Raw genomic sequence first — 42,778 nt, forward strand, 5'->3', positions numbered from 1 at the left:
GCCCCTCAAACGCGCCCAACACCGCAACTGGCCACCACCCGCTCCGGCCACCGTCACGATCACCAGAGCGAGCACGACCTAAGTCACTGGCATTGCACCTAGGCCCTGTCCTACCTCTTACTTCACGGCCTCGCCGGACTTCGCCCAGTTGTCGTGCAGCCGGTCCAGGTAGGACTGCGCCTGTGGGCCGATCTTGACGCCCCGGGCGAAGGCGAGCATGTTGCCCGCCCCGGCGTTGTAGCCGAGGGCGAGCAGTTCGTCCTTGTTCAGCGGGGCGCCGATCCGGCCGGGGAGCTGATCGGCGAGGTCGTGGAGGTGCCAGGCGGCGGCCTGGACGGCCAGGTTGCGGTCGTCCGGCAGCTCCTCCCAGTGGCGGGAGGCGAACGGGCGGCCCGGCTTGGTGTCGTCGAAGGCGGCGCGGTGCATGTTGGCGATGCCGAAGGAGGCGTCCGGCTTGCCGCGCTGCCAGGCCCGTTCGAAGTCCGGGTCGTGCGGCTTGTACGACTCGTTGTAGAGGATCGCCATCAGCAGCTGGGGGTTGACCCCGGCCTCGGCGGCGTACTGGCGCACCGGTGCCGCGTAGTCGGCCGGGTCGTAGCGGCCGGAGGGCTTGGAGGCAGTCGCTGACGGGGCCGTACCCGGGGCGGCGCCGGACGACGGGGAGGCACCGGCGGAGGGTGACGCGGAGGACGCCGCCGATCCGGCCCCGGGCTCGTGGCCCCCGCTGCGGACGATGCCCCAGCCGGCCGCGGCCAGGACGCCGATCACGATCCAGCGCCCCCAGCGCGGTCCCTTCTGCTCCTCGCCCACCGCTGCCGGTCCCTCCCCGTTCGCCCGTCATCCAGTTCGATCACCGTACGGTCGACCGTGCCTCCCGGGGGGCACGTCCGGTCCTATTCGGCGGACTTGTGGTCCCCGTCGAGGTTGCGCAGGAAGTCCTTCGCCTTCTCGACGCCGGTGTCGATCTGCCCGCTGTACTTGCCGTCCGTGCGGTCGTCGATCGCGTCGCCGACCTTCTCCAGGCCCTGCCCGAGCACGCCGCTGTGCTCACGGGCGAGGTCGGTGGCCTTGTCCGCGAGGTTCTTAAGACCTTCAAACATGGTGACGCTCTACTCCTCTGATGCGTTCCTGTTGGTGTGCCGACGTGGCGGGGATCATGGTCATCTTAACGACGGCCCGCCGGTCGGTCCGCCGTCGCGGATCGGCGGCGGGTGACTTTGCTGAAATGGGTTTGTATGCTCCACACCAGCCTCTACGGGCCTGTAGACGGCGGGTACCGCCACAGGACGGATGGCGTCCCGGCACGAGCGGTGGCGCGGTCGCGCCGCCACCGCCGCAACGATCGAGGGAAGTGCGCATGGCCGGCCAGCGGGCGAGAACGCCGTACCAGGACGCGGGACCTCGCACCGAGGACCCCGCCGTGCCCGCCCAGCGCTCCCGCGCGGCCGGCGGCGACCCGGACCGGTCGCGGGAGGCCCGCGCCCAGCGTGCCGGGGCCTCGCGCCGCAGGCAGCAGGCCCGTCGGCGCGGCGGACTGGTGGCCCTGTTCGGGGCGGTCGGGCTGCCGTTGCTCGGCGGGATGGCGGACGAGCTGGGCGGTCCCGGGGTCGGCATCCTGTTCGCGGTCGGCGCGGTGCTCGGCACCGGCATCGCGGCCGCGCTGTGCAGCCGGACCGGGCGCTGGTGGGTGGTGACCGGCGCCCCGCTGGTGGTGCTGCTCAGCGCCTCGGGCGTGGAGTTCGCCGCCAACCCGGAGAAGTACCAGGGCAAGGGCCTGGGCACCGGCGCGGTGCGCTGGGTGGTCGGCGCGTTCCCGGTGATGGCGGAGGCGGTGGCCGTCGCGCTGCTGGTGATCGTGGTGCGCGTGGTGCTCGACCGGCGCAGGCCCGCGAGGGCGGCCGGTGGCCCGAACGGAAGGGGCCGCCGTGGTTGAGCGCCCCGACCGCCCCCGACGACCCGGCCCGTCCAAGCGGCCCCGTGGCCGGAGCCCGCGCCGCGGTTCGGTCCCGCTGACCGTGGCCGGCCGCACCCTGGCCTGCACCGTCTCGGTCGCCGTGCTCGGTGCCAGCGGCTTCACCTGGTACGAGTACCGCAGCCTGGACGACGGCATGATCAAGTCCGGCGCGCTGAGCGAGGCGAAGAAGAACGCCCCGGCGCACCTGGACAAGTCCGTCAACCTGCTGCTGATCGGCCTGGACAGCCGCAAGGACATGGACGGCAACGACCTGCCCAAGCAGTTCGTCGAGGACGAACTGCACGCCGGTTCCAGCGAGATCGGCGGCTACAACACCAACGCCCTGATCGTGCTGCACATCCCGGCCAACGGCGGCAAGGTCACCGCGCTCTCCGTCCCGCGCGACGACTACGTCCAGACCGTCGGCGCCGACGGCAAGATGCACAAGATCAAGGAGGCCTACGGCATCGCCAAGGAGGCCGCCGAGGCCAAGCTCACCGGCAAGGGCCTGTCCAAGGCCGACCTGGAGCGGCAGAGCCGGGAGGCGGGCCGGTCGGCCACCATCCAGACCGTGCAGAGCTTCCTGGACGTCCCGATCGACCACTTCGCCGAGGTCAACCTGATCGGGTTCTACGACATCGCCAAGGCGGTCGAGCCGATCCAGGTCTGTCTCAACCACCCGGTCGACGATCCGATCATCGCCCGGACCGCCACCCACGAGGGCGGCGGCACCGGCCTCAAACTCCCCGCCGGGATCAGCTCGCTGGACGCCGCGCAGGCGCTCTCCTTCGTCCGTCAGCGCCACCACCTCACCAACGGCGACCTCGACCGCACCCACCGGCAGCAGGCGTTCATCTCCTCCGTCGAGTACAAGCTCAAGCAGCAGGGCATCCTCAACGACTTCGGGCAGATGCAGAAGCTGTTCGGGGTGGTGAAGAAGGACGTCGTGATCGACAACGAGTGGAACATCCTCGACTTCGCCCAGCAGGCGCCCAACCTCACCGGCGGCAACGTCGAGTTCAACACCCTGCCGATCACCGGGTTCAAGACCGTCGGCGGGCAGGAGGTCAACACCGTCAACCCGGACCTGATCAAGAAGATCGTCCGGCAGCTGTTCAACCGGGACCAGACGCCGGCCGCCCCGGCCCAGGCGGCGTCCGGCGCCGCCCCGAGCGAGACGGCGGCCCCCACGCCCTCGGCCGGCGCCGCGCCCAAGTCCGTGGTCGACGTCAACGCGGCGGCGGGGGCGGGTGCCGCCTCCACCGAGTCCAAGGCCCTGGTCGAACTCGGCTACCAGGCGGGCCGGATCGGCGACGCCCCGGCCCGGACCCGTGCCACCACGGTGACCTACGGCAGCGGCGCCAAGGCCGACGCCCAGGCGCTCGCCGGCCGTTACGGCGTCACCGCCGTGCCGTCCTCGGCGGTCGCGGCGGGCCACGTGGTGGTCACCCTCGCCGTCACCCGGACCCCGAGCCCCACCCCGGCCGCGCCCTCGGCGGGCGCCTCGGCCCCGGCCGACGGCTCGGCCGACCCGGCCGCGGGGCTGCCGATGCAGGGGCCGGCGGTGAAGGCCGGCGGGATCCCCTGCGTGGACTGAGCCGGGGGCCGACCGGCTCGGTCGTTCCGGTCGGTTCTGTCGTTCCGGTCAAGTCGCCTCCGGGCGGGGTGCCTTCGTGCCGTGGACGGCGGTGTACTCGGCGGCGAGCCAGGGCGCCAGGTCGTCGATGAGGGCGGCCAGCACGGCGTGGTCGGTGGTGGGGGTGCGGGCGACGGCCGCGGCCAGGCGCATCTGGTCGGCGCGGTCGGGGTAGTGGGCGGCGAAGGCCTCCGCGGAGGCGGTGAGGTCGCTGGTCCAGCCGTTCCAGCGGGGCATGACCAGGGTGAAGCCGGTGCGGACCAGCCGTCGGGACACGGCCCGGCTGAGCGCTCGGAGTTCCCCCTCGGCAGCGGCGGCGCCCGGCCTCCCGCCGCCCGGCCTCGCGGCGGCCAGCCGCTCGCGCCAGCGGGGGAGCGCGAGCGCGAGGTCGCCGTTGGTCTCGCGGGCGAGCAGCGAGGTCGGGCGGTAGCGGGGGAGTCGCCCGGCCAGGTCCTCACCGAGCAGCGGGGTGCACAGACAGGCGAGGAACCAGCCCAGGTCGTGCCGCTCCAGCTCGCTGAGCAGCGTGGTGGTGTCGAACAGCAGCACGCCGACGCCGTCGACCTGTGGGAAGGCGGCGTCGAGCGCGGCTTCGAGGGCGTCGGCCGCGGCCCGGTCGTCCGGGGTGGGCGGGCGGTGCAGGGCGAGCAGCAGGTCGAGGTCGGAGACGCCGGGGATCGCGGTGCCGCGCGGGATGCTGCCGTACAGGTAGGCGCTGTGCAGCCGGGCGGGGCCGAAGGCGGCGGCGATCCGCGCCCGGGCGGCGTCGACCACCGGGGCGTACTCCGCCGGGACCCGCTCCAGCGAGCCCTCCCGCGCGATGCAACCGTCCTCGTCCAGTCCCGTTCCGATCATGGGGGCACTGTGCCCGTTCGCCGGGGTGACGGCCAGCGAATATTGCGCGCAGTTGACGTCGGGTCGGATTGTCAGTGCCGTGTGCCAGCATCCATCGCACACGAACACGAAGGGAATTCCCATGGGCACCTGGGACATCGGTCATTTCGACAACGACACCGCGGCGGATTTCGCGGGCGAGCTCGACGAGGCCGCCCCGGGCGAGCGGGTGGAGCTCGTCCGGGCGGCGCTGGAGCGCGCCGCCCGGGGGCCGGAGTACCTCGACGGTGACGAGGGCGTGGCGGCCGTCGCGGCCGCGGCGCTGGTCGCCGCGCAGTGCCCGGGCGGTCCGGCGGTGACGACGGCGTACGGCCCCGACGAGCCGATACCCGCGCTGCCCGCCGGGTTGCGCCCGCTCGCGGTGGCGGCGTTGGACCGGGTGGTGGCGGAGGAGTCGGAGTCGGCCGAGCTCTGGGAGGAGTCGGGCTCCGGCCCGGCCTGGCGGCAGGGGATCCGCGCCCTGCGCGAGGTGCTCGCGCAGGGCGTCCCGGCGGGTGCGGGTGCGGCGGAGGGTCAACTCCGCTTCGTGGCGGACCAGTAGACGAGCGCGGCGAGGCTGGTGGCGGCGCCGAGCAGGCAGACGGCGGTCCAACCGCCGTGGTCGTACGCCACGGTGGAGGCGATCGCGCCCGCTCCGCAGCCGGCGGAGTAGAGCAGCATGTAGCCCGCGGTCAGCCGGCTCCGGGCCTCGGGACGGATTTGGTAGAGGAGGTGTTGGTTGACCACGTGCACGGACTGGAGGCCGTAGTCGATCACGATCACGGCGAGCACCAGCCACCACACCGAGTGCGGCAGCAGCGCGGCCGGGAGCCAGGCGACGAGCATGGCCGCCAGGCCGATGCCGGCGGTGCGTTCGGCGTGGCCGCGGTCGGCCTGGCGGCCCGCGTACCCGGCGCCGAGGGCTCCGGCGGCCCCGGCCAGCCCGAACAGGCCGATCTCGGTGTGGCTGAGTTCGAAGGGCGGTGCGGCGAGCGGCAGGACCATCGGCGTGAGCAGGACGGTGACGGAGGTGAAGGTGAGCAGGGCGAGCACGGCCCGGACGCGCAGCACGCGCTCCTCGGCGAACAGCGTGAACACCGAGCCGACCAGCCGCAGGTAGCCGGACCGTCCGGTGATCCGGTCGGCGGCGCGGCGGCGCTCGGGCGGGAGGGCGGCCGCGACGGCGAAGGCCATCGCGCCGGTCGCGACGGCGGAGACCAGGTAGACGGCGCGCCAGCCGGCCAGGTCGCCGATCGTCCCGGCCACGGTGCGGGCGAGCAGGATGCCGACCACGATGCCGCTGGTGACGGTGCCGACCACCCGGCCCTGGTCGCCGGGTGCGGCGAGCGAGGCGGAGTGGGCGACGACCACCTGGGCCACCACCGCGAGGACGCCCACGGCGGCCATCGCGGCGAGCAGCAGCGGGGCGGAGGGGGCGAGCGCGACGGCGAGGAGGGCGAGCACGGAGAGGGCGAGTTGGGCGGTGGCCAGGGTGCGGCGGTCGACGTGGTCGCCGAGCGGGACGAGCAGCAGCAGGCCGATCGCGTAGCCGACCTGGGTCAGGGTGCCGACCAGGCCGATGGCGGCCGGGTCGATGCCGAAGTCCCGGGCGATCAGGTCCAGCAGCGGCTGGGAGTAGTAGACGTTGGCGACGGCGAGGCCGCAGGTGACGGAGAGCAGCCAGGCGACGGCCGGTGACAGGCCGGGGGTCGCTGGGGCGGCTCCGGCGGAGGAGGTGGCAGAGCTGGAGGTGGTGTCGGAGGTGGCCAGGTCCGGGTGGCTGGGGGAGGTCATGGGCGGGAACCCCTCGATGGGCAGCAGTGGTTTCAAAGCGCTACCGCTTCACCCTGGCATATCCTGGTTTCAATAAGCAACCGCAAGTCCGGCGGTACGCTGGGCGCCGACCGGCTGAGAGGTGGAAAGACGTGCCGAAACGCACCACGCACGAGGAATCGGCCTGCCCGGTCGCCCGCCCGCTCGACGTGGTCGGCGACGGCTGGACGCTGCTGATCGTCCGTGACGCCTTCGACGGGCTGCGCCGCTTCGGGCAGTTCCAGAAGAACCTGGGGCTGGCGAAGAACATCCTCTCGGCGCGGCTCGCCAACCTGGTCGCCAACGGCGTGTTCGAACTCGCCCCGGCCGCCGACGGCAGTCCGTACCAGGAGTACGTCCTCACCGAGAAGGGGCGCGCCCTGTTCCCGGTGATCACCGCGTTGCGGCAGTGGGGCGACCAGTGGTTCTTCGCCGAGGACGAGCCGCGGGCTCGGCTGGTCGACCGCGCCTCGGGCGCACCGGTCGCCCCGGTGGAGGTGCACGCGGCGGACGGGCGGCTGCTCGGACCGGAGGACGCGAAGGTGCTGCTGCCCTGAGACGTGCCGCCGCCACCGGCCGACGGTCGGACGGTGGCGGCGGGGGAGCCGGGCGCGGGCCCGGGTCAGGGTGTGGTGCCGGATGAACCGTTCTCGCGGGGTGTACCGGGCGTACCGGGCGCACTGGTCGGGCCGGTGACGCCGGTCGCCGCCGGGCAGGGCGGCAGGGTCGACGGGGCCGTGGTGGCGCAGGTCGCGAGGGGCGCCTTCGGCGCGGTGTTGACGGGCGACTTCGGCGTGGTGGTCACCCCGGTCGCGGTACCGCCGGTGGCCGTGGCCGTGGCCGCGGTCGTGGCGGTCGTCGCCGTCGGGGGCTTGGTGGTCGGGGTGCCGGTCGGCGTGCCCGGACCCCCGGCGGACGACGTACCGGCGGAGGTGCCGGTGGACGCGGCCGAGGTCTCGGCGGTCGCCGAGTGCTCGGTCGGGCTCGCCGGGGAGGAACCGGTGGAGGTGGTGGCCGAGCCGGTCCCCGTCGAGGTCCCGGTGGACGTCGACCCGGAGGAAGCGGTCCCGGAGGACGTGGTCGCACCCGAGGACGTCGATCCGGAGATGGCCGTGCCCGACCCGGTCGCCGTTCCGGTCCCGGACGAGGCGCCGGAGGAGCCGGACGTGGACGGTGCCATGGACGTGGTGGACGTGGACGCCGTGGAGGTCGAGGCCCCCGCCGTCGGCACGGTCGGTTTCCACGGCACCGGCGGCGGCACGCCCGGGACCAGCGGACCCGTCGGCGGACCGACGTGCCGGTCCACCACGTCGACCCGCCCGGTCAGCCGGGAGAACCAGCCGCCGGTCTCGACGTTCACCAGGACGATCTCGGTCACCGCCCGCGGCGCCGGCACCACCACGATCAGCGTGGTCGGCTGGAAGCCCGCCCAGGCCTTGCCGGTGTACGTGGCGTCGCTGATCAGCACCGGCGGCTTCAACGGGTTGCCGCAGGCGCACCGCACCCGGGGCACGCCCTGGGCGTCCACCAGCACGGCGGTGCCCGCCTGCAAGGCGGACTGGAACTCGACCACGGCGCCGCTCTTGTAGCTGTGATTGGTCACCCGGGTGTCCGCCCGCAGGTACGCCGAGGTCAGCGAGCGCAGGTAGCCCGGGACGGCGGACTGCTCGATGCCGGCCGCCGAGGCCCAGGCCTGCCCGGCCTCGCCGCTCTGCACCATGCCGATCAGCCGCTCGGTGTCACAGCTGGGCCGGCTCATCGTCCCGCCGTACAGCCCGGCGGAGCTGCCCTCCACGCTGTGCAGGACGGCCGGCGAGGCGCTCCTCGGCACGCCGCCCGGCTGCGCCGTCGCCGTTCCGGTCGGGGCCGTGCCGGTGGGCGCGGGGGCGGGGGCGCTCATCCCCTGGGTTTCCACCGAAGGGGTGAACGGGTCCGGACCGGCGTCGGCCGGGGCCTGCAGGGCCACCTCGTTGGCGGTCGGGACGGCCTGGTTCTTGCCGCCCTGGTTGGTGACGACCAGCACGGTCGCCACCACGGCCGCCACCACCACGCCCGCCGCCACCGACAGGGCCTTCCCGGAGCGCCACCAGGGCGTGCCCGGGCCACGGCCGCCGTCGCCCGCACCGCCGGAGGCCGGCCCGGACGGTCCCGAGGGCGGCGGTACGGACGGCGGTCCGGATCGCCCGCCGCCCGACGGCGAACCGGCCAGCGGGCCGGACGGCGGACCGGAGGGCGGTCCGTGGGGCGGCTCGCTCGGCGGCCCGGGGGGAGGTGGTTGGGAACTCATCGAGGCTCCGTTTCGCAGGCGGCCGGGGGGAACGGCCGACACGGGAGGCTCCTGCCACTGGGTTCCATTTCTCCCCCCGTACCCCGTTCGCCGCAACAGCAGGTGGCACCGCCGTCGCCGAGCGTGCCGTGCGGTGGTCGGTCACCCTGGGAACGGACCGGCGCCGTTCGGCGACCGGGATCCGTTCCCAGGGGTCGAGCACCGGGATCCGGTCACCAGGACCCGAGCAGAGGGACCCGAGCAGAGGAACCCGTGCAGCGGGATCCGAACAGCGGGATCCGAGCAGAGGAGGCGGTATGCAGCAGCCCACCACCACCACCGCGGCGGCCGGCCCGCCCGGAGCCGTCCGCGGTTGGCTGGACGCGCTCGCCGTGGTGCTGGCCGGGCTCGTCGCGATGGCGGCGGTGGCCGCACTCGGCCTCTGGCTGGCCGGCGCCGACGACCTGCCGGAGGGCGGCTTCCCGCCCGTGCTCGCCGCGACGCTGGCGCTGGCCGTCGGCGGATCCGTCCAACTCGACGGCGGCGCGGGCAGTTTCGCCGCCGTGGACGCCGGGGTCAACGCGATGCCGCTGACCGTCTCCCTGGTCGGCGCGGTGGTGATGGCCGAGGTGTTCCTGCGTCAACTGCGCTTCCGCGCGGTCGCCGGGGGCGGCGAACTGCTCGGCCGGATCGCCCGGGTGGTGGTGCTCTGGCTGATCGCGCTGGTGGTGATCACCGTCACCGCCAAGCACACCTTCACGGTCGAGATCGGCGGCAGCCTGGCGCAGACCATCGGCGGTGCGCTCGGGCTCACCCCGGACATCGGCTTCCACGCGGAGGGCGCCACCACGATCGGCATCGGGCTGGCCTGGCTGCTGCTGGTGTTCGCGGCGGTCTTCGCGGTGTCCCGGCGGGCGCCGCTGCCGCGCGGGCTGCTGCGCTACCAACTCGCCGTCCGGCCAGCCGCGTTCGCGCTCTGGACGGTGCTGCTGGCCTACCTGGCGATCGGTGCGGTGGCCGGGGTCGTCACGGCGATCGTGCACGGCAACGCCCGGCAGATCCTGGCCGTGCTGCTGCTCGCGCTGCCCGACCTGGTCTGGCTGGCCTTCGGCATCGGCCTCGGCGCCACCTGGTACGGCCACCTGGTCGGCGCGCTCGGACTGCCCGTCCCCAAGCCGCTCAGCGCGGTGCTGCGCGCCCCCGGTGGGAAGCAGGCCACCATCGACCTCGGCACCCTGGCCGACCACGACGCGCGCAGCTGGTGGCTGCTGCCGCTGGCCGCCGTCCTGCTGATCGCCGCCGCCTTCCTCGCCGCCCGCCGCTCCCCGCGCACCGTCCGGCTCTGGCAGCACGCCGTCCGCTTCGCGCTGGCCACCGCCGTCACCGTGCTGCTGATCGGCCTGTGGACCCGGATGGACGCCGACTACGGGCTGTCCGTGCTGGGCGTCGGCCTGGGCCAGGGCGGGCTGGGGGACCTCCTCGGCGCGGTGCTCGGCGGCGACAACCCGGTGGCGGCACTGGGCAGCGGCAGCCTGACGCTGCGCCCGGCGCTGTGGACGGCGGTGCCGCTGGGGGCGGGCTGGGGGCTGGTGACCGGGGCGGTCGGGGCGCTGCTGGCGGCCCGGGTGCGGCACCGCGGCGAGGTGACGGAGGAGACCGGCGGCTGACGGGGGCGGGCGGCGGCGTCCGGCGCGGCGGGCCGGTGGTCGTGCGGTCGTCGTGCTGTGGCGACGTGACCCGCCTCAGAGCAGTCCGGCGAGCAGGACGACCGCCGCCGGGACGGCCTGGGCGAGGGCACCGCGCCACACCCTGGGCTCCGAGACGAACAGGGTGATCCCGCCGGCCACCATGAAGGCGGCGATGTAGAGGATCACCGGCCGTCCCGACCCGGAGTGCCCGGTGTGCAGCAGGACCAGGCCCGCGACCAGGCCGAGCGCCAGGAACAGGTTGTAGAAGCCGACGTTGAACCGCCACAGCCGCACCTCCGGGGCGTCCGCCGTGCTGCCGGTGAGCAGGTAGCGCACCCGCGGGTGCCCGTACAGGTAGCTCTCCAGCGGCCACGCCACCAGGTGGATCGCGGCGGCGAGCATGGCGGAGAGCTGGCTCACGGCGTTCATGGTCGGTGGCTCCCTCGGGCTTGTCGGACACGCCCTAACGTTCCCGGGACGGCGGGTGGAGGACCGGGGCGGCCCAGGCGGGCGGCTCCGGCGGCGCCGGGGCGGGGGCGCGGGCGACGGCCGGGACGACCCGGGTGGGCGGCCCGCCGTCGGCCCACCGGGCCGGGTCCCCGGCCGCCCGCAGCTCGGCGACGAACCGGAGGCAGTCCGCGTACCGCTCCTCGGGTGCCTTGGCGAGCGCCCGGCCGACCACCGCCTGGACCGCCCCGGGCAGGTCCGGCCGGTGCGGGCGCAGCTCGGGCGGCGGGTCGTTGAGGTGGGCCCAGAGCAGCGCGAGGTCGCTCTCCCGGCGGAACGGCGGGGTGCCGGCGAGCATCTCGAAGACCACGCAGCCGAGGCTGTACTGGTCGCAGCGCCCGTCCAGCGGCCGGCCGGAGATCTGCTCGGGCGCGGCGTAGTCGAGCGTGCCGACGATCTGGCCGACGCTGGTCAGTCCGCTGAGCGACAGGGACTTCTTGGTGAGCCCGAAGTCCGCCAGGTACAGGTGCTCGGGGTGTTCGCGGTCGGTGCCGGGGGCGACCAGGACGTTGCCCGGCTTGACGTCCCGGTGCACCAGCCCGTGGCCGTGGGCGGCGTCCAGCGCGGAGGCGATCTGCCGGGCCAGCCGGGCGGTGCGCTCGATCGGGAGCGGGGCGTCCCGGCTGATCAGGGCGCGCAGGTCGCCGCCCTCGACGTAGCGCATCGCCAGGTAGAGGATGCCGTCGTGCTCCCCGGCCTCGAAGACCGGGACGATGTGCGGGTGGTCGATCCCGGCGGCGGCCTCGGACTCGTGCATGAACCGCTGCCGGAACACCTCGTTGCGGGCCAGCTCGGGCGCCAGCAGCTTGACCGCGACCGTCCGGCCGAGCCGCAGGTCCTTGGCCCGGTAGACCACGGCCATGCCGCCGCGCCCGATCTCCCGTTCCAGCCGGTAGCCGGCCACCCGTTGCCCGACCAGGCCCGCGGGCAGGCTCGGTGGCGAGGACGGTTCGGCGGGGATCACGACTCGCCGGTCCGGGTGGGGGCGTACGGGCCGTCCTCCGAGGTCGCCGCCGCCTCCGACGTCGCCGCCGCCGAGGTCGCTGCCGTCGCTCCCGGTGCCGTCCCCGGGGCCGCCGACTCCCGGGCCCGGGGCCGGTCGGTGGCCGCGTAGGTCTGGAGCTGCAGCCCGTCGCAGTAGCACCAGCGGTCGTGCACCGGGTCGAACACCCAGAGCGACTCGCCGTCCGCCACCAGGCCGATCCGCAGTCCGCGGGTGCGTTCCCGGAAGGCCTCCAGGTCCAGGGTGCCCGCGGCGAGGTCCTCCAGCAGGGCGCGGTGGCGGGCGAGCACGGCCTCGGCCTCGGCGAGTGCCGGGCGCGGGTCGGCGGTGCGGGCCGGGGGAGCGCCCGCGGCGGGTGGCGGCTGGGGGAGGGCGACCAGCAGCCGGCCGTCGACCCAGGCCGTCCAGCCGTTGGAGCACAGCACCTGCGCCCAGTCGCCCTGGTCGGCGATCAGCCGGACCGGCAGCAGCGGGTCGAGCCGGGTGGACGGCTGCGCCGGGTCCGGGGCCGCCCAGCTCGCCAGTCCGCCCGGCGGGGCGACATGGGTGGGGCGGAACGCGAACTCGTCCATGGGCGGCCACACTTCCTCCGCCGCGCGAGCCGGAGCCGGGGGCCGTCGCACCGCAGCGGGGATGCGGGGGAGCGGGAGGCAGGGGCTGCGTGCGGCACTGACACCGCGGTTCGCTTCCCACTCTACCGGCGGCCACCGGGGCGGCTACTCGCGCATGATCGGCTACCCGATCACGGTCACCCGCGCATGATCGGCTACTTGCGCATGATCGTCGGCTCGCGCCGCCGCAGCAGGGCGAGCACCGCCAGCCCGTAGACCGTCGAGAGGCCGACCAGGGCGGCCAGGTCCAGCAGCCAACCGGTGCGCTCGTGGCGGTACATCGGGTCGTCGGTGAGCGGGCTGGGCAGGACGAGCCGACCCAGGTCCACGGTGCGGGCCATCGCGGCCAGGCCCCACCGGGACGGGACCAGCCAGGCGAACTGCTCCAGTCCGGGCACGCCGTTCAGCTTGAGCATCAGGCCGCTGAAGACGACCTGGACGATCGCGAGGAGCACCAGCAGCGGCATCGTGGTCTCCTCCCTGCCGACGAACGCGGAGACCACCAGGCCGAGCACCATCGACGTGAAGGCGAGCAGCGCGATCGCGATGATCAGCTCGGGCAGCTGGGGCAGCAGCACGCCACTGCTCACCGGCGGCGGGGCGTTCGGCCGCGGCTGCGCGGTGAGCCCGACCCCGGCCAGGCCGACCACGGTCAGCAGCGCGGACTGGGTCGCCGTGACGATGCCGAGCACCACCAGCTTGGAGGCCAGGTAGGCCGATCTGGACAGCCCGACCACGCGTTCCCGCCGGTAGATCGCGCGTTCCTTGACCACCTCGCGCACCGCGTTGGCCGAGCCGATCAGCACCCCGCCGAGGCAGAGCGTCAGCAGGCAGTTGATGGCGTTGTCGTCGGTGAGGCGCGAGCCGGCCATCGCCCGGCACATCAGGCCGATGATGAACGGCAGCGCGATCATCACGGTGAGGAACAGCCGGTCGGCGGCGAGCACCGCGGCGTACCGGCGCACCAGGGTGCCCAGCTGGGAGAACCAGCTCTGCGGCTTCTCCCGGCCGATCACCGGGGCGGAGGCCACCGGTGGGTGCGCCGGGTGCGCGGCTTCGGCCGTCACGTACTGCCGGTACTGCGGCGAGGCGCGGAACCGCTGCTGGGACGCTCCCTCGGCGTCGCTCTCGAAGGTCTCGAAGGCCTCCGGCCACTCCTGCTCGCCGAAGTACGCCAGCGCCTCGGTCGGCGGACCGTAGTAGGCCGTCCGGCCGCCGGGGGCGAGCACCAGCAGACGGTCGCACACGTTGAGGCTCAGGACGCTGTGCGTCACCACGACCACCGTGCGGCCGTCGTCGGCCAGTCCGCGCAGCATCCGCATCACCGAGCGCTCCATGCCCGGGTCCAGGCCGGAGGTCGGCTCGTCGAGGAAGAGCAGGGAGGGTTTGGTGAGCAGCTCCAGCGCGATGCTGACCCGCTTGCGCTGGCCGCCGGAGAGGCTGGCGATCACCTGGTCGCCCCGCTCCTCCAGCCCCAGTTCACGGATCACCTCGGAGACCCGGGCCTCGCGCTCGGCGGCCGCGGTGTCGCCGGGGAAGCGCAGCTCGGCGGCGTAGGACAGGGCGCGGTGGACGGTCAGCTGGGTGTGCAGGATGTCGTCCTGGGGGACGAGGCCGATCCGGCGGCGCAGCTCGGCGTAGTCGTGGTAGAGGTCGCGGCCGTCGTACAGCACGGTTCCCTCGTCGGCGGGGCGCAGCCCGGTGAGCGCGTTGAGCAGGGTGGACTTGCCGGCGCCGCTCGGGCCGGCCACCGCGAGCAGGGTCCGCTCGGTGAGCGGGAAGCCGACGTCGTCCAGCAGCACCCGCCGGTCCGGGCCGACCCGGACGACCAGGTGCTGGACGTCCAGGGAGATCTCCCCGGTGTCGTCGTACTCGACCAGCCGGCCGTCGACCAGGCAGAACTCGGCGTGGCCGATGCCGACGATGTCGGCCGGGCCGATCGGGGCCCGCCGCACCGGGTGGCCGTTGAGGTAGGTGCCGTTGTGGCTCTCCAGGTCGACGATCTCGTGGCGGCCGTCGGGCAGTTCGCGCAGTTCGGCGTGGTGCCGGGAGACCAGCAGGTCGTCCAGGACCAGGTCGTTGTCGGGCGAGCGGCCGATCCGCACGGTCGGGCCGGGCAGGTCCAGGACGGCGCTCGGGCTGCGGAAGACGTTGGAGCTCTCCGGGACGAGCAGGGTCGGCTGCTCGTCGGCCGTCTGGTCGGTGCCGGGGACGGGCAGGCCGGCGAAGGTCGCGGACGGGCCGGTGGTCGGATCGCCGAAGCGCAGCCGGGTGCCGGGGCCGACGTCCTCGCGGTCGACGCGGCGGCCCTGGTCGTAGGTGCCGTTGGTGCTGCCGACGTCCTCCAGCAGCCAGTGGCCCGCGGTGGCGCGCAGCACCGCGTGGTGCCAGGAGACCCGGGGGTCGTCCAGCACGATCTCGCTGGTCGGGTCGCGGCCCAGGTGGTAGGCGTGGGTCGGGTCGATCAGCTGGGAGTCGCGGTCGGTGACCAGGACGAGGGGCGGCGCGGTGGGTGCGCCGGGGCGCTGTCCCATGCTGGGAATTCTATCGTCGGCCTCCCCGGGCCGCGTGCTCGGACCGCCCTTCCGGCACCTGCCGACACGCGTCCGGACCGCAGCGGGGCGTCCCGCCCGGACCGGGCCCGGACCTCGCCCTGACCTCGCCCGGATCTCGCCTGGACATGGTCCGGACATCCCTTCCGGATCCTGACATTGGACTGGACCACTGCCTCGGCCCGGCACTAGGCTCCGGCGTGCCCGCAGGCCGTACTCCGGATGGGAACCCATGACTCTCTGGCCGCAGTTGCGCCGCTCCCGGACCGTGCGAGCCGGCCGGACCACCGACCGGGTGCTGCGGCTGGGCCTGATGGACACCATGCTCGCCGACCTCTCCGTCTCGGTCGTGCTCTGCTTCGAGCGGCCGCTGGACGAGGACCGGCTCGCCGCCGGGCTCGCCCTCGCGCTGGGCCGGGTGCCGGTGTTCGCCGGACGGCTGCGCACCGTGCGGCAGGCCGACGGGGAGCGGCTGGAGGCGCTCTGCGACGACTCCGGCGTCCCGCTGGAGGTCTACACCGTCGACGGCACCCTGGCCGAGGCGATGGGCCGGGTGACCGCGGCCGGCACCGACCTGGTCGACCCGGTGACGGCCCCGGCCGCCCGCACCGGCGGCGCCCCGCTGCTCACCGTACGGCTGACCCGCACCGCCGACGGCGGGACGGTGCTCGGCTGCTCCTGGCACCATGCGATCGGGGATCTGAACAGCTTCATGCTGCTGCTGCGGATCTGGTCGGCGGCGGTCGAGGGCGAGCCGCTCCCGGCGGCCGAACTCGTCGACGACCAGGACGCGTTGCTGGCCGCGGTGCTGCCCGCGGAGGACTGCGGACGGCCCGGCTTCCGGGTGCCGTCGGCGGGGGAGGCGGAGCTGTTGGCCCGTGAGCTGGCGCTCGGGCCACGGGCCAACCGGACCGTCCAGATCGCCTTCACCGACGCCGAAATCACCCGGATGCGGGAGGAGTTCGGTGCCGCGGCCGGGCGCAGGCTGTCATCCGGCGACGTGCTCTGCGCCCATCTGGTCAGCACCCTGCGGGACTTGGACGAGGACCCGGCGGAGCGGATGCTCACCGTCCCGGTCAACGTCCGTCGCTGGCTGGGGCTTTCGCCCGAACTGCTGGGCAACCTGCTGAGCGAGGTGCACCTGCCGCACCGGCCGAAGGACGGACCGGCCGCGCTGGCCGGCCGACTGCGGGCGGCGGTCGAGGAGTTTCCGAGCACCCACCTCAACCTGCGGGCCAACCTGGGCTTCCTGGCGGCGCTCGGCCGCGGCCGGCTGGGCGAGTGCGTGCCGCTGGGCTTCGACCCGCAGGCCCGTCGGTTCACCTTCTCCAACTGGAGCGGCTTCGGGGCCTACCGGGTGAGCTTCCAGGGCCAGCGGCCGGTGTTCTTCAGCCCGGCCGCCAACTACCCGATCCCCTGGGTCTGCTGGACGGTCGAGGGGTACCGCGGCGAGGGCTTCCTGAGCACCGTGGTGCTGCCGGCCCGGCTCGCCGCCCGGGTGCGCGGGGCGGAGGGCCGGGCGGCGCTGCACCGGTTCCGGGCGGCGGCCGACGCGCCGCCCGCGTCGGCGGTGGTGCTGCCGAAGGTGGTGTGAACCGGGCGTCAGCCTCGGACGGTGGGAACCCGGGCGTCAGCCGAAGGAGCGCTCGATCGCGGTCCACAGCCGGACCCGGGCCAGCAGCGCGGTGCGGACGGTCTCGGCGCAGGAGTCCCACTTGGCCTGGTCGTCGCCGCACAGGTCGATCAGCATCTGCATCGCCATCGGGGTGTGCTGCTCGCCGTCCACCTCGATGTGGCGGGACAGGTAGTCCTTGAAGACGGTGAGCACACCGTCGGGGTCGTCGATGCCGACGACCTGGGTGAACATGTCCGGGATCAGGTCCTCGCGGCCGAAGGCGAAGGCGGCGGCCCGGCAGTGCACCGGCGCGTTCTCGATGATCGACCAGGTGGTGCCGGTGAAGTCGACGGCGGCCTGCGGCACCCCGGCCGCCTTGAGCGCCTCCGGCACCGGGGTGCGGGCGCCCAGCAGGTCCAGGAAGTCCTGCACCGGGCGCGGGTCGGCGCCGGCCTGGCGCATGCCCTCGACGTACAGCTCGAAGTGGCTGGTGTAGCCCTCGCCCAGCTCGTCGCTCTCCTCGACCAGCACGATGTCGTTGATCAGCCGGCGGCTGGCGGTCGGCCCGTTCGGCACCCACGGGACGTCCACGCAGGTCAGGTCGCGCTGCAGGCTCTTCAGCAGGGACATGAAGTCCCAGACGGCGAAGACGTGGCTGCCCAGGAAGGTGCGGACCCGCTCGATGCTGTCGAGCCCGCGGTAGACGGTGTGGCCGACCACCTCGCGGCGCAGCGGGTCGATGGCCCGCTGGAGGCTGGTGAGGCCGGGGTGGGAACGGTCCCAGTGGTAGCGGTTGCCGGACATCGGTCTCCTCGGGGGTGTGGGTCAGGAGTGCTTCATGACGGCGTGCAGCGCCTGGCGGAGCTGTTCGCGGCCGGGCTGGACGGCGCGGTCGAGGGCGGGGGCGAAGGGCAGTACAGCGCCGTCCGGGCGGGTGATCCGGCGTGGCGGGGCGATCAGGCGCAGCTCCTCGGCGGCGGTGGCCAGCACCTCCGCGCCGAAGCCGCAGCTGCGGTTGGAGTCGTCGACGACGACCAGCCGGCCGGTGCGGTCCAGTGATTCGGCGAGCGCCGGCCAGTCGAAGGGGTGGACGCTGCGCGGGTCGAGGACCTCGACCGAGATCTCCGGCGCGAGTTCCTCGGCGACCGCCAGTGCCTCGTGCACCAGGTGCCCGAGGGCGACCACGGTGACGTCGGTGCCGGGGCGGTGGATCCGGGCCCGCCCGAGCGGGACGGGCGCGAGCTCCCAGGTGACCGTCTCGCGCACCGGCAGGGCGGCGGCCGGGGCGAACACCACCACCGGGTCCGGGTCGCGGATCGCCGAGCGCAGCAGCCCGTAGGCGTCGGTCGGGGTGGCGGGGACCACGGTCTTCACCCCGGCGTGCGCGAACAGGCTGTACGGGTGGTCGGAGTGCTGCCCGGCCCAGCCGTCCCGGGACCCCGAGCCGGGCACCAGGCAGGTCAGCGGGACGCCCGCCTGGCCGCCGGTCATCAGCGAGAACTTGTGGGCCTGGTTGACGAGTTGCTCGAAGACCAGGAAGAGCAGCGAGGGGATCTGGAACTCCAGCACAGGCCGCCGCCCGGTCAGCGCGGCGCCCATCGCCATCGCGGTGAAGGCCTGCTCGGACAGCGGGGTGTCCACGATCCGCTCGGGCCCGAAGCGGTCCAGCAGACCGAGCGTCGGGCCGGCCATGCCGGCGCCGATGTCCTCGCCGAACACGCAGACCGTGGGGTCCGCGGCGAGCTCGTCGGCCAGCGCCCGGTTGAGCGCCTTGGTGTAGGAGAGCCTGGTCACGGCGTCACCCCCGCCCGGGGGCGCAGGCCGTCGGCGTACAGGTGGTCCAGTGCGCCCGCCGGGTCCGGGTGGGCCGAGGCGAGTGCGAACTCCTCGGCGGCGGCGAGCTGTTCGGCCACCGAGCGGTCCAGGCCGGCGACCGTCGCCGGGTCGAGCAGGGCGGCGGCCCGGGGCAGCGGGTCGCGTTCGCGCCAGGCGGCGACCTCCTCGGGGGTGCGGTAGCGCAGTTTCATCCGGCGTTCCATGGTGTGGTGGCCCTCGTAGCGGTAGGTGCGGCACTCCAGGAAGCCCGGGCCGCCGCCCGAGCGGGCCCACTCGACCGCGCGCACGGCGGCGGCGCGCACCGCCTCGGTGTCCATGCCGTCGACCTGCTCGGCGGGGATGCCGAAGGCGGCGGCCCGGCCGTTGGCGCTGCCGGCGACGGCGGTGGCGGCGGGCAGGGTGGTGGCGTAGCCGTTGTTCTCGCAGACGAAGACCACCGGCAGCCGCCACATCGCCGCGAGGTTGAGCGACTCCAGCAGCACGCCCTGGTTGAGAGCGCCGTCGCCGAAGAAGGCCACCGCCACTCCGCCGTCCACCGCGACTTCGCCGTCCGCCGCCGGTCCGCGGTCGGTCGCCGGTCCGCCATCCGCCGCCGTCCCGTCGTCGGTCGCCGCCCGGTGCTTGAGCGCCCAGGCGGCGCCGACCGCGATCGGGGCGCCGGCGCCGACGATGCCGTTGGCGCCGAGGATGCCCAGCGAGAGGTCGGCGGCGTGCATCGAGCCGCCCCGGCCGCCGTTCAACCCGTCGACGCGGCCCGCGAGTTCGGCGAGCAGCCGGTGCGGGGCGGCGCCCCGGGCGAGCACGTGGCCGTGGCCGCGGTGGGTGCTGGTCAGCCGGTCGGCCGGGCCGAGCGCCGAGCAGACGCCGACCGCGACGGCCTCCTGGCCGATGTAGGGGTGGATGCCGCCGGGGATCGCGCCGGCCTTCACCAGGGTGAGCGCCAGTTCCTCGAAGCCGCGGATCAGCCGCAGCATCCGGTAGCGCTCGGCGGGCGAGGCCAGCGGCGCGACGCCGGGCCCGGGCGGGGGCGGGACGGGGGGGACGGCCGGGGGTGCGGTCACAGCGCTCCCCGCCAGATCGTCGGGCAGACGGCCGGGTCGGCGTAGTCCGGCCGGCCGTCGGCGGTGCGGCGCACCAGCACGTCGTGGTTGTACACCACCGGGCCGCCGTCCGGGCCCTCGTGCCGGCGGTACTCGTTGGCGCCGTCCTGGAGGTGCAGCGAGACGGCCCGGCGCGGATGGGACGCCAGGTTGGGGCCGCTGCCGTGGTAGGTGCGGCAGTGGTGGAAGGACATGTGGCCGCGCGGGATCAGCATCGGGACCTTGTGCACCTGCTGCCCGTTGAAGGCGGCGTTGGCGTCCAGGATGGCGTCCAGCTCGGCCTTGTCGCGGTCGGCGAAGTGCCGGGTGGAGTCCTCGCCGGAGGGCAGCTCGCGCCAGCGGTGGCTGCCGTCCACCATGGTGATGGTGCCGTTCTCCTCGCCGCAGTCGTGGAAGGGGATGAAGGCGGTGAGCATCGCCTCGGAGGTCGAGGTCTGCCAGTAGTGCTTGTCGAAGTGCCAGGGCACCCGGTTGCTGGGCTCCCCGGGCACCGGCGGCTTGTAGATCAGGGTGGACTGGAAGATCCGGATCTCCTCGGCCCCGGCCAGCAGCGCGGCCACCGCGCCGATCAGCGGCTTGCCGAGGACCGCGCCGATGGCGTCGCTCTGGTGGTGGACGTAGTCGTTGTGCCGCTGGACCGGGCCGTGCGCGGGCTGCCAGTCGGCCAACCGGGGCGGGCGGACGGACAGTTCGCGGTCGCGGTGGCCGGCGTAGTAGAGCTCGGTGGCGGCCTGGAGGGTGTCCAGCTCCTCCTCGCCGAACAGCTTGCGGGACAGGTACCAGCCGTGCTCGCGGTAGTGCGCCACCTCCTCCGGGGTGGGCAGCAGGGCGCGTTCGGCGTCGGTGAGGCGGAACTCGGTGGCGGTGGTCATCGGTGGTGCTTCCCTTCGGGGGCGGTCAGCCGGCGGTGGCGGAGGTCTGGCGTTCGACCGCCTCGTACAGCGCCTTGATGTTCGCGGTGCCGAACGTGCCGGCGCCCTGGCGCTCGATCAGCTCCAGGAAGGAGGTACGGCGGGGGTGGGTGGAGCGGGCGAAGATCTGGAACAGCTGGCCGCCGTGGTCCTGGTCGACCAGGACGTGCAGGTCGCGCAGGGTCTCCACCGGGATGGCCGTCCGGCCCAGCCGCTCGGTGAGGGCGTCGAAGTAGGCGCCCGGGGTGGTCAGGAACTCCACGCCGCGCGCGCGGACGGTCCGGACGGCGGTGGCGATGTCATGGGTGCTGAAGGCCAGGTGCTGCACCCCGGCGCCGCCGTGGGCGGCCAGGAACTCGTCGATCTGGCCGGGGCGGCGGGCGGTGTCCGGCTCGATCAGGGTGAAGGTGACCAGACCGGAGGCGCTCTGCACCACGGTGGAGTCCATGGCCTGCTCACCGACCTCCAGGTACTCCTCGAAGATCGCGTGGAGGCCGAGCGCGGCCTCGCAGAACCGTACGGCGGCGGCGAGTTCGCCGCCGGGCAGGCAGATCGCGACGTGGTCGAGGGCCTCCAGCAGGCCCGGCCCGGCGGGCTCGGCGGGCTCGGTGGATTCGGTGGATCCGGTGGGCTCGGCCGGTTCCAGCGGGGTGAACCGCAGGGCGGTGTCGCCGAAGCCGGCGACCAGCCGGGCCGCCCGGTCCAGCACCCGGGCGCCGTGCCGCTCGGCCCGCTCCAGCGCGGCCTGCGGGTCGGCGCAGCCGAGGGCGAGGACGGCGATGCCGTCCCCGTGCCGGGCGACGTAGGCGGCCACCGGGTGGCCGGGGTCGGCGGCGGAGGTCAGCCGCAGCCGGATCGAGCCCTGGTGCAGGTCGATGGAGCGGGTGCCGTCCGCGGCGGCGGTCGGCGGCCCGGCGGTGAAGTCGTAGTCGGCGCACAGCCCGGCTGCGGTCTTGTCGGCGTCCGCGCAGTGGAACTCGACGCGGGCGATGGTCTGGATGGACAACGGGTTCTCCCCCCGGAGGGATGGTCGTTCGGGGATCGGCGCACCGCCGGGCGGCGCTGCCCGGTGGCGGGGTCCGCCGATCGCGGTGGCCCGGACGCGTCCTAGCCGGCCGTCCGGACGGAGTGGTCCGCCGCGCGGACGGAGGTCGGACCGAGGATCAGGCTCAGGTTGTGGCCGCCGAAGGCGAAGGCGTTGCTCAGCGCGGCGCGCACCGGGGCGGACCGGGCGGCGCCCCGGACGTGGTCCAGGTCGCAGGCCGGATCGGGGTCGGTCAGGTTGAGCGTCGGCGGCAGCGTCCCCCGCGCCACCGCCAGCGCCGTCACCGCGGCCTCCAACGCGCCTGCGGCGCCCAGCAGATGGCCGGTGGCGCCCTTGGTGGAGCTGACCGCCGGCGGGTGCGCGCCGAACACAGCGTGCAGGGCGGCGGTCTCGGCCACGTCGCCAAGCTTGGTGCCGGTGCCGTGGGCGTTCACGTAGTCGATGTCGCCCGGTGCCAGGCCGGCGTTGGCGAGCGCCATCCGCATCGCGTCGGCGGCGCCGGTGCCGTCCGGGCGGGGCATGGTCGGGTGGTGGGCGTCGGTGGACGCGCCCCAGCCGAGCACGTCCGCGTACCCGGTGGCGCCGCGTGCGGCGGCGTGTCCGGCCCGTTCCAGGACGAGCACGGCGCTGCCCTCGCCCAGCACGAAGCCGTTGCGGCGGGCGTCGAAGGGCCGGCTGGACTGCTCCGGGTCGTCCCAACCCTGGGCCAGGGCGCGGGCGTTGGTGAAGGCGGCGGCGATGGTCGGGTGCAGTGAGGACTCGGTGCCGCCGCACACCACCACGTCCGCGTCGCCCGCGCGGATCAGCCGCAGCCCCTCCGCGATCGCCTGGGCGCCGGCCGCGCAGGCCGTCACCACGGCCGAACTGTAGCCGCGGATGCCGTACTTGATGGCGATCCGGGCGGCGGCCATGTTGGAGAGCATGCCCGGCAGCAGGTACGGGCTGACGCCGGGGCGGCCGCGCTCCAGCCGCCGGTGCGACTGCTGCTCGAAGGTCTCCAGGCCGCCGCCCCCGGTGGCCAGCACCACGGCGGTGCGGTGCGGGTCGGCGTCCCGGCCGATGGTCAACGCGGCGTCGGCGAGCGCGTCGTCGGCGGCGGCCAGCGCCAGCAGCACGAAGCGGTCCACGCAGCGGGTCTCGGTCGGCGGCAGCACCTCACGGCCGTCCACCGCGGGGGCGATCCCGGCGGCGGGCAGCCAGCCGTGCGCGGGGTGCCCCTCGGGCACGGCGCGCAGGCCGGAGCGGCCGGCGGCCAGTGCCTCGAAGACCTCGGCGGTCTTGCGGCCGAGCGGCGAGACCAGGCCGATGCCGGTGATGACGGCGGCCTCGCGGGCCGCGGGACCGGCCCCGCGGCCGGTGGCGTGGCGGTCGGGGCGGGCGGTCATCGGGTGCTCACCGCCGCCAGGTGGCGCTGCCGCAGCAGCACCTTGCGGACCTTGCCGGTCGGACCGAGCGGGATGTCGTCCCCGGTGACCACCAGGACCCGCCGGACGGTGGCGGCGGTGGCCTCGTCCAGGGCGGCGACCACGGCCTTCGCGCGCTCGGCGTCCGGACCGTCGCCCCGATCGGCCGCCTCGGCCCCCTCGGTGAGGAGCAGCAGCACGTCGGTGACCACCCGCTCGCCGTCCCGGACCGCGACCACCGTGCAGTCCAGCACGTCGGATCGGGCGGCCAGCACCCGTTCCTCCGACATCGCGGTGAACAGCCGCTTGCCGTCGGCGAGTTCGACCGAGTCGACGGCCCGGTCGACGTGGTACCAGTAGCCCTCCTCGTCCCGGTACATCAGGTCCCCGGTGAGGAAGCGGCCGCGCAGCCGGGTGCGGAAGGTGGTGGCCGAGTCGTTCCAGTAGCCGAGGGCCAGGGTCGGTGAGGCGGTGGCGAGTTCGCCGACCTCGCCGGGGCCGAGCGGCTCGCCGTCCGGGCCGACCACCTCGCAGTCCACGAAGGCGTGCGGGCGGCCGACGCAGCGCCCGTAGCGTTCGGTGCCGGGGCCGTGGGTGATGAAGAAGTGCGAGTGGCCCATCTCGGTGGAGCCGAGGCCGTCCACGAACAGCGAGCCGGGTACCCGGGTGCGGCCGGCCCGGGTGACGGTCTCCCGGCTGCCGGCGGAGATCAGCCGGCGGATGTGCACCTCGTGGGCGCAGTCGCCGGTGTTCCACCAGAGCGCGACGGAGGCGAGGTCCCGGGCGGCGAGGTCGTGGTGGGCGAGGTCGGCCCAGGTGGCGGCGAAGCCGATCACCCCGGTGGGGTGCCACTGCTCGACGGCGTCCAGCACGCCGGCGCCGGACTGGCCGGAGAGCAGGGCGAGTTCGGTGTGCGAGCTGAGCGCGAGGTTCAGCGCGATCAGGGTCGCGGCGTGCGGGGCGGGCAGCGCGCTGAGCATCCGCTCCTGGCCCTGGGGGCGGGGCAGGCGCAGCCGGTGGCGGATCGCCGCGTACAGGCTCGCGTGCGAGTGGACGACGGCCTTCGGCATGCCGGTGGTGCCGGAGGAGTGGGTGATCGCCACCGGGTCGTCGGACCAGTGCCGGTAGGGCTCCGGGGCGGCCGCCGGGTCGCCCGCGCCGAGGGTGGAGATCTCGGGCAGCAGCGGCGCGCCCGGGTCGTGCTCGGCCAGTGCCGCGAGCCGCGCGGGGTCGGCGAGCACCCCGGCCGCGCCGATCCGGGCGATGTAGCGGGCGGCCCGCTCGGCGTCCAGGTTGGGGTTGAGCAGGGCGGGGACGGCGCCGAGCCGGGTCAGTGCGAGGAAGGCGAGCACGTGCTCGGCGGCGTCGCCCGCGTGGACCACGACCGGGTCGCGCCGGGTGATGCCGAGGCCGTGCAGGGCGGCGGCGCGGGCCCGGACGGCGCGGTCGAGCTCGCGCAGGGTGAGCGGCTGCCAGGCGGGGTGGTGGTCCACCGGGGTGTCGAAGGTGAGCAGGGGCTCGTCCAGGCCCTGGCCGAGGGCGATCCGGGCGGTCAGCACATTGCCGGCGCCCACGTCGGGGTCGTCGGCGAGTTGGGTGCGGAGACTGCGGATGGTCACGGGGGTGGATCCCTCCCTCGGGGCCGGGGCGGCCCGGGCGGCTGTACGGGGCGGCAGACCTGCGGTCGGCGTGCGGACTGCGGCGGGGGTGACGGTGACGGTGAGGGGAGGGCCGGGCGCTGGTGTGCCGGGGTGCGGCTGCGTCAGGTGGCGGACCTCGCGGACGGCAACGGACAGGGGTACCGGGCGGGTTCAGTCGGCCGGGTGGGTGAGCAGCACCGCCACCGCGTGGTCGCCGTCGGCGGTCTGCTCGGCGGCGATGACCAGGACGCGTTCGGCGTCGCCGTCGGCGAGCAGCAGCGCGGCCAGCTCGTACGCGTCCTCGGGGACCGTGCCGGGTACGGCCTCGGTCGGGCTGATCGCCACGACGGGGCCGGTCAGGCCCCAGCGGGCGGCGATGTGCCCGAGGACGGCGTTGGGGTTGGACTGGAAGAACAGCAGCGGGGCCGGGCGCCGGCCGGGGTCGGCGCTGCGGTCGATGGCCCGGGCGGTGGCGCGGTCGCCGCTCGCGCTGGCGAGCAGCAGGGCGGTCCGTCCGGGGGCGGGTGGCGGGCCGTGGTGGGCGTGCAGGCAGTGGTCGGCGGTGTCGGCGATCAGTGGGCCCAGGCCGTCGGGGGCGAAGCCGGGCAGCGGGGGCGGGGGGCCGGGGAGGTCCGGGCCGGGGCGGCGGGCCTCGGCGAGGACGCGCAGGGCGGTGGTGGCAGGGGTGGTCATGGTGTGGGTGTCCGGGTCAGGCGGCGGCCAGGAGCAGGGCGGTGTTGGCGCCGCCGAAGGCGGAGTTGAGGCTGAGCGCGTGGCGTGGGCGGGCGGTGTGCGGGCCGTCCAGCACGAGGTCCAGCTCGACGGCCGGGTCGGGGCCGAGCCAGCCGGCGTTGACCGGGAGCAGTCCGGTGTCCAACGCGCCGATGGTGACGGCGAGTTCGAGCAGGGCGGAGGCCTCCAGGGCGTGGCCGTGCACAGACTTGCTGGAGCTGACCGGGAGTCGGGCGGCGTGCGGGCCGAACACCCGGTGCAGGGCGGTGGCTTCGGCGTGGTCGGCCAGGGTGGAGCCGGTTCCGTTGGCGTTGACGTAGTCGACCTCGGCGGGGGCGAGGCCCGCGCGGTCGAGTGCGGCCTCGATCGCCCGGGTCACCCCGGTGCCCTCCGGCTCCGGACGGCACACGTGGTGGGCGTCCCCGGTCCGGCCCCAGCCGGCCAGCCGGGCGAGCGCGGGCGCGGCGCGGCGGGCGGCGGCCGGGGCCGACTCGACCAGGACTGCGACGGCCGCGTCGCCGAGCAGGGTGCCGGTGCGGCCGGCGCTGAACGGGCGCAGTTCGCCGTCCCGGGCCAGGGCGCGTCCGGCGTCGAAGACGGCGAACACCCCGGGTTCGACCAGGTGCCCGGCCGCGACCAGGATCCGCTCGTGGCGGCCGGCGGCGACCAGGGCGGCCGCGTCGGCGACGGCGGTCGCGGCCGCCACGCAGGCCCCGGTGTACACCCGGGTGACGCCCGGCGCACCCCGGTCCGCGCGGACCCCGGCGGCCACCGCGGCGGCGGTGGCACGGGTGCGCTCGTCGCTGTGCAGGGCGAGCAGGACGGGCATCGCGGCGCCCTCGGCGGCGGTCAGCCCGGCCTGGCGGCAGGCCTGGCCGATCGCGTCGAGCACGGCCCGGGCGAGCGGGAAGGTGCTGGCGAGCGGCACGCCCTCGGGCAGCAGGGCGGCCCGGGTGGTGCGGCGGCCGCTGACGTTGAAGCGGGTCACCTCGCCGAACGCGGCCTTGCCGTGGGCGGCGGCCTCGGTCAGTGCGGCGAGCCCTCGTCCGGCGGCGCTGAGCACGCCGACGCCGGTGACCACCGCCGCGACGGCGTGCTGTCCGGCGGGAGGACCGGCGCCGGTCACGGCCGGGCCCCGGCGCGGTCGGCGAGCACTGCCGCGCGCAGCAGTTCGGTCGCCTCGTCGACGGTCCGTACGGCGCCGAAGCGGTCGTCGTCCAGGTCCAGCTGGAGGCCGTAGCGCTGTTCGAACTCGGCGATCAGCCAGGTGAGTTCGAGCGAGCCGAGGTCCTCGGGCACGGTGTCGGCGGCGCGCTGCCCGAACGCCGCCAGCATGGTCAGCACCGCGGCCCGGTCGGGCAGGCCGTCGGCCGGGTCCGTGCGGGTGTCGGCCGGGTGCTCGGTGGGGCGGGCCGGGTCGGTCACGCCGCGCTGCCGGCGGTCGCGGGGAGGGCGTCGATCCGCTTGACGACGTCGGCGGTGAACTCGTCCAGCGTCATCATCGCGGTGGTCTCCATCTCGTCCAGGTCGAACTTGATCCCGAACTCGTCCTCGACCTGCACCGAGAGCTCGGCCAGGGCGAGCGATTCGAGGTCCAGCCCGGCCGGGCCGAGGTCGGTGTCCCCGGTGACCTCGGAGACGTCGTACTGCATCTCGGTGAGGGCGGCCAGGACGAAGGCGCGGATGCGGTCCTGCATGGTGGTGGGCTCCTTGTCGGGGGGTCGGGCGGGTGTCGGGCGGGTGGCACGGTCGGCCGGCGGTGCGCCCGGTCAGCGCACGGTGGCCGCCGCGGTCGCGGCGGTGGCGCGCAGGGCGGCCGGGTCGCGCAGCAGCTTTCCGGTGGCGGTGCGGGGGAGGGCGGGCAGCACGACCAGCCGGCGCGGCCGCTTGTAGGCGGCCAGTCGGCGGGCCAACCCGGCCTGGACCAGGGCGGGTTCGGCCCCGGGCTGGACGGCCAGGTAGGCCTCGACGGCCTCGCCGTCGAAGACCACCACGGCCTCGCGGACCTCGGGCAGCGCGCCGAGGGTCTGCTCGACCTCGGTGAGGTCGACCTTCAGCCCGCCGATCGAGACCTGGGAGTCGAGCCGGCCGAGCACGGTGACCAGCCCGGTCCCCGGGTCCAGGGCGGCGGCGTCCCGGGTGTGCAGCCAGCCGTCCGCCCAGCGGCTCGGATCGTCCAGCCCCGGGTACGGGGAGGCCGCCGCGCCGAGCTGCAGCTCGCCCGCGACCAGCCGCGTCCGCATGCCGTGGACGGGGCGCTTGGCCGGGTGCAGGGTGCCGTCGAGGTCGGTGGCGATGACCCCGGTCTCGGTCATGCCGTACATGGTGCCGAGCGGGACGCCGTACCGTTCGGTGAACAGTGCGGGCAGGCCCGGGCGGACGAGTTCGCCGGCCACGATCATCCGGCGCAGGTGCGGCAGCGGTGGGGGAGCGACCGTCCCCGCCAGCAGTTCGGCGTGGAAGGGCACTCCGACGAGGGTGGTCGGCAGCGTGCTCGCGCCGACCGCGGCGAGGATCCCGGCGGCGGTCATCCGTTCCGGGACGGTGAGCGCGGCCCGGGCGTGCAGGCCGTTGAGCAGCCCGCCGACCAGTCCGAGCACGTGCACCACCGAGGACAGCAGCACGACCCGCTCGCCCTCGCCGGGGAACTCCGGCAGCCTGCGGTAGCAGTCGAGTTCGCGGAGCAGGTCGCCGGCGGTGCGGGCGATGACCTTGGCCGGTCCGGTGGAGCCGGAGCTGAGCTGGATCAGCGCGTGCCCGGTGCGGGCCGGTCGGCCGTCCGCCAGCGGGACGGCCACCGGCTCGACCTCGGAGAAGCCGCGCAGCGCCGCGGCGGGCCGGTGGGCGGAGCCTACCAGCACCTGCGGAGCCAGTCGGGCCACCGCCGCGTCCACCTCGTGGTCGGTCAACCGGTGGTCGAGCAGGGCGACTTGGGCGCCGAGCCGCCAGCAGGCCAGCAGCACGGCGACGAACGCCACCGAGGGCGGCAGTCGCAGCGCCGCGGTACCGCCCGGGCCGAGCCCGGCGGCCGCCAGCTGGACGGACTGCTCCTCGACCAGGGCGCGCAGGGCGTCCCGGTCGAGCGGTGTGCCGAAGTGCAGGCACTCCTCGCCGCCCGGACCGGCCAGCAGCGACCGGTCGACCCAGTGCTCCGGGGCGTCGGCGTGCGGCGGTGCGGAAAGCGGAAGTGAAAAGCGGGAAAAGCCGGTCAACGCGGCTCCACAACAAGTGAGGGGATTTGACATGGACGCAATGGGCGTCACTCACAGCCAATACGGTCAATTCCGTTGCCAGACCATGGCACAGACGTTTGGTCAAATCAAGGTCTATACCAATGTGGTCGTTGCTCCTACGCTGCCGAACCAGGACTGGCCCGCGCGTGGCCGCCCGGGGCGGAAGGCTGCCCGTGGGCGCACCCATGTCGACCGGGAACGAACCTGTGGCGCGCGACCGACTCCCGCCGGAAATCCGGGACTTCGGTGAAGTCTGCCGCGGCGCGGAACGCACCCCGGCGGCGAACCGGCCGGTGTTCGGGCACCATGCACCGCGCCCGCGCGCCCGGCCCGGTCCGGTCCGCTGAACCGCGCGCCGACCACCCCACGTTCCCCGAGTAGGAGCACCGATGACCGAACCGAACGACCGCTTCCCCGGCTGGAACTGGGACGACCCGGAGGGACTGGAGACCCGTCTGGACGCGTTCAGCGCCCAGGTCGCGACCTGCGACGCACTCGAAGCCCACCCCGGCGACCTGCCGCACGACCATGCCGGGCTGCGCCAACTCGGCATCACCGGAATCGAGTTCGCAGCCTTCCGGACCGCCCACCCGGAAGGGCTCGGCACCGACCTGGCCACCCTGCGCGGCCCGGACGCGGCCACCGAACCCGGCACCCTCTACCGGGTCGACGGCGACCGCTGGTTCACCCAGCTGGACATCGCCCGCCCGCTGCCCTTCGCCGACGCCAGCGTCGACTGGGTCTACGCCGAGCACCTGATCGAGCACGTCACCCTGCCGGTCGCGGTCGGCTGGCTGCGCGAGGCCCGCCGGATCCTGCGCCCCGGCGGCGTGCTCCGCCTCACCACCCCCGACCTGGCCCGCTACCTGGTCGGCTACGCCACCGGTGACGGCTTCCTGGCCAAGCACCGCCGCCGCCTCACCACCCTCGGCTTCGGCCCGCCGATGCCCGCCCGGCCGGCCTTCCTGGTCAACCAGATCTTCCGGTACTACGGCCACCAGTGGATCTACGACCTGGACGAGCTGCGGCACGTCCTCACCCTGGCCGGGTTCACCGCCGAGCAGATCCGGCACTGCGCCTACCGCCAGGGCCTCCGCCCGGACGTCGCCGACCTCGACACGGCCTTCCGCACCGACGAGACCGTCTACGTCGAGGCCGACCGCTGAAGCCCGTCCGGCACTCCCCGAGGCGCCGCCGAAGCCCCCCGTTGAAGCCCCGTCGCACCCCCGCCGAGCCCTCGAACGGACCACCGCCCATGCCCCTGCACCCCCAGGCCGAGGCCCTGCGCGCCCACCGCGCGCGCAGCGGCGCGCCGCCGCTCTACACCCTCACCCTCGCCGAGGCCCGCGCCGCCGACCTCGCCGACATCCGCGCCGCGGCCGGCACCCCCGAACCGGTCGCCGCCGTCGAGGAGCACCGCATCCCCGGCCCCGCCGGGGACCTCACCCTGCGGCTGTACCGGCCCGAACCGCCCGGCCGCCGACTGCCCGCCCTGCTCTACCTGTTCGGCGGCGGCTGGACCCTCGGCTCGATCGACACCGGCGACGCGCTCTGCCGCCGCCTCACCAACGCCGTCGGCTGCGTCACCGCCGCCGTCGGCTACCGGCTCGCCCCCGAACACCCCTTCCCCGCCGCGCTGCACGACTGCCGCGCCGCGCTCGACCAACTCGTCGCCCGCGCCGAAGAGTTCGGCATCGACCCGACCCGGATCGCGGTCGGCGGCGACAGCGCCGGCGGCAACCTCGGCGCGGCCCTGACCCTGCTGCTGCGCACCGAGGGCGGCCCGGCCCTGCGCCACCAGCTGCTGGTCTACCCCAACACCGACCACGGCGCGGACACCCCGTCGCTGCGCGAGCACGACGACCCGCTGTGGTTCAACCGCCGCTCGGTCGCCTGGTACTGGGGCCACTACCTGGCCGACCCGGCCGACGGCGCAGACCCGTACGCCTCCCCGCTGCGCGCCGCCGACCTCTCCGGCCTGCCGCCCGCGACCGTCCTCACCGCCGAGTACGACCCGCTGCGGGACGAGGGCGAACAGTACGCCGAGGCGCTGCGCGCGGCCGGCGTGCCGGTCGACCTGCGCCGCTACCCCGGCGTCCCGCACGGCTTCTTCGCGATGACCGGCACCCTGGACGCCGCCGGCGAGGCCCAGGCCCACGCCGCCGCCCGGCTGCGGGAGGCGCTGTGGTGACCTGCCGCCGGGCGCGATGACCTTCCCCCAACCCTGCTGCGGGGAATCGGCAAAGGCAGCACAGGGGCCCGGCTCGCCGTCACGAGCCGGGCCCCTGCCGTCGGGCGCTACTGCTACCGCACCCGCACCCGCGCCCGCTACCGCACCCGGGTCGAGAACAGCCGGGCCGACCAGTACACCGCCAGCGCGGTCATCAGCACGACCACCAGCATCCCCTGCCAGACCACCGCGGCCCCGGCGTGCCCGGAGAACAGCGCGCGCATGCCCTCCACCGCCCAGTAGAAGGGGTTCCACCTGGCCAGCTGCCGCAGCCAGTCCGGCGCCAGGGTGAGCGGCAGCAGGACCCCGGAGAGCAGCGCGATCGGCTGGGCGATGGTGTTCACCACCGGCGACATCGCCGCGTCGGTGGGCACCATCAGCGCGATGCCGAAGGAGATCGCCGAGGTCATCAGCGCCAGCAGGCCCAGCAGCAGGTAGGCCAGCAGCAGGTTCAGCGGGTTGACCCGCAGGCCGAACGGCAGCGCGATCAGGGTGATCAGCACGGCCTGCACCAGCAGCGCCACCATCTCCCGCAGCGCGCGCCCCAGCAGCAGTGCCAGCCGGCTGACCGGGGTGACCCGGGCGCGCTCGATGATCCCGGCCTTCAGCTCGCCGAGCAGGCTGAATCCGGTGAACAGTCCGCCGAAGATGCACAGCACCGCCAACAGGCCCGGCACGTACACCTGGTAGGCGTCGGCGTAGCTGAGCGCACCCTCGGGGGCGAGCACCTTCCGCAGCAGCGGGGCGAACAGGAGGAGGTAGAACAGCGGCTGGATGACGCCGACGGCGATCCAGATCGGGGTGCGGATCATGAGCAGCAGCTGGCGCTGGAAGACCAGCCAGGTGTCACGGGCGAGCTTCACGGTATCCCCAGGGAGGTCGGTCAGGACTGCTGCAGCGAGCGGCCGGTGCGGGCCAGGAACACGTCGTCCAGGCTGGGCCGTTGGAGCTGGACGGTGCCGGGCGTGACGCCCGCCGCGTCCAGGGCGCGCAGCAGGCGGGGGATGGCGGCCGCGCCGTCCTCCAGGTACAGCCGCAGGCCCTCCTCACCGTTCGGCTCCAGCCGGTGCAGGTACGGTTCGGGGCGCAGCACCTCGGCGGCACGTTCGGCGACGGACTCGCCCGGGACGAGCCCGAGCAGCACGACGTCGCCGGAGATCTCGCGCTTGAGCGCCTCGGGCGTGCCCTCGGCCACCACCTGGCCGTGGTCGACGATGGCGACCCGGTCGCAGAGTGCGTCGGCCTCGTCCAGGTAGTGGGTGGTGACGACCACCGTCATGCCCTCGGTGCGCAGCCGGCGGATCTCCTCCCAGACGTACGCCCGGCTGGCCGGGTCCAGCCCGACCGTGGGCTCGTCCAGGAACAGCACCTGCGGGCGGTGGATCACTCCGAGGGCGATGTCCACCCGGCGGCGCTGGCCGCCGGAGTAGGTGGCGCACGGCCGGTCGCCGAACTCGCCCAGGTCGAAGGCCTTGAGCGCGTCGGCGGCGTCCTGACCGGCCGCCGCCTTGCCGGCGCCGTACAGCCGGGCCTGGAGGACCAGTTCCTCGCGGGCGCTGACCTGGTCGGTGGTGCCGCCGCCCTGGGCGACGTAGCCGATCCGGCGGCGGACCCCGGCCGGGTCCTGGAACAGGTCGGCCCCGGCGATGACGGCCCGGCCGCCGTCCGGGCGGATCAGGGTCGCCAGCATGCGCAGGGTGGTGGTCTTCCCGGCCCCGTTGGGGCCGAGGAAGCCGTAGATCTCCCCGGCGTCGACGGACAGGTCGATGCCGCGGACGGCGTCGACACCGGCGTCCCCGCCGCTCCGGCGGGAGGTCTTCTTGCGGTAGGACTTGCGCAGTCCCGTGGTCTCGATCAACCGGAACTCCCGTACGGGGATGGGCTGCCACGGCACCCGGAGACAGGGCGGGCTCGGCACCTGCGAAGGCGGTGCTGCTGCGACACCCTAGGGCGGACCAGGCCCGGAGGCAATGGCCTAGACCAATGGACGTGCGCTCGGTCGATCTGCTAAGGGACGGTCGGTGGGTCGGCGAGTCAGCGGCCCGGCCGGGCCGACGGGCCGGCGGTCACCGGGCCAGCGCCTCCAGCCGGTCCGCCGCGGTGCGCGCCCCGCCGCCCGCCAGCAGCTCCCGGCCGAGCTGAACCGCCCGGGCCCGGTGGTCCGTTGACTCCACCACGGCGGTCAGCGCCGCCGCCAGCCGCTCGGGCGTCACCCGGGCGAACGGCACCCGCAGGCCCGCCCCGGCCGCCGCCAGCTGCGCGGCGACGAACGGCTGGTCGTGCCGGATCGGCGCGGTCACCAGCGGCACCCCGTGCGCCAGCGCCTCGCCCACGGTGTTCATCCCGCCGTGGCAGAGCACCGCGTCCACCTCGCCGCGCGCCAGCAGCTCCAGCACCGGCGCCCGGTCCACCACCACGGCGTGCGGGGGCGGTTCGGGCAGCAGCGCGCGCGGCGCCGCGAACACCGGCTGCAGCTGCGGGCCGCACAGCTCCAGCGCCCGGACCGCCCGGGCCAGGAAGTCCGCGCCCAGCCCGTCGGCCAGCGTGCCCATGGTGACCAGGACCCGCCGCCGTCCCGGCAGCAGCCGGTGCCAGGGGAAGTCCGGGTCGTGCGGCCGGGGCGAGAGCACCGGACCGACCAGCGCGTGGTGCGCCGGCGGGGTGGCGCCGGTCAGCGCCGGCCCGGTGGTGGCCAGCAGCAGGGCGGGGGAGAAGCGCGGGTCCAGGTACTCCTCGGCGGGCAGCCGGGCCCGTTCCCAGAGCCCGCGCAACAGCCCGGTCATCCACGCCTCGACCTGCGGCAACGCCCGGTACGGGCGGCCCAGTTCCATCGCCCCGGGCGCGAAGCCCGCCCACGGCAGTCCGTGCCGGTGCGCGACCAGCGCGCCCGCCGGGGTGTGCTGGTCGACCAGCAGTACGTCCGGCCGCCACTCGCGCACGACGGTGTCCAGCGGCTTCGCGGTGAACCGCGCGTACGGGACGATGAAGCCCTCCCAGAGCGAGCGCAGCGCGGCCAGGCCGTGTCCGCCCTGCGCGCGGAACGCCCTGGTGCCGGTGCCGAGCACCCGGGCGTCCGGGCCGAGCAGCGGCCGCAGCACCGACTCCGTGCCGGTCCAGGCGACGTCGTGGCCGCGCGCGGTGAGCTCGGCGGCGATGCCCGCGGCCGGGTTGACGTGTCCGGTGAGCGGCGGCATCACCAGCAGGAACCGGGTCATCGGCGATCCTCCTCGGAACGTTCGGGAAGCTCGGGAAGGTCGGGAAGCCCGGGAAGCAGGGCCTGGACGTCGGCGACGGTCAGCGCCTCCAGCCCGGCCAGGTCCAGGCCGGCCCGCAGCCCGGCCAGGTCGACGGCCGGGCCGAAGCGTTCGGACAGTCGGACGGCGAGCTCGGCGAGCTCGGACTCGTCCAGCAGCAGGTCGCCGTCCAGCCGGGCGTCCGGGGTCAGCCGCTGCTCCCAGCCGGGCGGCGCACCGGCCACCTCGGCCAGCAGTGCGGTCAGTGCCCGGTTCAACGGGCGTTCGGGGCCGGGTGGTTCAAAGGTCTGCGGTTCAAAGGCCGGCGATTCACGGTCCGACAAGGGGTTCTCCCGTCCGGTCAACGGTGCGGAGTGGGTGCGCGGCGGCCCGGGGTGCGAAGGCGACGGTGGCGGCGGGCCCGGGGCGGCGCGCAGGAGAAGGGCCCGAGATCACTTGTGCGACCAGGCGGGCGTCGGAATACTAGCCCGCGTGACCGCACTGGAGGCAGTGGCCGTTCACCTCCCCCCACACGCCGTGCCCATCGAGGCGGTGGGCGAGCGCATCGGCCTGACCCCACGTCAACTCCGTCTCTTCCGCCGCTTCCACGGCCTGGACCAGCTACGACTGGATCCGACCGGGACGCTGCCCGACCTGCTCCACGCCACCCTGGACAACCTGCCGGAACTGCGCGGACGCGAGGAACACGTCCGTTTCGTGATCCACGCCCGCAGCATGCCGGTGGCCGTGCCCTACCCGCTCAACCCCCTGCACGAGGTGCTCGCCGCGCGCGGCCTGGCGCACGCGAACGCCTTCACCGTGACCCACCACGCCTGCGCGGTAGGCCTGTTGGCCATCGACCTGGCGGGCCGCCTGCTCGCCGCCGACCCCGACCCGCGGGCGCTCGCGCTGGTGCTGGCCGGGGAGAAGACCTTCACCAAGGACGCCCAGCTGGTGCCCGAGACCGGCATCTTCGCCGAGGGTGCCGCCGCCTGCCTGGTCAGCGCGGACGGCCCGCGGCACCGGGTGCGCTCCTTCGCGGTGCGCCAGCGCCCGGAGTTCGACGGCCGGCTGGCCGAGGACGCGGAGCTGCTCGCCCGCTACCAGCGCGAGTATCCGAACGTGATGGTGGAGGCGATCGAGGCGGCGCTCCACCAGGCCGGTCTGGACCTCTCCGAGCTGGCCGCGGTGCTTCCGCACAACGTCAACCAGGCCTCCTGGCGGATGACGGCGCGCCGGATCGGCTATCCGCTCGACAAGGTGGTGCTGGACAACGTGCTGTCGGTCGGGCACAGTTTCGCTGCGGACGGCCTCATCAATCTTCACACCGCCACCACGCGGGGGCTGATCCGTCCCGGCGATCACTACCTGATCGCCGCCGCCGGCGTCGGCGCGACCTTCTCCGCGATGGTGATGCAGTACTGACGTACCGTCGGTGCCGCGTCCGTCGCCCCGAGCGCTCGAACCCCGGAGCGCACTTCCCCCGTAGTCATCCCAGAGCACACTTCGCACTCCGGCCACCTCGCACGTCATTCACTTGCACTTCGTTCACTTCGCAGTTCGTTCACTTCGCACACTTCCACGCACGACGGGACGGGACACCCATGCCAGAACCCGTGGTCCAGACCACTGACCCCGAGCTGCGCGAGCGCATCCTGCACGGCATCGGCGAACTCCTGCCGCGCGTGCTCAAGCGCGAGCTGCCCGAGATCCCTGCGGACGCCTGCCTGTTCGACGACCTCGGCCTGACCTCGGCCGGGACCATCGAACTCATCCTGGAACTGGAGGAGTCGCTCGACATCCAGGTGGACGTCGAGCAGATCACCGAGGACGACCTGCGCTCGGTCACCAAGCTGGCCGACTACGTCGCCGGGCACCTCATCGCCGAGGACTGACCGGGTGCCCGCCGGTTCCCCCGGGCGCGTCGGCCCTCCCGGTTCGCCCGGTACCCCCGGTCCGGCCGGCCTGCGGATCGCCCGGGTCCTGGCCCGCTGCTCCGACGGCCGCTCGGAGACCTCTCTCGACCCCGACCTGCGGGTCTTCGTCTCCGACCTGGTCCGCCCGTACGGCCTGCCGCTGCGCGAGGACCTGTTGCGCGAGGGCGTCGGACACTCCTACGAGGAGCTGGCCGCCGGGCTCCTGGGCGAGGCGCTGGCCGAGGACGAGCCGGTGGACCTGCTGATCCTCGCCTTCGACACCCCGGACGTGCGCCCCGGCGCACCGTCCTCGCTCGCGCTCAGCCGGTCCGTCCCCGGCGAGCCGCTGGCCTTCGCGGTCTGCGACCAGGGCACCGCGGCGGCCTTCACCGCGCTGCGGCTGGCCGCCGAGTACCAGCGGGCCGGCGCCTGCCGCCGGGCGGTGGTGGTGCTCGCCGAGCAGACCGCACTGCACTACGAGCCACCCGAACCGGTGGCGATGCCGCAGCGGCACGCCGCGGTGGTGCTGGTCTGCGAGGAGGCGCCGGGCCCCGGGCTGGTGGTGCACCAGTGGCGCGGCCCCGACCGGCCGGAGTCGCAGGTGTCGGACCGGGCGGCGGAACCGGGGCCCGGGGCCGTGGTCCTGGACTCGACCGCCGACGACCACGGCGGGTCGCTCGCGCAGCCGTTCACCGGTCTGTGGGCACGGCTCGCCGAGCAGCTGCCCGGGGGGCGGGTGGAGCGACGGCCGCTGCGGGTCACCGGGGCGGACCGTCGGCTCGGGGTGCTGAGCACCCTGACCCAGCCGTGACCGGCCTGGACCTGTGGCTGATCGGCGCCGATCAGCCGGCCGATGCGGTCGCCCGGCTGCGGGAGACGCTGGACGCCGAGGAGCGGGCCCGTGCCGAGCGGGCGGAGGAACCGCGGTGCAGCCGGTTCACGGTGGTGCGCGGCGCGGTCCGGGAGCTGGTCGCCGCCCGGCTGGGCTGCCGCCCGGCCGAGGTGGTCTGGCGGTACGGTCCGCACGGCAAGCCGGAGCCGGCCGGGGCGGGCGGACTGCGGGTGAACTGGTCGGCCGCGGGGTCGTCGGCGCTGCTGGCCCTCGCCGAGGGTCGGGCGGTCGGCGTCGACGTGGAGCCGTTGCGCGAGCCCCGGTTGGCCGAGCGGATGGCCGCCCGCTGGTTCCCCTTCGAGGAGGCGCGCCATGTCGCGGAGGCCGCCGATCCCGCCGAACGGTCCACCCGATTCACCGAGTTGTGGTGTCGCCGGGAGGCCTGCGTGAAGGCCTACGGCGGACGGCTGACCCAGGCGTTCGGGGTGTCGGTGGCGGGGCCGTCCCCGCTGCTGCTCGCCGATCCGGGCCCGCTCGGCACCGGCCCGGTGAGCCTGGCGGACGTGCCCGTCCCCGGGCCGTACCGGGCCGCCGTGGCCGTCCTCGGAGTTCGCCCCGTTCAAGTGAACATGCTTGTATGGAACCAGAGTTGACGATGTATCAGACGACAGGGGCGATCACCGGCGGCCGCCGGTGGCGTCCGGCCGCACCCCCGCCCGCTGAGACCTCCCTGCTGAGACCTCTCCGCTGAGACCGCCCCGGTGAGCCGAAAGGCACGTACGACGTGACTGCCCACAACGCCGATGCCGTACCGCCCGAGGCGGGTCCGTCCGCCCCGCCCCGGAGCGGTCGGCGGATCACCCTCCGTTTCACCGCCACCAGCGGCGGCTCGGGCCCGCTCACCCGCGGCCAGGACAACATGATCCGGTGCATCCGGCGGGACGCCCCCGAGCAGATCAACAAGGAGTCGGTCTGGCCCGTCCCGCCCGGCACCACGCTCGCCGCCGGCCTGAACGCCCTGCGCCTGCTGGTCGAGCGGCACGAGTCGCTGCGCACCTCCTTCCCGCCCGGCTCCGGCCCGGACGCCTTCCCGGAGAGTCAAGTGGTGCACGGCGAGGGCCGGTTCGCGGTCACCGTCATCGAGACGGGCGGCCTGGACGAGCGGGAACTCGACGCCCTGGCCGCCGAGTCGGGGCAGGCCGACGTCGCCGTCCCGGTGGAGCTGACCGTCGTCCCGCGGATCCGTTTCACGCTGCTGGCCGAGGGGCAGCGGCTGCGGCGGCTGATCGCCGTGGTCTGCCACGCCGGCGCCGACGGTGCCGCCACCGCGCTGCTGATCCAGGACTGGTACGCCCTCGCCGCCGGGAAGGACCTCCCGCCGGTCACCGCACCGACCCCGATCCAGATCGCCGCCGCCGAGCAGAGCCCGCAGGGCCGCCGCCGGGCCGCCGGCGCGCTGCGGCACTGGGCCCGGATCCTGGCCGCCGGCCCGCAGGTCGTGTTCGCCGACTCCCGGATCACCGGCCCGCCACGCGGGCCCGGCGCCCTGCTGGTCCGCTCCCGCACGGCGGCCGCCGACCTCGCCGCGGTCTGCCGCCGCACCGGCGCCAGCCCCTCCGTCGTGCTGCTCGCCTCCTTCTCCGCCCTGGTCGCGCACCGGGCCGGCCGTACCGACCTGGCCGTCTCGGCGCTCTCCGCCAACCGCCAGCGCGCCGCGCTGCTGGACCACGTCGGCACCCTCGCCCAGGACGCCCTGATCCTGCTCGACACCGGCACCGCCGACCTCGACCAGCTGATCGGCCGCGCCAAGTCCGCGTCGCTGAGCGCCTACTGGCACAGCGTGCTGGACGCCGAGCAGGTCTGGCAGCTGGTGGACGACGCCGCCCACGTACGCGGCACCCGCTTCGCCCGCCAGGTGGTCGTCAACGACCTCAGCCTCACCATCCCGGCCACCGTCGCCGACGCCCAGCCCGCCCCGGCCGCCGACCCCGAACTCACCCCGCTGCCCGCCCCGCCGCTGCCGGTGCGGCTGATGTTCACCATCCTGCGGATCGCCGGGAGTCTGGACTTCGCCCTGGTCGCCTGCCCCCAGGTGCTCGACGCGGGGGAGACCGAGGGCTTCGCCCGCGCGCTGATCACCCTCCTGGCGGCCGCCGCCGACGGGCCCGTGCCGCTCGCCGAGCTGCCCGAGGCCCCCGGCCCGCCGAGCCGGTCCCGGCTCGGCGGGGAGCGGCCGAACGACGGTGAGAAGCACGAGGACGGTGAGTGGCAGGTGGTCGACGGCTCCCGGATCGACCTGGCGGCCGTCCGCGCCCTGCTCGACGCTGCCCTCGAAGCGGTGCTGGACCCCGCCCTGGACCCCACCGCCGGTCACCGAGTCGCCGTCGAGGACGGCAGGTTGACCGCCGACCTGACCACCGCCGACCCCCACCTCACGCCCGCCGACGTGCACCGCGCGGTGGTCGCCGCGCTGCCCGGCCGGGACACCGCGATGGCGCCGCAGCACTACCGGATCCACTACCGGGGCCCGGACGGCGAGCGGCTGGGCGCGGGCAGCGGCCGCGACCCGGAGACCGTCGCCCGGCTCGCCGCGCTCACCTGAACGTGCGACCGCGGGGCGGCCGGACCGACCTCACCCCCACGGGTCCGTCCCGTCCTCCGCGTCCTCGTCGTCGTGGGCCGACGCGGGCTCCCATGAACAGGCCGAGGTGGCCCCGGAGGTGAGCCCCCACGGGTTCGGCACCTCTTCCTCCTCGTCCCCGCCCTGGAGCGGCAGCCGATCGATCACCGCGACCAGCGCGGGGGGCAGCTGCGGTGCCAGTCCGTGGTGCACCCGGGAGAGGATGTCCCGTCGCACGTCCTCCGGCAGCAGTGGTCGCCGCATCCGCAACGTCCGTGGCACGGGGGGCCGTTCGGCCGCCGACAGCTGCTCGGACCAGGCCCGCCAGTAGTCGGCGTCGTCGGTCTCGCCGAGCTTCAGGTGGTGCAGGTGGAGGCAGTACGCGGCCGTGCCGCTGCCCGAGCCGGCCGCGAAGCGCCACCAGAACTCGGCGCCCTCCTCCTTGCCGGTCGCGTACAGCAGCGCGCCGAACACCTCCGCCCCCTCGGGCTGGATCCGGCGCGCGTTGACCAGCAGGTCGAGCCCTCGGGAGGCGCACGGCGCACCCAGCACCAGGGCGACCACCAGGCCCAGTTCGAAGGCGGCCTGCTCGTGTTCGGTGGGCAGATGGGCCGGGGCGGCGGTGAGCCGGGCCTGCCGCAGGGCCGCGATCCGTTCGGCGTGGACGCGTTCGGGTCGGGGTACGTGGAGCGCCGCGCGCCCCCCGCCGGTCGTGCGCGCCCCGTCGACCGGTTCGAGCTCCCGTTCGGTGGTCATGATTCTCCTCCCCGGTCCGGCAGTTCACCCACCCCGAGCCGGCGCGCCAACCGCTCCCGGGCGTGCCGGAGGTTGGAGTGCACCGTGGCCACCGGCCGGCCCAGGTAGGCCGCGATCACCTTGGCGTGCAGACCCAGCAGATAGCGCAGGATCACCACGTCCCGCTGCCGGTCCGGGAGTTCGAGGATCGCCGCGTACAGCCGCACCTCGTCCGCCTCGCTGTGCAGCAGCCCGTCGGCGACCTGCTTGAAGGCCCCGATCACGGCGGCGAAGGTGACCGCCTCCACCTCGACCGGCTCCTCGGCCGACACCCAGTCCCCGACGTGCCGGTTCGCCAACCGCCAGGCGTAGGCGGCCGGTTCCTCGAACCGCAGCACCTGCGGCCAGCAGCGGGCCAGATCGGCCTTGACCGCCTCGACCACCAGCGCGGCGTCCGCCTGGCTGCCTATCCGGGTCAACGCGAGGGCGTGCCAAGCGGGTTCATGGGTCTCGCAGAACGCGGCGTAGGTGAGGTCCAGGCGCTGGCCCGGGTCCATCACCGCCGTCCGCTCGGCTCCGGCCGTCCCGGCGTGCGCCACCGCCGTCCCACCGCGGTACCCGCGCGCGGGGGAACCCCTGTCGATCGTCATCGAGCCTGCTTTCCGTGGTCGTCGGCTGCTCGCCGGGCCACCCGAGGGTCGGGCTGTCCGCGCCCATCCTCATTCCACCAGGCCTGTCACTCCAGGCTGCAAAGCGAATACAGATTGTCATCCCATGTGATCCGGTGATTGATCAAATTCGACGGGGCGACGATTGGCCCCCTGATCCGGTGGGCAGCAATCGGACGGTACCGGGCAAGGCCGAGGGGGAGTGCGATGAGCCGCTACGACGGGGTCGACCTGCGGTTGAACGTGGCGCACTCGGCCCGGATGTACGACTACTACCTGGGCGGTTTCACCAACTTCGCCGCCGACCGCGAGGCCGCCGGCCACGTCCTGGCCACCGCGCCCTGGGTGCGCACCGCCGCGCGCGCCAACCGCGCCTTCATGCACCGCTCGACCCACGCCCTCGCCCGGTCCGGCATCGACCAGTTCCTCGACATCGGCACCGGCATCCCCACCTCGCCCAACCTCCACGAGGTCGCGCAGGGCGTCCGACCGCGGGCCCGAGTGGTCTACGCCGACAACGACCCGATCGTCCTCACCCACGCCCAGGCCCTGCTGACCAGCACCCCCGAGGGCCGCACCACGTACGTCGAGGCCGACGTGACCGACCCGGCCGGCCTGCTCGCCGCGCCCGAGCTGCGGGAGTCCCTCGACCTCACCCGCCCGGTGGCGCTCTCCCTGAACGCCCTGCTGCACTTCGTCCCCGACGACCGGGGCGCGTACGAGCTGGTCGACCACCTCAAGTCCGCCCTCGCCCCCGGCAGCGCCCTGGTGATGTCCCACCTGAGCGCCGACTTCGACCCCGAGGAGATCGCCCGGGTGGTCCGCATCTACCAGGCCGCCGGCACCGCGATCCAGGCCCGCAGCCGCGCCGAGTTCACCCGCTTCTTCGACGGCTGGACGATCCTCGACCCCGGCATCGTGCCCACCGTGGCCTGGCGGCCCCACCCCGACGACCCGCCCGTCCCGCCGTCGGAGGCGACCGGGTACGCGGGCGTGGCGCTGAAGCCCTGAGCGGCAGGATCCTCTTCCACTGACGAACCGTCGGGAACGCTGCCGCGTCCATCCGATCAAGGACGCGGCCCGCCCGCGAGATTCGATCAGAGGGGAACCATGCACGCTCAGCCTTCGGAAGCCCGGCACAGCCGTCGCGCCGTCCTGGCCCTCGGCGTCGGGGCGGCGGCCGTCGCCGTCACCGCGTCGACCGCCACGGCCGCTCAGGCGGCCACCGGCACCGGCCTCCAGCGCTCGCTCGCCGAACTCGAACAGCAGCACTCCGCCCGGCTCGGCGTCCACGCCCGCAACCTCGCCACCGGCCGCACCGTCCGCTACCGGGCCGACGAACTCTTCCCGATGTGCTCGACCTTCAAGACCCTCGCGGCCGCGGCCGTCCTGCGCGACCTCGACCGGGACGGCGAGTACCTCGCCCGGCGCGTCCACTACACCCAGGCCGACATCGACCGGGCCGGCGGCGCCCCGGTCACCGGCCTGCCGGCCAACCTGGCCGACGGCATGACGATCGGGGAGCTCTGCAAGGCGGCCATCGACCACAGCGACAACACCGCCGGAAACCTGCTGCTGGCGCGGATCGGCGGCCCGACCGGCATCACCCGCTTCTGCCGCTCGCTCGGCGACCGCACCACCCGGCTGGACCGCTGGGAGCCCGAACTCAACTCCTCCGAGCCGGACCGGACCACCGACACCACCAGCCCGCACGCCATCGCCCGGACGTACCGCCGCCTCACCCTCGGCCACGCCCTCCCGCCCGCGAAGCGCGAGCAGCTGCTCGGCTGGCTGCGCGGCAACACCACCGGCGCCCGCCGGCTCCGCGCGGGCCTGCCCGCCGACTGGACCCTCGCCGACAAGACCGGCACCGGCACCGGGTACGGCACCGCCAACGACGTCGGCATCGCCTGGACCCCGGCCGGCGACCCGGTCGTCCTCGCGGTCCTGACCACCAACCCGCGGGACCCCGCCGCGAAGGCGGACGAACCCCTGGTCGCCCGGACCGCGGTCCTGCTGGCCGCCGCCCTCGGCTAGGCCCTGTCCGGCCGATCTTGCCGGGCGCGCGACGCCGGGCATCCCGCCTGGACGCACGCCCGAATCGCCCAAGTACGTCCAGTACGAGGC

The 42,778-nt window shown here is 74.7% G+C and carries 42 protein-coding genes; 15 read left to right on the top strand and 27 right to left on the bottom strand.

The window, feature by feature from the left end; translation table 11 throughout:
- Positions 1-117 precede the first annotated feature (117 nt).
- Both ABTZ03_RS37270 and ABTZ03_RS37275 read right to left on the bottom strand, forming a co-directional pair.
- Positions 118-810, bottom strand: coding sequence for a transglycosylase SLT domain-containing protein (locus ABTZ03_RS37270; RefSeq protein WP_350517630.1), 693 nt, complete (start codon positions 808-810; stop codon positions 118-120).
- Between the two features lie 83 nt (positions 811-893).
- Positions 894-1,100 carry an antitoxin gene (locus ABTZ03_RS37275; RefSeq protein ID WP_350517631.1) on the bottom strand — a complete coding sequence of 69 codons (207 nt, stop codon included), beginning with the start codon at positions 1,098-1,100 and terminating at the stop codon, positions 894-896.
- Between the two features lie 257 nt (positions 1,101-1,357).
- On the opposite strand from ABTZ03_RS37275, the gene ABTZ03_RS37280 reads away from it, so the two are divergent.
- Positions 1,358-1,933, top strand: a complete 576-nt coding sequence (locus tag ABTZ03_RS37280) for a DUF6542 domain-containing protein (RefSeq protein WP_350517632.1) — start codon at positions 1,358-1,360, stop codon at positions 1,931-1,933.
- Positions 1,934-2,015: 82 nt separating this feature from the next.
- A complete protein-coding gene (locus ABTZ03_RS37285; protein ID WP_350517633.1) occupies positions 2,016-3,551 on the top strand; it encodes an LCP family protein in 1,536 nt (511 codons plus the stop codon).
- 48 nt (positions 3,552-3,599) lie between these two features.
- Here ABTZ03_RS37285 and ABTZ03_RS37290 read toward each other — a convergent pair whose 3' ends face one another.
- Positions 3,600-4,445 (bottom strand): nucleotidyltransferase domain-containing protein, encoded by an 846-nt coding sequence (locus ABTZ03_RS37290; protein ID WP_350517634.1) that lies wholly within the window; start codon positions 4,443-4,445, stop codon positions 3,600-3,602.
- A 121-nt stretch (positions 4,446-4,566) separates the two neighbouring features.
- Between ABTZ03_RS37290 and ABTZ03_RS37295 the strand changes: the two genes are divergently transcribed.
- Complete coding sequence (locus tag ABTZ03_RS37295; RefSeq protein ID WP_350517635.1) at positions 4,567-5,025, top strand: DUF4259 domain-containing protein; 459 nt, start codon at positions 4,567-4,569, stop codon at positions 5,023-5,025.
- On the opposite strand, the gene ABTZ03_RS37300 is transcribed toward ABTZ03_RS37295, so the two are convergent.
- Positions 4,998-6,257, bottom strand: a complete 1,260-nt coding sequence (locus ABTZ03_RS37300) for an MFS transporter (RefSeq protein WP_350517636.1) — start codon at positions 6,255-6,257, stop codon at positions 4,998-5,000. The genes ABTZ03_RS37295 and ABTZ03_RS37300 overlap by 28 nt on opposite strands.
- A 131-nt stretch (positions 6,258-6,388) precedes the next feature.
- Between ABTZ03_RS37300 and ABTZ03_RS37305 the strand changes: the two genes are divergently transcribed.
- Positions 6,389-6,832, top strand: coding sequence for a winged helix-turn-helix transcriptional regulator (locus ABTZ03_RS37305; RefSeq protein ID WP_350517637.1), 444 nt, complete (start codon positions 6,389-6,391; stop codon positions 6,830-6,832).
- 65 nt (positions 6,833-6,897) lie between these two features.
- Here the strand turns inward: ABTZ03_RS37305 and ABTZ03_RS37310 are convergent, their stop codons facing one another.
- Positions 6,898-8,337 carry a DUF6777 domain-containing protein gene (locus ABTZ03_RS37310; RefSeq protein WP_350517638.1) on the bottom strand — a complete coding sequence of 480 codons (1,440 nt, stop codon included), beginning with the start codon at positions 8,335-8,337 and terminating at the stop codon, positions 6,898-6,900.
- A gap of 521 nt (positions 8,338-8,858) precedes the next feature.
- On the opposite strand from ABTZ03_RS37310, the gene ABTZ03_RS37315 reads away from it, so the two are divergent.
- Positions 8,859-10,208, top strand: coding sequence for a streptophobe family protein (locus tag ABTZ03_RS37315; protein WP_350517639.1), 1,350 nt, complete (start codon positions 8,859-8,861; stop codon positions 10,206-10,208).
- Positions 10,209-10,283: 75 nt separating this feature from the next.
- Here the strand turns inward: ABTZ03_RS37315 and ABTZ03_RS37320 are convergent, their stop codons facing one another.
- From ABTZ03_RS37320 to ABTZ03_RS37335, 4 genes are all read right to left on the bottom strand, one after another.
- Complete coding sequence (locus ABTZ03_RS37320) at positions 10,284-10,658, bottom strand: DUF1304 domain-containing protein (RefSeq protein ID WP_350517640.1); 375 nt, start codon at positions 10,656-10,658, stop codon at positions 10,284-10,286.
- A 34-nt stretch (positions 10,659-10,692) separates the two neighbouring features.
- Positions 10,693-11,697 (bottom strand): serine/threonine-protein kinase, encoded by a 1,005-nt coding sequence (locus ABTZ03_RS37325; protein ID WP_502894717.1) that lies wholly within the window; start codon positions 11,695-11,697, stop codon positions 10,693-10,695.
- Positions 11,697-12,311, bottom strand: coding sequence for an SH3 domain-containing protein (locus ABTZ03_RS37330; RefSeq protein ID WP_350517642.1), 615 nt, complete (start codon positions 12,309-12,311; stop codon positions 11,697-11,699). The genes ABTZ03_RS37325 and ABTZ03_RS37330 overlap by 1 nt, the downstream gene beginning before the upstream one ends.
- A 194-nt stretch (positions 12,312-12,505) precedes the next feature.
- Entirely contained in the window at positions 12,506-14,884 is a 2,379-nt protein-coding gene (locus tag ABTZ03_RS37335; protein WP_350517643.1) for an ABC transporter ATP-binding protein/permease, read from the bottom strand.
- Positions 14,885-15,134: 250 nt separating this feature from the next.
- On the opposite strand from ABTZ03_RS37335, the gene ABTZ03_RS37340 reads away from it, so the two are divergent.
- Positions 15,135-16,496, top strand: a complete 1,362-nt coding sequence (locus ABTZ03_RS37340) for an acyltransferase (protein WP_350517644.1) — start codon at positions 15,135-15,137, stop codon at positions 16,494-16,496.
- Between the two features lie 36 nt (positions 16,497-16,532).
- Here ABTZ03_RS37340 and ABTZ03_RS37345 read toward each other — a convergent pair whose 3' ends face one another.
- From ABTZ03_RS37345 to ABTZ03_RS37400, 12 genes are all read right to left on the bottom strand, one after another.
- Positions 16,533-17,321, bottom strand: coding sequence for a DUF3050 domain-containing protein (locus ABTZ03_RS37345; RefSeq protein WP_350517645.1), 789 nt, complete (start codon positions 17,319-17,321; stop codon positions 16,533-16,535).
- 21 nt (positions 17,322-17,342) lie between these two features.
- A complete protein-coding gene (locus ABTZ03_RS37350; RefSeq protein WP_350517646.1) occupies positions 17,343-18,311 on the bottom strand; it encodes an alpha-ketoacid dehydrogenase subunit beta in 969 nt (322 codons plus the stop codon).
- Positions 18,308-19,327, bottom strand: a complete 1,020-nt coding sequence (locus tag ABTZ03_RS37355) for a thiamine pyrophosphate-dependent dehydrogenase E1 component subunit alpha (RefSeq protein WP_502894718.1) — start codon at positions 19,325-19,327, stop codon at positions 18,308-18,310. The genes ABTZ03_RS37350 and ABTZ03_RS37355 overlap by 4 nt, the downstream gene beginning before the upstream one ends.
- An 83-nt stretch (positions 19,328-19,410) precedes the next feature.
- Positions 19,411-20,325 carry a phytanoyl-CoA dioxygenase family protein gene (locus ABTZ03_RS37360; protein ID WP_350517648.1) on the bottom strand — a complete coding sequence of 305 codons (915 nt, stop codon included), beginning with the start codon at positions 20,323-20,325 and terminating at the stop codon, positions 19,411-19,413.
- A 25-nt stretch (positions 20,326-20,350) separates the two neighbouring features.
- Complete coding sequence (gene hppD, locus ABTZ03_RS37365) at positions 20,351-21,370, bottom strand: 4-hydroxyphenylpyruvate dioxygenase (protein ID WP_350517649.1); 1,020 nt, start codon at positions 21,368-21,370, stop codon at positions 20,351-20,353.
- A gap of 101 nt (positions 21,371-21,471) precedes the next feature.
- Positions 21,472-22,794 carry a beta-ketoacyl-[acyl-carrier-protein] synthase family protein gene (locus tag ABTZ03_RS37370; protein WP_350517650.1) on the bottom strand — a complete coding sequence of 441 codons (1,323 nt, stop codon included), beginning with the start codon at positions 22,792-22,794 and terminating at the stop codon, positions 21,472-21,474.
- Entirely contained in the window at positions 22,791-24,431 is a 1,641-nt protein-coding gene (locus tag ABTZ03_RS37375) for a class I adenylate-forming enzyme family protein (RefSeq protein ID WP_350517651.1), read from the bottom strand. The genes ABTZ03_RS37370 and ABTZ03_RS37375 overlap by 4 nt, the downstream gene beginning before the upstream one ends.
- A 192-nt stretch (positions 24,432-24,623) precedes the next feature.
- Complete coding sequence (locus ABTZ03_RS37380) at positions 24,624-25,145, bottom strand: hypothetical protein (protein ID WP_350517652.1); 522 nt, start codon at positions 25,143-25,145, stop codon at positions 24,624-24,626.
- 16 nt (positions 25,146-25,161) lie between these two features.
- Positions 25,162-26,310 (bottom strand): beta-ketoacyl synthase N-terminal-like domain-containing protein, encoded by a 1,149-nt coding sequence (locus ABTZ03_RS37385; RefSeq protein WP_350517653.1) that lies wholly within the window; start codon positions 26,308-26,310, stop codon positions 25,162-25,164.
- Positions 26,307-26,609 (bottom strand): acyl carrier protein, encoded by a 303-nt coding sequence (locus tag ABTZ03_RS37390; RefSeq protein WP_350517654.1) that lies wholly within the window; start codon positions 26,607-26,609, stop codon positions 26,307-26,309. The genes ABTZ03_RS37385 and ABTZ03_RS37390 overlap by 4 nt, the downstream gene beginning before the upstream one ends.
- A complete protein-coding gene (locus ABTZ03_RS37395) occupies positions 26,606-26,881 on the bottom strand; it encodes an acyl carrier protein (protein WP_188304079.1) in 276 nt (91 codons plus the stop codon). Before ABTZ03_RS37395 ends, ABTZ03_RS37390 begins: the two co-directional genes overlap by 4 nt.
- A 72-nt stretch (positions 26,882-26,953) precedes the next feature.
- Complete coding sequence (locus ABTZ03_RS37400) at positions 26,954-28,396, bottom strand: class I adenylate-forming enzyme family protein (RefSeq protein WP_350517655.1); 1,443 nt, start codon at positions 28,394-28,396, stop codon at positions 26,954-26,956.
- A gap of 410 nt (positions 28,397-28,806) precedes the next feature.
- On the opposite strand from ABTZ03_RS37400, the gene ABTZ03_RS37405 reads away from it, so the two are divergent.
- Both ABTZ03_RS37405 and lipP1 read left to right on the top strand, forming a co-directional pair.
- Positions 28,807-29,583 (top strand): class I SAM-dependent methyltransferase, encoded by a 777-nt coding sequence (locus ABTZ03_RS37405; protein ID WP_350517656.1) that lies wholly within the window; start codon positions 28,807-28,809, stop codon positions 29,581-29,583.
- A gap of 89 nt (positions 29,584-29,672) precedes the next feature.
- Entirely contained in the window at positions 29,673-30,608 is a 936-nt protein-coding gene (lipP1, locus tag ABTZ03_RS37410) for a LipP1 family hormone-sensitive lipase (protein ID WP_350517657.1), read from the top strand.
- Positions 30,609-30,745: 137 nt separating this feature from the next.
- Here lipP1 and ABTZ03_RS37415 read toward each other — a convergent pair whose 3' ends face one another.
- From ABTZ03_RS37415 to ABTZ03_RS37430, 4 genes are all read right to left on the bottom strand, one after another.
- Positions 30,746-31,510 carry an ABC transporter permease gene (locus ABTZ03_RS37415; protein ID WP_350517658.1) on the bottom strand — a complete coding sequence of 255 codons (765 nt, stop codon included), beginning with the start codon at positions 31,508-31,510 and terminating at the stop codon, positions 30,746-30,748.
- A gap of 20 nt (positions 31,511-31,530) precedes the next feature.
- Positions 31,531-32,505, bottom strand: coding sequence for an ATP-binding cassette domain-containing protein (locus ABTZ03_RS37420; protein WP_350517659.1), 975 nt, complete (start codon positions 32,503-32,505; stop codon positions 31,531-31,533).
- A 208-nt stretch (positions 32,506-32,713) separates the two neighbouring features.
- A complete protein-coding gene (locus ABTZ03_RS37425; protein WP_350517660.1) occupies positions 32,714-33,862 on the bottom strand; it encodes a glycosyltransferase in 1,149 nt (382 codons plus the stop codon).
- Complete coding sequence (locus ABTZ03_RS37430) at positions 33,859-34,158, bottom strand: hypothetical protein (RefSeq protein WP_350517661.1); 300 nt, start codon at positions 34,156-34,158, stop codon at positions 33,859-33,861. Before ABTZ03_RS37430 ends, ABTZ03_RS37425 begins: the two co-directional genes overlap by 4 nt.
- Before the next feature lie 214 nt (positions 34,159-34,372).
- On the opposite strand from ABTZ03_RS37430, the gene ABTZ03_RS37435 reads away from it, so the two are divergent.
- The 5 genes from ABTZ03_RS37435 (at position 34,373) to ABTZ03_RS37455 (ending at position 39,230) form a co-directional block, all read left to right on the top strand.
- Positions 34,373-35,305 carry a 3-oxoacyl-[acyl-carrier-protein] synthase III C-terminal domain-containing protein gene (locus ABTZ03_RS37435; RefSeq protein ID WP_350517662.1) on the top strand — a complete coding sequence of 311 codons (933 nt, stop codon included), beginning with the start codon at positions 34,373-34,375 and terminating at the stop codon, positions 35,303-35,305.
- A 179-nt stretch (positions 35,306-35,484) separates the two neighbouring features.
- Complete coding sequence (locus ABTZ03_RS37440; protein WP_350517663.1) at positions 35,485-35,775, top strand: phosphopantetheine-binding protein; 291 nt, start codon at positions 35,485-35,487, stop codon at positions 35,773-35,775.
- A gap of 4 nt (positions 35,776-35,779) precedes the next feature.
- Positions 35,780-36,607, top strand: a complete 828-nt coding sequence (locus tag ABTZ03_RS37445) for a beta-ketoacyl-[acyl-carrier-protein] synthase family protein (RefSeq protein WP_350517664.1) — start codon at positions 35,780-35,782, stop codon at positions 36,605-36,607.
- Positions 36,604-37,281: a 4'-phosphopantetheinyl transferase family protein gene (locus ABTZ03_RS37450; protein ID WP_350517665.1), complete on the top strand. Its 678-nt coding sequence runs from the start codon at positions 36,604-36,606 to the stop codon at positions 37,279-37,281. Before ABTZ03_RS37445 ends, ABTZ03_RS37450 begins: the two co-directional genes overlap by 4 nt.
- A gap of 131 nt (positions 37,282-37,412) precedes the next feature.
- Complete coding sequence (locus ABTZ03_RS37455) at positions 37,413-39,230, top strand: condensation domain-containing protein (RefSeq protein WP_350517666.1); 1,818 nt, start codon at positions 37,413-37,415, stop codon at positions 39,228-39,230.
- A 30-nt stretch (positions 39,231-39,260) separates the two neighbouring features.
- Here ABTZ03_RS37455 and ABTZ03_RS37460 read toward each other — a convergent pair whose 3' ends face one another.
- The gene (locus tag ABTZ03_RS37460; RefSeq protein ID WP_350517667.1) at positions 39,261-40,004 is read right to left on the bottom strand and encodes a hypothetical protein; all 744 of its coding nucleotides are present in this window, start codon (positions 40,002-40,004) and stop codon (positions 39,261-39,263) included.
- Complete coding sequence (locus ABTZ03_RS37465; RefSeq protein ID WP_350517668.1) at positions 40,001-40,633, bottom strand: RNA polymerase sigma factor; 633 nt, start codon at positions 40,631-40,633, stop codon at positions 40,001-40,003. Before ABTZ03_RS37465 ends, ABTZ03_RS37460 begins: the two co-directional genes overlap by 4 nt.
- Before the next feature lie 225 nt (positions 40,634-40,858).
- On the opposite strand from ABTZ03_RS37465, the gene ABTZ03_RS37470 reads away from it, so the two are divergent.
- Positions 40,859-41,662, top strand: a complete 804-nt coding sequence (locus tag ABTZ03_RS37470) for an SAM-dependent methyltransferase (RefSeq protein WP_350517669.1) — start codon at positions 40,859-40,861, stop codon at positions 41,660-41,662.
- A 99-nt stretch (positions 41,663-41,761) separates the two neighbouring features.
- On the top strand, positions 41,762-42,688 hold the full coding sequence (bla, locus tag ABTZ03_RS37475; protein WP_350517670.1) for a class A beta-lactamase: 927 nt from the start codon (positions 41,762-41,764) through the stop codon (positions 42,686-42,688).
- Positions 42,689-42,778 lie beyond the last annotated feature (90 nt).

This window comes from Kitasatospora sp. NPDC096077 (genome assembly GCF_040303245.1).
Lineage (GTDB): Bacteria > Actinomycetota > Actinomycetes > Streptomycetales > Streptomycetaceae > Kitasatospora.

Coding starts and splice junctions, on each gene's coding strand:
- ABTZ03_RS37275 (WP_350517631.1), bottom strand. CDS start 1,100: ATGTTTGAAGGTCTTAAGAACCTCGCGGACAAGGCCACCGACCTCGCC.
- ABTZ03_RS37280 (WP_350517632.1), top strand. CDS start 1,358: ATGGCCGGCCAGCGGGCGAGAACGCCGTACCAGGACGCGGGACCTCGC.
- ABTZ03_RS37290 (WP_350517634.1), bottom strand. CDS start 4,445: ATGATCGGAACGGGACTGGACGAGGACGGTTGCATCGCGCGGGAGGGC.
- ABTZ03_RS37295 (WP_350517635.1), top strand. CDS start 4,567: ATGGGCACCTGGGACATCGGTCATTTCGACAACGACACCGCGGCGGAT.
- ABTZ03_RS37300 (WP_350517636.1), bottom strand. CDS start 6,257: ATGACCTCCCCCAGCCACCCGGACCTGGCCACCTCCGACACCACCTCC.
- ABTZ03_RS37315 (WP_350517639.1), top strand. CDS start 8,859: ATGCAGCAGCCCACCACCACCACCGCGGCGGCCGGCCCGCCCGGAGCC.
- ABTZ03_RS37320 (WP_350517640.1), bottom strand. CDS start 10,658: ATGAACGCCGTGAGCCAGCTCTCCGCCATGCTCGCCGCCGCGATCCAC.
- ABTZ03_RS37330 (WP_350517642.1), bottom strand. CDS start 12,311: ATGGACGAGTTCGCGTTCCGCCCCACCCATGTCGCCCCGCCGGGCGGA.
- ABTZ03_RS37335 (WP_350517643.1), bottom strand. CDS start 14,884: ATGGGACAGCGCCCCGGCGCACCCACCGCGCCGCCCCTCGTCCTGGTC.
- ABTZ03_RS37340 (WP_350517644.1), top strand. CDS start 15,135: ATGACTCTCTGGCCGCAGTTGCGCCGCTCCCGGACCGTGCGAGCCGGC.
- ABTZ03_RS37345 (WP_350517645.1), bottom strand. CDS start 17,321: ATGTCCGGCAACCGCTACCACTGGGACCGTTCCCACCCCGGCCTCACC.
- ABTZ03_RS37355 (WP_502894718.1), bottom strand. CDS start 19,327: ATGCTGCGGCTGATCCGCGGCTTCGAGGAACTGGCGCTCACCCTGGTG.
- ABTZ03_RS37360 (WP_350517648.1), bottom strand. CDS start 20,325: ATGACCACCGCCACCGAGTTCCGCCTCACCGACGCCGAACGCGCCCTG.
- ABTZ03_RS37370 (WP_350517650.1), bottom strand. CDS start 22,794: ATGACCGCCCGCCCCGACCGCCACGCCACCGGCCGCGGGGCCGGTCCC.
- ABTZ03_RS37380 (WP_350517652.1), bottom strand. CDS start 25,145: ATGACCACCCCTGCCACCACCGCCCTGCGCGTCCTCGCCGAGGCCCGC.
- ABTZ03_RS37395 (WP_188304079.1), bottom strand. CDS start 26,881: ATGCAGGACCGCATCCGCGCCTTCGTCCTGGCCGCCCTCACCGAGATG.
- ABTZ03_RS37405 (WP_350517656.1), top strand. CDS start 28,807: ATGACCGAACCGAACGACCGCTTCCCCGGCTGGAACTGGGACGACCCG.
- lipP1 (WP_350517657.1), top strand. CDS start 29,673: ATGCCCCTGCACCCCCAGGCCGAGGCCCTGCGCGCCCACCGCGCGCGC.
- ABTZ03_RS37425 (WP_350517660.1), bottom strand. CDS start 33,862: ATGACCCGGTTCCTGCTGGTGATGCCGCCGCTCACCGGACACGTCAAC.
- ABTZ03_RS37440 (WP_350517663.1), top strand. CDS start 35,485: ATGCCAGAACCCGTGGTCCAGACCACTGACCCCGAGCTGCGCGAGCGC.
- ABTZ03_RS37460 (WP_350517667.1), bottom strand. CDS start 40,004: ATGACCACCGAACGGGAGCTCGAACCGGTCGACGGGGCGCGCACGACC.
- ABTZ03_RS37465 (WP_350517668.1), bottom strand. CDS start 40,633: ATGACGATCGACAGGGGTTCCCCCGCGCGCGGGTACCGCGGTGGGACG.
- ABTZ03_RS37470 (WP_350517669.1), top strand. CDS start 40,859: ATGAGCCGCTACGACGGGGTCGACCTGCGGTTGAACGTGGCGCACTCG.
- bla (WP_350517670.1), top strand. CDS start 41,762: ATGCACGCTCAGCCTTCGGAAGCCCGGCACAGCCGTCGCGCCGTCCTG.